The sequence below is a fragment of the Sphingobacterium sp. genome (assembly GCF_039596235.1).
GTDB lineage: Bacteria > Bacteroidota > Bacteroidia > Sphingobacteriales > Sphingobacteriaceae > Sphingobacterium.
Genome location: NZ_JBCNKE010000002.1, coordinates 633,419 through 691,089 on the forward strand (window position 1 = coordinate 633,419; position 57,671 = coordinate 691,089).

The window sequence follows — 57,671 nt, forward strand, 5'->3', positions numbered from 1 at the left end:
CAATTTGTGTAAACCTTCTCCCGGCTTAACCGGGAGAAAATCCATCGAAAGCTGGATTATAAACTTAAACAAAGATGAAAGATAAACTGATGATAAGCCTGCTGGCCTGCGCTTTATTGACCTACGGCTGCCAGTCCAATGCAACAAAAAACAGTCCGCAGCCGGCTGGGCAGGATACGGCCTCAAGTGCAGCTTTTGATAACCGGATTGATGGAAAGGACGTCCGTTTATTCCACCTGAAGAACAATAAACTTGCCCTGACGCTAACCAATTATGGTGCCCGGCTGGTGAGCCTGAGCGTTCCCGAAAAGAATGGAAAAATGACCGATGTAATTTTGGGTTACGATTCGGCTAAAGAATATAAGGACAATGCGGATAATTTTTACGGCGCAATAGTCGGACGTTATGGTAACCGGATCGGCAACGCTTCCTTTACACTGAACGGTAAATCCTATGCGCTGGAAAAAAACGATGGCGAGAATTCACTTCATGGCGGTACCAATGGGGTATACAACAAGGTTTGGGATCTGGTCAGCAATAGCGATACTTCAATTACCCTGGCCTATACCTCTCCGGATCAGGAGGCTGGATATCCGGGAACGGTCAAGATGCAGGTCACATATACACTGGAAGAAAATGGTGGTCTGGACATTGCCTATCAGGCCACGACGGACAAAGAGACTGTTTTAAACCTGACCAATCACGCTTATTTTAACCTCAATGGTGCGGGTGACCCTTCGATATTGGATCATGAGCTTCAGATCGATGCCAAAGCGATCACCGAAGTGGACAATACACTGATCCCGACAGGAAAAAGCCTGCCGGTGTCGGGTACGGCATTTGATTTTACAGCACCACGGCTCGTGGGTGCGCATATTGAAGATGAAGACCCACAGTTGAAGATCGGAAAGGGCTATGACCATAATTTTGAACTCGACAAGAAACCTGGTTTTCAGAAAGTCGCCCGTGTATATGCGCCTAAAACGGGGATCCAGATGGAGGTCTTTACGACCGAACCTGGTCTCCAGTTCTACAGCGGCAATTTTATGACTGCGAATGATCCGAAGGGGAAAGGCGGAAAAAGCTATCCTTTCCGCTCGGCGTTCTGCCTCGAAACGCAGCATTTTCCGGATGCGCCCAACAAGCCCAATTTCGCATCTACGGTATTGAAACCGGGTGAAAAATATAGTTCGAAAACAACATATCGCTTTACGGTAAAATAATACGCTTTATCATGAAACTTAATTTAAAACTTGGAATTGCTTGTATGCTGATCTCAACCGTAAGTCTGGGACAGAGCAGCATAAAGCTGGAACCTTCGGCACAGGATATCACGATCAGCAAACATATTTACGGCCATTTTGCCGAACACCTGGGCCGCTGTATTTACGATGGATTTTATGTGGGGGAAAAGAACGATTCGATTCCGCATGCCAATGGCGTACGCACGGATGTGATCGAAGCGCTCAGGAACCTGAATATCCCCAACCTGCGCTGGCCGGGTGGCTGCTTTGCGGATACGTACCATTGGAAGGATGGCATCGGTCCCAAGGCGCAACGTCCCAGCATGGTGAACAATTGGTGGGGTGGCGTGACTGAAGATAATTCATTTGGCACACATGATTTTCTGAATATGTGCGAACTGCTGGGCGCTGAGCCCTATCTGGCCGGAAATGTGGGCAGCGGTGAGGTGCAGGAGCTGGCCGACTGGGTGCAATATGTAAATTTTGCCGGCAAAAGTCCGATGTCGGACCTGAGGCGCAAGAATGGGCGCCAGGAGCCCTGGAAGGTAAAATTCTGGGGCGTCGGAAACGAATCCTGGGGCTGCGGCGGCAATATGACCGTAGATTACTATACGGATATCTACCGCAAGTATGCCACCTTTATGTCGGACTGGACCAATGGCGCTGGTTTGTACCGGATTGCTTCGGGGGCCAACAGTGCGGATTATAACTGGACGGAGACGCTGCTCAAAAATATTCCCGGCAGCCTGATGAAGGGAATGGGCCTGCATCATTATGCGGTAATCAATTGGGACAAAAAAGGCTCGGCAACGGATTTTTCGGAATCGGAGTATTTTAAAACGATGAAGTCGGCCTGGTTTATGAATGAACTGGTGGAAAAGAATATCGCGATCATGGACAAATATGACCCCAAAGGAAATATTGATCTGATCGTGGATGAATGGGGCGGCTGGTATGATGTGGAGCCGGGCACAAACCCGGGCTTTCTCTACCAACAAAATACCATGCGTGATGCCATGATTGCGGGAATGACGCTGAATATCTTCAACAATAATGCCCGCCGTGTCAAAATGGCGAATCTGGCACAGGCGATCAACGTGCTGCAGGCCGTGATCCTGACATCGGGTAAAAGCATGATCCTGACGCCGACCTATCATGTCATGGAGATGTATAAGGTGCATCAGGATGCGAAACTGATCCCGATTACGCTGCAGTCGGCAGATTTTGAATTCAACGGCGAAAAACTTCCGGCGGTATCGGCTTCGGCTTCGCAGGACGCAAAGGGACGCACCCATATTTCCCTCGTGAATATTGACCCTAAAAAAACAAACCGTATTCGTGTGGACCTGGGCGGACTGAAAGCGTCGAATGTCGCCGGAAGAATTCTGCGGGCGGACAAGTTGCAGGATTACAACTCGTTTAAAATGCCGAAGAAAATCGTGCCTGTAGCCTACAACAAGGCGAAGGTTCAAAATGGTTTTTTGGATATCGAGGTCCCGGCATTTTCAGTCATTGTATTGGAACTTAATTAAATGGCGATGGAGCAATCTGGATGGATGAAAAAAAAGATGGCGATGTTTCTGCTGGCAACGGGACTGGCAGCGTCGGCAGCAGCACAGCTGCCGGTTGAATTGACTGTACAGCTGGATAAACCCAAAGGGAAGATATCACCGCATATGTGGGGCGTGTTTTTTGAAGATATCAACCTGGGAGCGGATGGTGGGATCTATGCCGAACTGGTCAAAAATAGATCCTTTGAATTTGACAACCCCTGGATGGGCTGGAAAAAACTGGAACATACCTCGGGCGAAGGAGCTTACCTCTTGCTCAATGATGCGCAGCGCAAAGGCAATAAACGCTATGTGCGGTTAACGAATAGCGTGGACAGTAAGCTGGGTTTACAGAATGAGGGCTTTCGGGGCATGGGCATCAAAGCGGATGGGACCTATGAATTTAGCCTGCAGCACCGGAGTAATGCGCCGGGCATGCAGGTCCATGTGGCCTTGCTGGATGAAGGGGAGCGCGTGATCGCTGAAGCAGAAAAAGCCTTGCCGGCCACAGCTACCTGGACAGAGACTTCACTGCGCTTACAGGCGAGGGCCACAACGGGCAAGGCAAAGCTAAAGGTATGGTTTACAGGCGCAGGGATACTGGATGTGGACATGTTATCGCTATTTCCGCTGGATACCTGGAAAGGAAGGCCGAAAGGACTGCGTAAAGATATGGTGCAGATGCTGGCAGATATGAAGCCTGGTTTTATCCGCTTCCCGGGTGGCTGTATTGTCGAAGGCCGGGATCTGGCCAACAGGTTTCAATGGAAAAAAACCGTGGGCCCGATCGACGAACGCGAACTGATCATCAACCGCTGGAACACGGAATTTAGCCACCGCCTGACGCCGGATTATTTCCAAACTTTTGGACTTGGATTTTATGAGTATTTCTTGTTGGCGGAAGATATTGGTGCGGCCCCAGTTCCAATTCTCAATTGTGGCATGGCCTGCCAGTTCAACAGCGGGGAACTGGTGCCGATGGATCAGCTGGATGACTATGTGCAGGATGCCTTGGACCTGATTGAATTTGCGAATGGACCGGTAAGCACCAAATGGGGTAAACTGCGTGCGGATATGGGGCATCCAGCGCCCTTCAACCTCAAGATGATCGGTGTGGGCAACGAAAACTGGGGACCGCAATATATTGAGCGTTTGGCGGTATTCAAAAAAGCTCTGGCTGAAAAACACCCTGAAATCGCCATTATCGCCAGTTCGGGAACGGATCCCGAAGGGGAGCGTTTTGAATTTCTGGACGAGAGGCTGCGGCCAATGCATATAGACATCATCGATGAGCATTATTACCGGCCACCTTCCTGGTTCCTGTCCAGCGCCAGCCGCTACGACAATTATGATCGCAAAGGGCCAAAGATTTTCGCGGGTGAATACGCTTCGCATACCACCAGGCCTAATGGCCCTGGAAAAAGCACCTGGGAGGCGGCGCTTTCCGAAGCGGCTTTTATGACCGGGCTCGAGCGCAACGCTGATGTGGTCGAGATGGCCTCTTATGCGCCCTTATTTGGGCATGTGGATGGCTGGCAATGGTCGCCGGATCTGATCTGGGTGGATAATCTCCGCGTGTATGGAACGCCTAGCTATCAGGTGCAGAAATTATACTCCACACACAAAGGCTCGGATATTATTCCGGTCGATAGGGCGGGGCAGCCGGTTGCCGGAAGGGATAGTCTGTATGCTTCGGCGGTATACGATCAGCAGACAAAGGAATTGCTGATCAAAATCGTCAATTACAACAGCAAGCCGATGCCGATGCGTTTCGCCATCGCGACCGACAGGAAATTTGCGCCTATCGCCCAGAAAATCACGCTGGCGGGCAAAGACCTGAATGCCAGCAACAGCATTGAAGAACCGCTGAATATACAGCCAAAGCAGACGGATATCCGGTTGAAAGGCAAGACACTGACAGACAGCCTGGCGCCCTATTCCTTTACGCTGATTAAACTGCAAACGAAATAGTGCTTAGCGAAGGCCCTTTTAATGAAATGGATGAATGATGTGTATGAAACATAAGATGTATTTATTGACCCTAAAAAAACGGATCGCCCTGGGCGCGTTCTTCATGCTGCTGTTTTCAGGCTTGCATGCACAGGAACTCCGTGTAGCCGGACCGGACGGGAAACTGGTGGTAAACTTATCGTTGGACAAGGGCAGGCTTTATTATCGCGTGAACCTGGCTGGACAGGAAATGTTGGAACTGTCGCCTTTGGGCTTGCGGGGCGACAAGGTGGATCTTGCCCGTAATCTGCATTTGGTTGCCTCGGACAGCCGGACAATCGACCAAAAATATGAGGAACCTAAAATCAAACGCCGGCTGGTACATTATCAGGCAAATGAACTGCAGTGTACCTTGGAGAATGACTTAAAACAGCAGCTTGTCGTGATCTTTAGGGTCAGCAATAATGACATTGCTTTTCGCTATGCTATTCCGCAGGTCGGCGAACCGGCAAATTTTCGGGTCGAGGAGGAAATGAGTGGCTTTAAATTTCCGGCCTCAACCAGCACTTTTCTAACTCCGCAGGCTACAGCTATGATCGGATGGAAGAAAACAAAACCCAGTTATGAAGAAGGCTATGTACCGGATCAGGCGATGGGCGTAGCTACGCAATACGGTGTGGGTTACACTTTTCCGGCGCTGTTTCATGTCGGCACCCGGGGCTGGGTGCTGCTTTCGGAAACGGGAGTGAATGGAAGCTACTGCGGGGCTAAGCTCAGCGAGGGCACAAAGTCGGGTTTCTACCAAATTGCATTTCCTGAAAAAGGCGAAAACAACGGCATGGGCGATGCAGCTCCAACGCTGGCGCTACCGGGCTTTACGCCATGGCGCACGATCACGGTGGGCAGTACGTTAAAGCCTATTGTGGAAACCACCGTTCCCTTCGATCTGGTCGAACCGCAGTACGCCGCAAGTAAGCCCTATACCTTTGGTCGCGCTACCTGGAGCTGGCTGGAGTGGCAGGACGCCAGTATCAATTTCGAAGATCAACAGAAATTTATTGACCTATCTGCTGCCTTGGGTTACGAATTTGTCCTGGTGGACAACTGGTGGGACAAGCAGATCGGGCACCGTAAAATCGAGGAGCTCGTGGCCTATGGCCGCGAGAAAGGGGTGGGGCTCTGCCTTTGGTACAACTCCAACGGCTACTGGAATGACGCACCACAGACGCCTAAAAACCGGATGAATACGGCCATCGCCCGTAAAAAGGAAATGGCCTGGATGCAGTCCATTGGAATCAAAGGCATCAAAGTGGATTTTTTTGGCGGTGACAAACAGCAAACATTGCAGCTGTACGAAGATATTCTTGCGGATGCAAATGATTTTGGACTGACCGTGATCTTCCATGGATGTACCTTGCCCCGTGGCTGGGAACGCATGTATCCCAACTTCGTGGGAAGTGAAGCGGTATTGGCCTCCGAGAACCTGATTTTTACACAGGAGGCCAACAATAACGAAGCCTTCAATGCCACATTGCATCCCTTTATACGGAATGCTGTCGGCGCCATGGATTTTGGTCCTGTGCTGCTCAACAAACGGCATAACCGTGAAAATAATGGGGGCACGGTCCGTAAGACAACGGAAACATTTCAGCTGGCAACGGCGGTATTGTTCCAGACTCCCGTACAGAATTTTGGGATCACACCCAACAATCTACTGGAGATGCCCGCGCATGTCATCGACTTCATGAAGCAGGTGCCGACCGTTTGGGACGAGACCTTGTTTGTGGATGGTTATCCCGGCAAGTATGTGGTGCTGGCGCGACGCAAAAATGAGCAATGGTATATCGCTGCAATAAATGCCGAAGGAAAGGAAAAAACAATTGAGGTGGCGCTGCCAATGCTTTCTCAGAACCTTGTGCAATGCATCAGCGACAACAAGTCACGCGGGTCGGAGCAGAAAACGATCCGCCTCAGCCGCGAGAAAACTCTCAGATTGACCTTACAGTCGGGTGCTGGGCTTGTATTGTACGGAAAATAGTTTTTTATTTCTCTTTTTTTGCTTTTTTTTGTCGTCCCATGAAGAAATTGTTGCTAGTTCTCATCTTAATAGGGCAATGCCTCACCGTAGCTGGACAGGTGGATCGGGCTCGTTTTTTTTCGTTGCGCGAAGGCCTCACAAATCAGCAGGTGCTGGATATTGTACATGACGACGAGGGCTTCATGTGGGTTGCGACAGAACTAGGATTAAACCGCTTTGCAGGTAAGTCATTTAAGCCTTATTATGCGTCTAAAAAGAAAGATGGGCACACCGTCAATAGCAACGAGATCAATACGCTGCTGCATGATGATAAAAAGCTGTATATCGGCACACGCGCGGATGGCCTGAATGTCCTTGATTTAAAGACAAATAAATTCAGCTATTATGTGCATGATCCGGCTGATCCAAAATCCATTGCAACAAATGATATTACGGATATGATCCGTGCCCGGGATGGTGGCTTATGGCTGGCGACTTATCATCAGGGGATCCAGCATTTTGATCCGGTCACAAAAGAATTTCAGCACTTCAATAAAAGCAATTTACCGGGTTTCCCGGAAAACAGTATATGGTCTTTGGCCGAAGACGGGAAAGGAATGCTCTATGTGGGCCATGTCAAAGAAGGGTTGACGATCCTGGATCCGGTACGCCGATCTTTAAAACAGTTGACTTACCAAAATTCCGGAGCTGAATTGCCTGACAACGAGGTCAAAGTTTTGTTTTGTGATCCCTATGGGAATATCTGGATCGGCACCCGGAAAGGGCTTGCCGTCTACCATAGCCCAACTGGTCAGCTAAAGCATATCTCTTTGGCTAGCTCGTCTAAAAATGGAAATGAACCCTTTATTTATGCCATTAAAGAAATTGGGGGTAAACTTTGGATAGGCGCAGAATCATCCCAGTTTTTTGTCTTACAGCCGGATTATGGATATGACAAAAGGGTCGAAGGAGTCCGGCAAATACAGCTTCTTGACCTGGGGAAGGGAAATAATGCCATGATTCAGCATATCACACCCGACAAATTTGGGAATGTCTGGCTCGCAGTATATGGCGGTGGTGTGGGGGTGATCAGCCATATCAAGCCTTTTTTTAACGTTTTTCCGACAGGAGCTGTATTGCCGGATCAGCTGGCAACCGTGAGTAATATTATCGTTCGGAATACCGACGCCGTCTGGCTGACGACCGAAGGCTCTGGAATCGTAGAAATGGGTACAAATGGCAGGTTACGCAAATGGATAACACAAAAGAACGGTAGTCCCGATGATTTTATATTGGCTTCATTCAAGGATCATAACCAGCATGTCTGGTTAGGTTTACGCAAAGGTGGTGTTGCAGTCTGCTATGCCGGATCCACCACATGGCATACGATAGATCTGGGTGAACCCGTATCGGAGGTTCGCGCGATCTATGAAGATCGCCGTGGTGCCATCTGGATTGCTGCATACCAAGGCCTGTTTATCTATGACCCGCTCAATCGTAGCGTACAGAAATTACTGATCAACGATCCGATGCTGGGCGACTATGCACCTCGAGCGCTTGTCGAGGACGGGCAGGATAATATCTGGGTGGGAACCTATGGGCAGGGGCTCTATGTGTATAATGTTAATCGACAGCTGATCCGGAAAATGGATAGCGGCAATGGATTGCGCAATAATACCATCAATCATTTGCTACGCGATAAAAATAAGAATATCTGGATTGCGACTAATCAGGGAATAGCTTTGCAGGAAGCGCAACGCAGAATTGGTGAATTAACAGTGTTAATGCCTCCGGGAGATGACGCCTGGCTGTTTGTCAATGGCCTTTCGGAAGATCAAAATGGGCATATCTGGTGTTCGACCAAGTCGGGAATGCTACGCTTTTTACCGAAAGAAAAACGTTTTTTGCAATACGATCAGTCGTTCGGCCTGCCACTGGGCGGTTTTATAAACGGAAGTGTGGGGCGGGATCTGGCAGGACAGCTCTATTTTGGAATGCAGGACGGCATATGTTATTTTGACCCGAATGAAATCCCCTCAAAACTGCCCAAATCTCCGATCCGGTTAAGCCGCTTTATTGTATTCCGTTCCGGTGAATCGAATGCTCAGGAAGACAAATACCTTACATCATCCGATGAGATCAGGCTTGATCACAACGAGAATAGCTTTCGTATCGAGCTTGCGGTCATGGATTATGCGCTGGATGGATTGGTCGAGTTTGGATACCGGCTTCAGGGACTGAATAACGACTGGATTTTTCTGGGCAACGAAACGAATCTTGATTTTCGCAATGTTCCCTATGGCGATCATGAACTGTTGATTCGCACACGCATGAAAAATGGGGAATGGTCCCAGTCTTATCAACGTTTACTGATTAAGATCAAACCGCCTTTTTATCTGAGCCTACCCGCGAAAATCACTTATTTTCTGATCTTTTTGCTGGTCATTTATGCCCTAATTTTCTTTTACATCAAAAGAATAAAGGCCGAGTCCGAACTGCGGCTCAAAGAACGCCAGCACCTGCAGGATGAACAGTTGCATAGCGAGCGCATGAATTTCTATACGCACATCACACATGAACTGCGCACGCCTTTAACACTCATATTGGGGCCGCTCGACGATTTGTCCCACGATGAGCAATTGTCTCCCAGAAACAAAGGATTGGTTCATACGGTTCAGAAAAGTGCCAATCGGCTTTTTACATTGGTCAACCAGCTTCTGGAGTTCAGGAAGGTCGAATCGCAGTTTAAACCGCTTGTACTTGAAGCGGGGACCTTGAGTGACATGCTTAGCGATATCGTGGATAAGTATCGGACCCTAAATAACAAACCAGATGTTGAGATATGCGCGGATTTGCCCCAAACGGATTATCGTACCTTATTTGATGCTGAGATTATACAGTTAATTGTAGATAATTTGTTTTCCAACGCCTATAAATATACGGATTCGGGGCATATCAGGCTGATCCTTACGTACGAACAGTCAAATTTAAGCCATTGGGCAGTATTATCCATCGAAGACACGGGACGCGGGATCCCTGCAGATCAAATGGATCGGATTTTCGATAAGTTCTATCAGATTCCGGGCCGGGGAATCCAGGGAACGGGCATAGGCCTGGCCCTGGTCAAGGAATTGACGGCCATCCATCAGGGCAAGATCGAGATGAAAAGCGTGGAAGGAGCGGGAACGACGGTATCCGTGCGCTTTTTAGCAAACAAAGTCGGTGTCGATAGCCCGAACATAGTGGAATCGATCGCGGAATCTGATGATATCGCGATGGACGTCAGCCGTCCATTGATCCTTTTGGTGGAAGATGATCCGGATTTACGCGCCTATCTGGGCGATACCTTATCCACAAATTACGAAGTTTTGCTGGCCGAAAATGGCGTGGTTGGATTGGAAATTGCACAAAATAGGATCCCCGACCTGCTGATAAGCGACATTATGATGCCCGATATGGATGGTTTTCTGCTGGCCGAAAAATTAAAGGCTGAGCGTTCGACAAGCCATATCCCATTAATCCTGTTGACGGCCAGGGATACGGAGCTGGACAGGCAGCGGGGCTATGAGCTCGGAGTCGATTCGTATCTCACAAAACCGATCGGCGCAGCCTTATTGCTCAAACGTATTGATAACCTGTTGCGCAAACAGAAAGCCATGAATAAGGCGATTTTGCAGAAAATCAACTTGGATCAGCCAACGGATTTTGTAGAAAACAGGCAAGCCGAAAAAGATGAGTTGTGGCGTGAAAATGCATTTGTTCAGGATTTTGTGGCAATCGTCGAACAGCATATGCAGGACGAGGTATTGGATGCTGCTACCCTGGCAGAAAAGATGAATATGAGCCAATCCACCTTATATCGCAAACTGAAAGGGATCACCGGAAAGAACATCAATCAGCTTGTGCGTAAAATACGGATACACAAAGCCGCTGAGCTGTTGCGTTCGGGAACATACAACGTGACCGAAGTTTCTTTTATGGTCGGAATCAATAGCGCGATTTACTTTCGGCAATGCTTTAAGGAAGAGTTTGGACAGCTGCCTTCGGAATATCAAAAGTCCGGAGCGAAGGGATGTTAATCACGGGCTAATATCTTGTGGGACCTTCACAGTATAAGCGATCCCGTCCGGGCTACCGGATGGGGGCATGCCCCGAAAAACAGGGTGATTTTTGCTGAAAACCCACTTTTTGACCGAAAACTATATGCTATTTGACGGATTTGTATACGGTCTGGAGCTTTAAAATCCCCTAAGTTTGACCATATAATCAATTATAGATCTCGCGGGAAGTAGCAATGCATCTGATGTAACCTATGTAAACCATCGCTTATCATCTTCACTGTCTATTCTGGCCAGATTGTATTATTTACTGTTTAATTCGTATAGAAATTTATGAACAACCTAAAAATTGTTTCTTTGTATACGGTGTTGAGCGTTGCGCCAACATTGTTATACGCCCAGGGGAAAATTTCGGGACAGGTCCTGAATATGGCCAACGAGCCTATCGCAGGTGCAACTGTGATTATGGAAGGCGGGGCGAAGGGGACTTCAACAGACAAATCGGGGAAATTTGAACTGAATGCCGCAAAAGGCGTGCTCCTGGTCTCCTTCGTTGGCTACAAGACCTACAGAGTCCCCTTGAACGAAACCACAAACCTGACAATCCGGCTTGAAAAAGACGACCGTGTGCTGGAAGATGTCGTGGTGGTGGGGTATGGCACGCAAAAAAAAGCGACCTTAACAGGCTCTATTTCTGAAGTGAAGGGCAAAGATATCGTGAAAAGCCCGCAGCCTAATTTATCCAATTCCCTCGCCGGACGTTTTTCTGGCGTGATAATCAACAACCGGAGCGGTGAGCCCGGTTATGACGGTTCGTCCATTACGGTGCGTGGACAGGCAACGACAGGTAGTAATGATGTATTGGTTGTCGTCGATGGAGTACCCGGACAAATAGGCGGGCTGGAGCGTCTGGATCCAAACGATATTGAAAGTATTTCGGTGCTGAAAGATGCTTCGGCGGCAATTTATGGGAATAGGGCCGCAAATGGGGTTATTTTAGTCACGACCAAACGTGGAAAAAGCGGTAAACCTTCGATTACCTATAGCGGAAATCTCGGCGTCAGTTCACCGACACGCTTGCCAAAAATGGCTGATGCCGCAACTTATGCCATTTTAAGAAATGAGATCGCCTATGGAAACAGTTCTTCGGGCGGAATGAACCAGATTTATTCAGCAGAACAGATTCAAAAATTCAGGGACGGATCTGATCCACTTTTATACCCGAATACCGACTGGGCAGATGCCACGCTCAAAAAAGCAGCCATACAAAGCCAGCACAATCTATCTGTCGCTGGCGGAACCGAGGATGTGCGGTATTTTATGTCTTTGGGTTCGGTCTACCAGGATGGTTTATACAAAAAGGGCGTCACCAAATACAAACAGTATAATTTCAGAACAAATCTTGAAGCCAATGTAACCGATGGCTTTAAGGTAGGACTGGCTCTTTCGGGAAGACAGGAAGACCGTAAATTCCCGATCGCATCTGCCGGCGATATTTTTCGTTCCATCTATAGAGCCTATCCTACGGTAAGCGCATATTATCCCAATGGCTTGCCGACGCGGGGCATTGAGGGATCCAATCCCGTGTTAATGGCCACTGATATCGGCGGAACTGTGGATAATCCCAAACAGGTATTCAATGGCATACTCAAAGCAAGCTATCAACTTCCTTGGGTACAGGGCCTATCCGTAGATGGTTTTCTTTCGGTGGACAAATCCGCAAATTTTAGCAAAAACTTCAGTGTGCCCTACGTGCTGAATGCATATGACCCGGCAAAAAACACTTACGAAGAATCTATTGTGGGCGGAAATAACAATAAGGCCACATTGACCGAATCACATACCAATGAATCCTTGATTACAAGCAATATAAAGCTGAATTTTGAGCGTAGCTTTGGTGCCCACGCGATCAATGCTTTTGTGGGCTATGAGCAAAGTAAAAGGCATTTGGAATATTTTGACGCGCAGCGGTTTAATTATCTCTCCAACCAGCTGCCTGAATTATCCCAAGGCGGATCCGCTGCAACAGATTATCTCAATTCAGGTTATAGTTCCAATTATACGAGACAGAGTATCATTAGCCGGATAGCGTACAATTATAATGAAAAATACCTGTTTGAAGGGCAGCTCCGGGCTGATGGTTCTTCGATTTTTCCCCCAGGCAAACGATGGGGCTATTTCCCTTCCATATCGGCCGGCTGGCGTATCAGCAAAGAAGACTGGTTTGCGGACAAGATCGGATTTTTAGATGACCTAAAGCTTCGCGCCTCATACGGTACCCTTGGAAACGATAACGTCGACGGATTCCAATTCTACGATAATTATACCTTGGTGGGAAATGGTATGGTCGCGCTGCTAAATGACAAAAGCCAGATACAACCCAATGTTAAATTGGCAAAACTGGCAAATCCGGCGATTACCTGGGAGGTGTCCAAGAAGCTCGATGTAGGATTAAATGCACAATTTCTCAAGAATTTTACGATAGAGGCCATTTATTTCCAACAAAAGAGATCGGATATCCTGACCGAAAGAAATGCGTCTATTCCGGCCACTTCCGGTATTGTCAATCCATACAAAGAGAATAGCTCCAAACCGCTGGTTCCTTCAGAGAATATTGGCAAGGTGAATAGCGAAGGATTTGAAGGAACGTTGTCGTATCAAAAACCGGGCGATTTCAGCTGGGGAGTATCCGGTAATTTTACCTTTGCCAAAAGTAAAATTATCTTCATTGATGAGGCCAGCGGTACCTTGGATTATCAACGCCAGACATCAAGACCGCTGGGAACCTATCTGCTCTATAACGCCATTGGGTTAAACCGGACTCAAGCAGATCTCGCTGCGGCCCCACAGGCACCAGGAGCACAGGTCGGCGATTTGATTTATCAGGACTACAACCAAGATGGTAAGATAACGGCAGATGATATGATACGGACAAAATATGGGAATATTCCCCAGATTACCTACGGCTTTAACCTGAATGCCGCTTATAAAAATGTAGATGTTTCCGTTCTTTTCGCCGGACAGGCTAAAGTAAGTCAGTACGTGCTTCCGGAATCCGGAACAGTAGGAAACTTCTACAGTACCTGGGCCGACAATCGGTTTAATGAGGTCAATAATCCGAACGGAAACTATCCGAAAGTACCTGAACGTGCCTCTTCGGCGGTGAGCGGTGGCTTGTACAATAACACCTTTTGGCTGAATAATGCTTCCTTTTTGCGTTTAAAAAATGTGGAGATAGGGTATACATTGCCCAATGAGGTCTTATCGCGATTGAAACTGGGCGGGCTTCGCTTTTATGTCAACGGATTCAATCTATTGACCCTCACAAAAGTGAAGGATTATGATCCGGAAGGGAATAGCGGTAGCGGTCAATTCTATCCGCAACAACGTATTATTAATGTAGGTGCAAATTTAAAATTCTAAAGAGGAACTTAAGCAATGAAATCTATCACTAAATATATTGTGCCTTTGGGCTTGGGACTGACAATCTTCTCCGCCTGCAACAAAAATCTCTTGGATGTTACGGCGACAGACAGAATATCGACAGAAGCTATTGAGAAAGATACAGCTGTATTGGAAGCGTTTATTATCAATAGATACATCGGTGAAAAAATCATATCAAATGAAGCGGACGGAACTAATCCGGGCTTTGGACGTGGATTTGAATACGCCCTTTGGTCATCACTGTCGGATGAATCCATGTATACCAATGATGATAATACCTGGCTCATTATCCGGGGGCAGTTATCGCCTGAAAATTTAGGCGCCGCCGGATCGCTTTGGGCGCGCAGCTACCGCAGTATCCGTGAATGTAATTACGCGAAAAAAGTACTGGCTACTATTCAGATGAGCGCTTCACATAAACGGCATCTGGAAGGTGAACTACAGTTTATCAGGGCATTTCGCTATCACGACCTCATTCGCAACTTTGGCCGGGTTGTCCTGATGGGCGATACCGTGTATGGTTTGAAAGATGACTTAAGTACGGCAAGGCTTTTTGAGCGCAAGTCTATTCAGGAAGGAATGGATTATGTGATAAAAGAATTGGATGAAGCGATTGAAAAACTGCCGCTGGATAACAATGACAACAGCTGGGTTACCGGCCGGGCGACGAAGGCTGCCGCAATGGCCCTAAAATCAAGGCTGCTGCTGTATGCAGCGAGCCCACTTTATAACGCGGGTACCTGGGCTGCTGCCGCTCAGGCAGCCCAAGACTTGATTTCGCTAAATAAATTCAGCCTGTACACAGGCGGGTATCAGTCCCTATTTTTGACTGACCGGAATCCGGAAACAATTTTCGCCCGTTATTATACCAAAAATGCCAACCATGTACATTTAGAAATTGCCAATGGACCAAACGGCTATGGGGGCTGGGGTGGAAATACGCCTTACCAGAATCTGGTGGATGCGTATCAGATGAAAAATGGTCTGGCTCCTCTTAATGAGGACGGAACTGTAAATGCAGCTTCAGGATACGATCCCAATAACCCCTATGTAAACCGTGATCCACGTTTTGATGCAACAATTCTACACAATGGTTCGATATACAGGGGACGTGCGGTTGAAACATTTATACCTGGCGGCCAGGATAGCAGGGAAGGAAGGGACAACTGGAACACGTCGAAAACCGGTTATTACCTGCGCAAGTTTATGAATGATGCCTATCCGCTGGAAAATCCTTGGGGAAATGCGGGATTTCAGCCGTGGAATTATTTTCGGTATGCGGAGATCCTGTTAAATTTTGCAGAGGCGGCTAATGAAGCCTATGGTCCGGATGTGCTACCCAAAGGTAGTAGCCTGACAGCTAGACAGGCCTTAAATTTAGTTCGGACAAGACCTTCTGTAGAGATGCCTGAAATCCCTGTTGGAAAATCAAAAGATGAGTTTAGAAAACTGTTGCGCTACGAACGCCGGATAGAGCTGGCCTTCGAGGAACACCGTTTTTATGATGTAAGGAGATGGAAAATCGCCAACATAACAGAGAATGCGCCAGCCGGCGGAATCACGGTGACAAAAGGAAGCAATGGGCTTACCTATACGCGAAAAGAGGCATTATCGGGCCGCAAGTTTGAAGAAAAACATTATTGGCTCCCGATACCGCGGGCAGATATTTTGTCTTCGAACGGCCAACTGGAACAAAATCCAGGTTATTAATGTTAAACAATTAAAAAAAGACTTACGCGATGCGCTGGGACCTTTCTCGGAACCAGCGCATCTTTGTCAGATCAAGCAACCTTTTACTAAATTATTTTATACATGCGATTTACGGTTATAGTATTTTTATTGATGAATATTGCGGCATCGGCATACGCGCAGGAATATAGGAAGGGGCCTAGCGAAAAGGATTTTGCCGGTTATTTATTTGCTTATTTTAAGGGTAATGCTGTGGCGGATGAAGCGGTCTGTTTTGCCATTAGCACCGATGGCTACACCTACCGTGCGCTGAACGGTAACCGTCCGGTACTGGATTCAAAGAGCATCAGTAAAACCGGCGGTGTCCGGGATCCGCATATCCTGCGGGCCGAAGATGGAAAGACGTTCTATATGGTACTGACCGATATGACCTCCAGCAAAGGCTGGGATTCCAATCGCGGTATGGTCCTGCTAAAATCGCAGGATCTGCTACACTGGTCGCATCAGGCCATCGATTTCCAGCAGCGGTTCACTGGACAGGAAGATTTGAAGCGGGTATGGGCGCCACAGACTATTTTTGATGCGGCAGCAGGGAAATATATGGTCTATTGGTCCATGCAGCATGGAAATGGTCCGGATATCATCTATTATGCCTATGCCAATAAAGATTTTACCGATTTTGAAACGGAACCAAAAGTGCTCTTCATGCCTAAAAATGGCAAATCCTGTATTGATGGCGATATTATCGAGAAGAACGGAATCTTTTACCTTTTCTACAAAACCGAAGGGCATGGCAATGGGATCAAACTTGCGATGACGGACTCCCTGACTTCGGGAAAATGGATCGAACAGCCTGGGTATAAGCAGCAAACAAAGGATGCCGTTGAGGGATCAAGTGTTTTCAGGCGCAACCAGTCGGACCAATATATCCTGATGTATGATGTGTATGGTAAAGGAAAATACCAATTCTGTACTTCCGATGATCTCGATCGTTTTAAAGTGATCGACCAGGAGATTGATATGGATTTTCATCCCCGTCACGGAACCATCATACCGCTTTCCCGGGCGGAGCTGATCGGGTTGACGGCAAAGTGGGGAAAACCCAAGGATACATCGTTTGCGTTCAAAAAGAACCCTATTCTGGACGGTTATTATGCAGACCCCGACATCCTGTATGCCAACAAGACCAAACGATATTATATCTATCCCACAAGCGATGGCTTTGATGGCTGGGGTGGTTTTTATTTTAAGACTTTTTCTTCCGCCGATCTGACCCATTGGAAGGATGAGGGGGTTATCCTGGACCTTAAAAAAGAGGTTCCCTGGGGACCGCGTCACGCATGGGCGCCAACGATCACCGAGAAAAAAGTCAAGGGCGACTATAAATATTATTACTATTTTACGGCGGCGCAGAAAATCGGTGTTGCCGTAGCAGACCAGCCAACGGGTCCCTTCAAGGATTCGGGTAAACCTTTGATCGACTTCAAACCTCCTGGCCTAAGCGGCGGACAGGAGATCGACCCCGCGGTGTTCAATGATCCCCGCTCGGGGAAAAGCTATTTATATTGGGGGAACGGTTACCTCGCCGTTGCTGAATTAAATACCGATATGGTCTCCATCAAGAAGAATACAATAAAGGTCCTGACGCCCGACAAAACATTTCGCGAAGGAGTCTATGTGATCTTTCGCAATGGAATATACTATTTTCTGTGGTCAGAAGATGATACCCGCAGCGAGAATTACCGGGTTCGCTATGGGACATCGACCTCTCCCTATGGACCAATCCAGGTGCCCGAAAACAATCTGATCTTGCAAAAAGATCCTGCAAAAGGAATCTATGGTACCGGCCATAACTCGGTCTTGCAGGTGCCCGGAACCGACGAATGGTATATTGTCTATCACCGGTTCAGTTATCCCAATGGGATAAGGATGGGGGATGCCGCAGGTTTCCATCGCGAAGTATGCATGGATCGGCTTTATTTCGACGCGAATGGCTGCATCTTACCTGTCATTCCAACGCATTAATAACAATCAGATCAACCTAAACGACTACATCACATGAATATAATAATTAAAAATATAGCGGTCCTTGCCGTATCAATTTTAACCGGGCTGAGCGCCGTTTACGCCCAGCCGGGTTTTGGTGTTGCCCAGCGTATCAATACAGACTGGCAGTTCCAGTTAGAAACTGAGGGCGCAGCACAAAACGCTACTGCACTAAACGAGCAGGCCTGGAAATCCGTCAGGCTGCCGCATGACTGGGGCGTAAAATATCCTTTGAGTCCAAACCTCGCCAGCGCAACGGGATATTTACCCGGCGGTATAGGCTGGTATCGGAAACAGCTGTCCATACCTGCTGAAGATCAGGGAAAGAAGATCTTTCTTTATTTTGAAGGTGTTTACAACCGCAGTGAGGTCTTTGTCAATGGGAAATCAGTCGGTAAGCGGCCCAACGGCTATGTATCATTTTCCTACGATATCAGCCCGTATATTGAATTCGGAAAGGAAAATACCATTGCAGTTCGGGTAGACCATAGCAAAAGCGCGGATTCGCGCTGGTACACGGGATCCGGAATCTACCGGGATGTTTGGCTCGTCAAGGCCGATCAGGTGCATCTGGATCAATGGGGAGTATATGCCTATCCGGAAATCAAGGGCGGAAAAGGCCTGCTCAATACCGAAATTACGGTGGTCAACAGTTCATCCCAGCCTAGCGCCGTTACCGTGCAACAGGAGCTCATCGATGCCGAAGGTAGGCTTGTTGAAAAAAAATCCGGGCAGCTTACGATCGCTGCAGCCGATAAAGCACGCCTAAACCTGAAATTGACAGCATCAAATCCAAAATTATGGAACTTAACGCAGCCGATACAGTACAGCTTGCGGACGACAATATGGCAAAAAGGTAAGCAGATCGACCAGTCCGAAGTAAAGACCGGCTTTAGGACCTTTACCTTTGATCCGGATAAAGGCTTTGCCTTAAACAACCAATGGATGAAAGTGAAAGGCGTCTGCTTGCATCACGATGCCGGTGTACTCGGTGCCGAGGTGTATCCTGAGCTGTGGCGGCGGCGCCTGCTCACGTTGAAATCGCTTGGTGTTAATGCCGTGCGTACCAGCCACAATCCACAGGCGACCTCACTTTATAATTTATGTGATGAACTGGGGCTATTGGTCATGAATGAAGCATTTGACGAATGGGAATTTCCGAAGCGCAAGTGGTTACAGGGCTGGAACGTCGGCACACCGGGTTTTGAAGGCGCTTACGATTTTTTTGAGGAATGGGGGGAACGGGATTTGGCCGACATGGTCCAAAGGGACCGGAACCACCTGTCGATATTTGCCTGGAGCATAGGCAATGAAGTGGATTACCCCAATGATCCCTATTCCCATCCGATCTTGGATGGCGAAAAAAAGGAAGGTGGCTTTACGCAGGCCTCTTATGGCGGTTATAAGAAAGATGCACCGGATGCCATGCGTCTGGGGGATATTGCCAAACGCCTCGTTGCTGTGGTAAAAAAATACGATCGCAGCCGGGCGGTAACGGCCGGCCTGGCGGGTGTAGCGATGTCTAATGAAACGGCTTACCCCGGAGCACTTGATATTGCGGGATACAATTATACCGAAAGCCGGTATCAGGAAGATCACCAGCGTTACCCGAAGCGTGTCATTTATGGCAGTGAAAATCGGCATGATCTTCCGGCCTGGCTGGCTGTACGCGACAACGCGCATATATTTGGACAGTTCCTGTGGACAGGGATCGACTATCTGGGCGAATCGGGCCGTTGGCCTTCGCGTGGTTTTTATTCGGGCTTACTTGATTTTGCTGGCTTTATCAAACCCAGGGGATATTTTCGCCAGTCTTTGTGGGCAGAAAAACCCATGGCTTATTTGGGCACTTATCCACTGGCCGGGGCAACCGGTACGACGGACCTGTGGTCCGCTTCAGAAGCTCAGCAGCAGCAACGAAAGAATGAAAGCCCCTCGATGGATGCCTGGCCGATCTGGAATTATCAGGATGGCCAGCAAATCCGCGTGGTTTGCTATACCAATAGTGCTGCAGCCCGGTTAACACTGAATGGGCAGACCGTAGGTGAAGAGAAAAAATACGATGCGAAAACAGGCATCATCTTTTGGGATATCCCTTACGCCACAGGTAGGCTGGAAGTGATCGGGCTGGACAGCAATGGAAAAGAACTTGTCCGCCATGCGATCCAATCCAGCCAACGGCCGGCATCCATTCAGGCGACGCTTGTGGGGGATCCATCGATTCAAGCAGGTGGACTCTTGCAGCTCATGCTGCAGCTTGTCGATGAAAAGGGCATTCCCGTGGTTCTATCGGAAGATGAAATTACCTGCGAAATTGCTGGGAATGCGCGTTTATTGGGTATGGAGGCCGGAAATAATGCGGATATGGGCGACTATACGGACAATAAACAGCGGGTCCATCAAGGCAAAATGATCGTGTATGTACAATCAACGGGCAAAGCGGGTGACCAGATTAGCATTCGGCTGACATCACCCTGGTTAAAAACGGCCACGGTATCCTATAGCGTTAAATAACGCGCTTATTCATCCGGACGCAGTGTCCGGATTTCCAAAATTTTATGACTGGGGGACTTTGATGTCCCCTTGATTTTAACTTCTATTGCCGGCAATGCGCTAATCCCCTCAGGAAGCTTGATGCGCAAGGTTTTAACAGCAGCAGTGCTATCGCTGCTCTTTAGGGTCTCAAGCAGGCTTCCATTGATCCAGATCTCGCTGGTCCGCAGGGCTGTATCGGTCATATATTTTAGATAGAGTGTGCTGGCAGCGGTATTTTTTAGCTGGTAACTGAACCAGCCACCGCATTCACGCCAGCGTGTATCGGCAAAGCTTCCCGCATGGCTATTTTCTTCGCGAAAGAAATGGTCGGATTCGGGCTGCTGTTCCCCGGCAATCACTTTATCCACCGTGATGGCATGGAGGGCAAGGCTTTCGCGTTCATCCCTTTCGATCTTATCCTGCAGCTCTCGAAGTTGGACGGCCGTGGTCTGTGGCCAATAGAGGATATACCTGCTATCGTGAATTCCGTAGAAGGGTTCAAGTTCCATGCTGAGGCTGTCTTTCCCCTGACGAAGTCCACTTAGTGTAAAATGCAGGGGTTTACCGGGGATAGGGTCGATCAGGGTCGGAATGGCTTCAGGATCGGCTGTTAGCAGCGGGATATCGCGCAAGGGGATCTGCTTTCCGGACGCGATATGGCCCATCCGGCTATCGTCGGCCTTTAATCCGGTCAGATCATTTGTTCCCGAGCGTGCGGCGAGCACAACCGGGCCATAGGATATGCTGTAATAGTTGCTTTGGTCAGGCAGCTGTTCAACCTGGATTTCCATCGGCAACTCCATGCGCAGGCGATCGCCGGGCTTCCATACCCGTTTGATAATAACATGTCTCTCCGAGGAATCCACGATGGGATAGGCTTTCCCGTTGATTGAAATTTCAGGCCTACCTTTCAGCCATTTAGGCTTACGTAGGTAAAGTGTAAATTCACGTTTTGTTTTGGAACGAACAGTAAGCGAAGTAAAGGCTTCTTTTGGAAAGTTATTCTCCTGGATAATCTCGACACCCTTTTGTTTCCAGTGCACGCTGGAGGGAATAAAGAGATTGACGTACAGCTCATCATCTGTATGGGCATATATCATTTCGCCATACTTGGCGTGGTTCTCCATGCCCGATCCAACACAGCACCACATGCTCGTCTGTGCTTGCGAATAGACGCGATAATGTCCCGGACGGATCTGCGTAAAGTAAACAAGGCCCCCATGTTCGGGATGCTGGCTGGACAAAATATGATTGTATAATGCCCTTTCGTAAAAATCGATGTATTTGGCCTGTGGATCCGTGCGGTACAGCATCTTGGTGAGCCGCAGCATATTGTAGGTATTACAGGTCTCCGGGCCTTCGATGCTCTGAACCATCTTTGAGAAGTCGTCTGTTGGGTTAAAATGTTCACTGACGCTATTTCCGCCAATGGCAATGGACCGATGTATTACAACATTATCCCAAAAGTAGCGTGCTGCCCCAGTCCAATCCGCATCCTTGGACAGCTCCCCAATCCGGGCGAAACCAAGAACTTTTGGGATCTGTGTATTGGCATGTAAACCCGTTAATTTATCCTGATGTTGGGTTAGGGGAGCCAGGATAGCCCGATGGGAGAACCTGCGCGCAAGCTCCAGGTATTTGGGATTTTGGGTAATTGCAGCAACGTCCGCAAAACTTTCATTGAGTCCGCCGTGTTCACTGCGCAGCATATCCTGTATCTGCTTATCAGAGAGCTGGGCAACCAGCCTGCAGGCCCAATCACACATCGCAATAAGCATATTTTTGGCGCTTTGGTTGCCGGTAAGCAAGTAGACATCACGTAGGCCAGCATAGGTCTTATGAATATTATAAAGCGGTACCCACTTGCCATTTAAATTAAACGTGCTAGACTGGATATTTCCGGCTTGAATCTCTTCCCAGATCGCTTTGCCGCCCGGGACGCCACCGATATAACCATTTCCATTTGCATCCTGACAGCGCTTCAGGTTTACAATCATATAATCCAGCCGTTCCTTGATACGCGGATCAGCGGTGGAGGCGTACATATACGCAAGGGCAGAAAGGTAATGACCACCGATATGGCCATCCAAGCCTGTGTTTTCCCAGTTGGTATAGGAAGGTTTGACAACTGCTAATCCAGCTTCCCTTAAAAATGGAGCCAGCAGACGGTCCGGTTCCATCTCCAATACATACTGCAGATCAAGCTGTTGGGCATGATAAAAGGGGCTTGGTAATAATCGGACATCCCGTAGATCGAAATAATTTAGCGTTTTGGCTGCCTGCGCAAATAAAGAGGAACAAAAGAGCAAAGCAAGGAGCGTGTGGAAAAGACGGCTGTTTAATTTCATTTTAAATGTATGCTATATAATCCGCTGAATAATAAAAATATACAACGATTTGGTTATTGGTTCTGATGAGCTAATCTACTGGTATTCCAAAGATATACATTAAGGAATTATTTTTAAGTGTTTTTTTTACATTTATTATTTTCTTATTTTTCAGCCCAGATACAGCGCTTGAATTTGGGGCAAATTTATCGCTGAATATGACCCGGCCTATTGATGGGATATTAACGGGTCTCCTGCGGATTAAATCTGGCGAAGGATCTGACTTGCATTGAAAAAAAACGGAATTAATCTGTTGTTGATGGGTTTTAGACATTTTTACCCTTCTTTTAATTATTTGTTGCAAGGTCATTTTTGTGAAACCTCTAGCTTTGCTTTATAACCAATTGGCGAATAGCTAGCGCATTCTTAGGAATGATCCGAGAAAGGGGATAATGAATCTTTAGCGATGCATCTTGTATTTTTTTTCCGCAGTCAGCAGGCTAGTAATAACCAATTCGTTTAAATAAATAACCAAGTACGCGCCTCCAGGGGCAAAAGACATTTATCTCAGATAAGATTATGAACAGAAATTATGTGTCTTCTTTCTTTTGTTTTCCTAAAGAAAGGAACAGGAAAGTGAAGTGGTTGTTAATGGCTTCCATGTTAATGTCCATTGGACGACTGTCTGCCCAAGAAAAAGTCGTTCATGGAAAGATCGTAAGTGATCAGGGAAAACCGATTATCGGGGCATCGATCAAAGTAAAGGACAAAACCCTCAGTACCTCCACCAACGAGAAAGGCGAATTTGTACTCAAGCTCAATCCGGGCGAGATCCTTATTGTATCCAATGTAGGGTATAATCATGTCGAATACGTAGTCGGTAATTCTTCGGAAATCAGGATCCCGCTTGTAGCCTCCGAAATTGCGGTTGAGGAGGTTGTGGTGGTGGGCTATGGTAAGCAGAAGAAGGTGGATCTGACCTCTTCTATTGCCGTAGTGGATACCAAGGATCTCGTCAAAGTTCCCGGCGGAACAATTGCCACGCTTCAGAGTACTGTACCCGGGGTGCAGGTAACCAATGGCGCTGTCCGCATCCGTGGTGTTGGATCCATCAACGGCACAGATCCGCTCTATGTGGTGGATGGGATGATCGGCGGCGCTATGCCGGATGAAAATAATATTGCCAGCATTCAGGTGTTAAAAGATGCTGCATCCAGCGCCATCTATGGTGCCCGCGGAGCCAATGGCGTTATTTTGGTCACCACAAAACGGGGTAAAGCGGGGGATGTGAAGCTCGATTACAATGCTTTCGCCGGCATCAAAAATATTTCCCATAATGTCCCCCTGCTGAACGGACAGCAACTGGCCGAATTGATCAATGAGGAAATGTACAATAAAGATCCTTCGCGCAAAGACTATCTGCCTGCGCTGTCCAAACCCTCGGCGATTGGGCAGGGCTATAATATGATGGATGAACTGCTGCAGACGGGCAATTATCAACGGCATAATCTCTCGGTCTCCGGTGGATCTCAAAATGCCAATTTTAGGCTGAGCGGCATTTATGCTACAGATAAATCCATTATTATTCAGGACAAAAACAAGTATTATGGCGCGCAGTTTATCTCTGATTTTACCAAAGGAAAACTCAAGATCGGCGAAACACTTTCCCTGGGTTATACGCGACGCAACTGGAGCGACAAAAATATCATCGATGCGCAAAAGTGGTCTTCGACATTGCCCTTATATGATGCCAACAGCAGCACTGGTTTTGCGGGAGCGGGCAATGGAACGGATGTGCAGAGTGCCTTGGCGAATGCTTACCTCAACAAAAACGTCAATGACAACTTTTCGGTCAACGGCAATGCCTGGGCTACCTATGAGATCGTCAAAGGGCTGGTCTATAAATTTAATATGGGCGTAGACCTTAGCCGCATACGCAATGAAGGCTATATCGGTAACTACTCCGTGGGTCAGTATCAGAATCATAGTCCGGATGAACTCAATATCTCCAGCAGCCAGAATAACCGCTGGTTATTTGAAAATACGCTGACTTATGAAAATAATTTCGGCAAGCATGCGATTTCGGCTTTGGCGGGGATCACCTCGGAAGAGTCCCGGTACAATGCCGTCAATGCAGGCGCCCGCGGTTTGCCCAGTCCGGATGTCTTGATCCTCAATTCGGCTGCCTTGGCAAGTTCCCGCCTGGTGGGCTCGGGTGTAGGTCAGTCGGCCATGTACTCCATGCTAGGGCGTGTCAACTATAATTATGACAACCGTTACCTGCTGACCTTTAACATGCGGCGGGATGGATCGGCCAACTTCAGTAATCAATACCGCTATGGAAATTTTCCTTCGGTATCGGCAGGCTGGCGGATCAGTCAGGAATCCTTTATGAAAGCATTCCCGACAATCAGCGAATTGAAGCTCCGTGGTAGCTATGGGCTTCTGGGTAATTCGGATATTGCGCAATATCAGTACCAACGGACGGTGAGTTTCGACCATGTGTGGTATTACCTGAACAATGTGATGGTGACGGGCGCCCTGCCACAGACGCCTTCCAATCCGAACGTAAAATGGGAAAGTCAGTATTCAACTGACCTGGGTCTCGATCTGGAACTCTTGGATCACAAATTGGCGTTGACGGTCGATTACTATAACAAAAAGACCGAGGACATGCTGATCAATGTCCCCATTTCGTTCACTGCGGGCTACGTCAACAACTTCCCGGTACTGAATGCCGGCAGCATACGAAACCGGGGCTGGGATATCCTGGCATCCTACAAAGATCAGGTCGGTAATTTTGGCTATCATATCGGCGCCAATATTTCCTTTGTAAAAAACCGGGTGCTGAGCCTGGGCAACAACAATGAGATTCTGTGGGGAACGATCTCGCCTGGCGGGGAAAATGTCACAAGGACCGCCGTCGGTCGTTCGATAGGGGAATTTTGGGGCTATACCACCGACGGTTTATATACCAGCCAGGCACAATTGGATGCCGATAAGGCTTTTGCACCAAATGCAGCACTGGGCGATGTGCGCTTCAATGACCGAAATGGCGACAAGGTCTTAAACGATCAGGATAAGGACTTTTTGGGAAGCCCAATACCTGATTTTAGCTACGGTTTCAATGCGGATGTCAACTACAAAAGTGCTATTGGTACCTTTGACCTGTCGATGATCTGGCAGGGAAGCCAAGGAAACGATATCTACAACAATAGCCGCTATTGGGGCGAGGGGATGTACCATTACTACAATAATTTTGCATCAACGCTGGACCGCTACCGCGCAGAAGAACTTGTCTTCAAAAATCCGGTATCCGGTGAAACGACCGTCTACCCGAAAAATACAGACACCAATATCCCACGTGCTGTACTCGGCGATCCGAATCAAAATTTAAGGGCATCCAATAGGTTTGTGGAAGATGGTTCTTATCTACGGCTCAAAGTCCTCAACATCGGTTACAGTTTTTCCAGCCCGAGGCTTGAACGCTGGAAGATCGACCGACTGCGGTTTTATGTCGGCGCTAAAAACCTACTGACCTTTACCAAGTACTCGGGTTATGATCCCGAAGTGGGGTCGGGTGATACGCGCTCCAACCTAAGCCGTGGCATCGACGGACAAACGCCTTGGGGACTGAGCTTCCCAAATTCAAGGGAGTATTTTATGGGTATTCAACTGACATTCTAATCCTTTTATCGACATCATGAACAGACATTATATAAAACTCGCAGCGGCTGCTTTGCTGATCCAGTTTTCGGGCTGCAAACCGAATCTTGATCTCTCCAATCCGCAGGAATTGTCGACAGACACGTATTATAAAACAGCAGATCAATTGGAAAGCGCGGTCATACCGGCCTATCAGGCCCTGATCGGCCGTACGCAGGGGGGATATGCCCGTAGTCTGTATTTTGAACTTTTGGCTCCCGGGGACGACTACAATCATACCTTCAAATGGGAACCCATGTATCAGGACACCTACAATACGCCGGCGAGCGATGGGATGGCCGCCCAGACCTGGAAAGATTTTTGGAACGGGGTGTTCGCGGCAAATTTAGCCATCGACCGGATTCAGAAATTTGAGGGTGAAATAGACCAGAATAGAAAGAATAGACTATTGGGGGAAGCGTATTTTCTGCGGGCGCTGAACTATCTGCACCTGGGCATGCTGTTTGGCGAAACCATTCCACTGATCAGCAAACCTGTTGAAACCAATGAAGATTATTATCCGGGCAACGCAGCAGCGGGAGCCGTCTATGCGCTGATCGTGGATGATTTTAAGAAAGCATCGGAATTGTTGCCCACACGCGCTGCACTCTATGCCGACAGTAAAATGATCGGTAGGGCGACCAAAGGTGCTGCCCAGGCTTACCTGGCCAAAACTTACTTGTATAAACCCATCCTCGCAAAAGGGCAGGCGGCGGATTTTGCAAATGCCGAAACCCAGTTAAAAAGCGTGATTGACAGCAAGGAATATCAGTTGATGTCCTCTTACAGGGATAATTTTCTCGAAACAAAAGAGAATAATCAGGAGTCTATTTTTGAGGTGCAACTCTACAATGGGCCGGGTTGGCTGGGGGACGATATTTCAAGTTCATGGCGCTGGCAGGAAATTGGCATGTTTGACGGAACGGGTGGTGCCTGGTGGAATCTGGCGCCAAATAAGATTGCCCACGACGAATTTGAAGATGGAGACCCCCGGAAATATATGACCTTATGGTGCGAGAATGGTGCAAAGTTTACGCAATTGGATGGTAAGGTCACGGACTATGCGGACTGGATGAAAAACCTGGCGACCAATAAAGATTACTTTGGCACCCGGAAATATTGTCCTGATGTGCAGATCGCGGATTTTGATAATGGCAACAACGATCGTATTTTTCGCTATAGCGATGTGTTGCTGCTCTATGCCGAATGTCTCAACGAACGTGGCGATATCGCCGGAGCAAAGCAATACATCAACCTGGTGCGCAAGCGAGCCAATAATATCGTTCCCGATGAGCAGCCACACCTCTGGTATCAAAAATCCAATGGGACAATCCCCGACGTAGACGGATTGATCGCGCAGGGTTTGGTAAAAAATGGTGTCCCTTTAAATACGGTCAAAAATATTATTGCACATGAGCGATTTGTTGAATTTTTGGGTGAATATCAACGGTATTTTGACCTCTTAAGATGGGGGATGGCCAATCCAAGCTGGCTGGAACCCTTGAAAAAAGGCGGCTGGTCTGCCAAAGCGATGTATTATCCTTTTCCACAGTCCGAATTGGACAATAATAAAAATCTGAAAGGCAATGACATGAACAATTGATCCAGGAAATGATATGTTTTTAGTTATTCGTAGGTAGTGTTAGGTGGGAGGTGCCCTTTTTAAGGGCACCTTTTTGAAGAACAATCGAATGAACATACAGGGCGAATCAATATTGGATCAGTTTTTATCGATTATGAACTTTCTTTCTTGTTTGAATACTTTACTTTTGGTATTCAAGAAAATAACAAATTATAAACCGAATCTCTTTGTCGGGCAGGTTTGGAGCCTGGCATCTTGATCGAAAAATCATCATACAATGAACAGAAGAACAGCTATTAAGTTTCTCGGGGCAACTATTCCGACCCTTTTCCTTGGTAAATTTAGCGCTGCCTATGCGTATCTTGGGAAAGCTCCATTTCATCCCGACTGGCGCTCACTTGAAAACTATCAGGTACCTGATTGGTTCAGGGATGCCAAATTTGGCATATGGGCACATTGGGGGCCACAGTGCCAGCCTGAAAGGGGCGACTGGTATGCACGCGGCATGTATCAAGAAGGATCAGATCAATACCGCTATCATCTCGAAAAATATGGCCATCCTTCCGTTTTTGGTTTCAAGGATGTAATCCATCAATGGAAAGCCGAAAATTGGAACCCGGAAGAGCTGATGGAGCTCTATAAAAATGCCGGTGCCCAATATTTTATGGCCCTAGCCAATCATCACGATAATCTGGATCTTTATCGCAGCAGCCACCATCCATGGAATAGTGTCAACCTTGGCCCTAGAAAAGATATTGTTGGCGGCTGGGAGCGTGCTGCTAAAAAACGGGGGCTCAAATTTGGCGTGAGCGTTCATGCAGCGCATGCCTGGACCTGGTACGAAACGGCGCAACGAAGTGATAAAGCTGGAAAGTTTGCCGGAGTACCTTACGACGGGAAGTTGACGAAGAAAGATGGCGCCGGAAAATGGTGGGCAGATTACGATCCGCAGCAGCTCTACGCTCAGGATCATGAACCTAGTTTAGATAGCAAAGACGACAACACGGTTCATCGGCAATGGCATTGGGATGTCGCCTCCGGCGTGAGTATCCCGACCAAAGCGTACTGTGAAAATTTTAAAGCGCGTACCCTGGAACTGATGGACAACTACAAGCCTGACATGGTTTACTTTGACGATACGGTACTACCGCTTTATCCAATCAGCAATGTTGGACTGGAGATTGCGGCCGATTTTTATAATAAGAGCATGCAGGCGAATAAGGGTAAAGTCGATGTGGTCATCAACGGTAAAATCCTGAATGAACAGCAACGGAAATGCCTGGTATGGGATATCGAACGGGGACAGAGCAATACGATTGAACCTCAGCCCTGGCAGACCTGCACTTGCATAGGTTCCTGGCATTATGATCGCCGGATTTACGATAATAATCAGTATAAATCGGCCAAAACCGTTATTCACATGTTGATTGATGTGGTTAGTAAAAATGGTAATTTACTCTTGAGCGTGCCCTTACGCGGCGATGGTTCTATCGACGATAAAGCGAAGGAAGTGGTACAGGGCATTGGAAATTGGATGGCGGTACATAAAGAAGCCCTTATCGGGACAAGGCCATGGCATATTTTTGGCGAGGGACCGGCACAAGAGGACGCTCCTTCATTGAGTGTGCAGGGCTTCAATGAAGGAAAAGGTAAAGCTTTTACCAGCGAGGATGTCCGTTTTACGACAAGAGGAAATATCCTGTATGCCTTTATTATGGGAACAACGACCGAAAAGCAGATTACAATTAAGTCCCTGGGCCGTTCGGCTGCCCAAACGCGAAGGGTCAATCAGATTCAGTTAGTCGGAACTGATGATCGGATTTCCTTTCGACAACTCGACAATGGCCTGCAGGTAACCCTACCCGAAGGTTTCGTTCAAAACAATATCGCGACGGTATTAAAAATTACCTGATAACTTTATCTTTTTGAGTTGTTAATTAGATATTGCGCTTCGGATAAAACGTCCAGGATGATATCTCGAGGGATAGCAAGGCAGGTTGTATGGCTAAAGCGAGCAATATTGAGTCCTATAAAATTGCCTTCGCTATCGATGATCGGACTTCCGCATTCGTCGGCATGAATGCGGGAATCATGGAGAAATACATGCGGAAAATTATCCCTTCGCGTCGATTTTCCTTTGGGAATGTGGTTTGCAGGATGTGGATTTGGCGGGGCTGCCCATTTGGAAAGAATGACCTGGGTCTGTAGCACCGTCACCCCGCGCCGGAATTGTACCGCTAGTGTATCGCCAGCAGAAAATTGCTGCATGGCAGCATTGATTTTGACGGCACTTGCGACATCCTGACCGTTTAATGCCACTATTTGGTCACCAACACGAAGTCCTGCCCGGCTTGCAGCACCCATGCTGTCCACTTTTGTTAAGGTTGGAAGAGCTACAATCTCCTGCATGTGCGCATCGAAAGTTCCCGGAATCGGTATACGCGGAAAGGTTTGGGGCGACATGCCCAGGACACCGCTTTTAAGCTTATTGGTAGCGAGCAGCGACCACAACTTTATACCGAGTAAAGAATCAGGAATGCCTAGTCTGCTGGTCTCCGATGCAGTAATTGCTGGAAACTTATGATCACTGACAAGTGCAATCAGGTCATTTTTTTTATCTCTGAACAGGATCTCCAAGGCATAGCTGCTGTTGTGAAATTTGGCCTTTGGCGCCGCACCAACCTGGCTGCTTTTGGATAAAATCACCTGCTTATTGTTTGCCAGGTTAAATGCGGTGCCTAATATATACACGCTATCTCCATGTAATGTACTACGGATGGGGATGGACTGAACGTTTGTTTTGGGAAACGGTGCCGGTTTTTTGAGTACCAATTCCATGAGTTTCTTCGCTAAGGGATCGCTACCGACTGAATCGGTTGGCGTGGGGTAACTATTGATCGCTGCCGGTTGAGTCAGCGAACGCCAATAGATGCGATAGCTGTTTACTGGCACCTCAAAATTGATGCCTTCAGCAGCATCGATACGGCTATGTAGACCAATTACGCGGCCTAGGGCATCAAATAAAGGGCCGCCGGAATCTCCGGGCTCCATGATACTGCTGCTTTGAATAAAACCATAGTCGTCCATTTTTTTCAAAATGCGTCCAGCGCGGAGAAAGGGAATGTTGAAGGGCAGGGTTTCGGGATAGGATATTCCAAAGCAGGGCTGCTTTTCAGCGATGGATGATGACCAGCCCATTTCAGCAAAAGGCCAGGGGCCTTCGCCCTGCATCTTCATCATCGCAATATCGGGCAAGTTGCTCTGTTGGTCGACGACCAGTCGTCCGAGCGCTTTGGCAACAGCCTGCTTGCCATCGGGAAAAATTACGCGATAGAAATTGCCCGGCTTGGTGGAATGTGCTACTGTGAGGATCGTTCCATCCGAACGTACGATGACTCCACTGAAAGGAGCACTGTTTTGCTGACCGCTCACACTGTCTATACCGAACATTTTTATGGAAGCCGTTAGCGCCCGGTCAATAATTGACTTCGGTATTTCGCGGTCAGCGGTCTGCATGCGCTGCGCTAAACAGTAAATGCGGTTTGTGACCAAGCACAAAATTGTCCAGATAAAGAAGTATCGGAGGAAGGTGCTTTCAGAATTTTTTTTGGAGCAAGGTGTCATACTTCAAATAGGTTGATTTATCGGATTAGGTTTTGCTTTAAAAAGCAATTGCTCAAAGGTAGGGGATTTGTCATCGAAAAAACAAGGGCAGGAAACAGTTCTGAATAAATTACTGACATGAGCTTGTTTTTAATGCGGTTTGCTGAAAAAATTATGGCTTAAGGAAGTAGATGCTGAAAAATTAATAGGAAAAACGAGGAATAAATTGGTCTTAGGAAGTATCCATTCTTTTTATTTATCTTTATCCACGAAAAGCTAAACCGATCTACCAATGAACTATACGAGCGAAAAAGAGCTGCTTGAAGACTTCCTCAACGGGGAGGAGCAGGCTTGTGCGCATGTATACAACTGTTATTTTAGTCGTATATGTTTATATGCATCGAGCTTTGTGGACGAAAGCAAAGAAGCTGAAGATATTGCAGAGGAGGGATTTATACGCTTGTGGCAGGGCAGGCGGCACTTTGAAAGTTTATCCCATCTGAGGGCGGCACTTTATCAGGCTACGCGTCATGTAGGAATCAATTACCAGACCGCCAGGAAGCGAAGATTAAATCGGGTCGATAGTTATGTGGCGCAGCAGGAGCAGGATCAAAAATCCTATCTGCATGAAATTGTCTATACCGAAGCCATGGCCGAACTCTACGAAGCCATTCAGAAGCTGCCGCCCAAAGCACGTGAAATTATACAGCTGAGCTACCTCGAAGGCAACAGCAATCAAGAAATTGCGGATTTATTGCAGCTAAATATCCAAACGGTAAAAAATCAAAAATTACGTGCTCTAGGTCTGTTACGCCAACATTTGAAACGAGATTCCTTCAATTATCTACTGTCGTTGATTGTTCTTTTTGGAAAAATTTAATTTTTTTTAATTGTCTTTGGTACTTTTTTTAATCGGTGTGGTATCTATAGATGAAATAGCTCAAAATGGGTCCTAAAGAAGAAGAAAAATTTATCTATATCAGTTCGCTTGTCCTCCAAGAAATGCGGGGTACGCTCAGCGACGAAAACCGCCTTTTTTTGGCGCGCTGGCTACAAGAATCCGTAATGAACAAACAGATTTATAGACGCTGCCTGGATGAGGCGCAACAGCGTGAGGCCTATGCCAGCCTGCAGCATTTTGAAAATCAACGTAATTTTGAGTCGATAAAAGCCAAGGTTTCCTTTCATCCTTCAACGAAGAGATCTGGGCTGCTGCAGCGTCTCTGGCCATACTTTGCTGCCGCCAGTGTGTTGTTGATGCTTTCGGTTGTGTGGTATTGGAATTCGGATAACAACCGGCCGGTTCAAACCCAGCTGAGAGCTGTAAACGACCGGCTTCCGGCTTCCCATCAGGCGATTATAACGCTTTCAGACGGCAGGCAGTATACTTTGAATAATGGCGAAAAACAAGTCGTGATCGATGGCTCTGGCATACGCTATAACGACGGCCATGAAGTGGCGACGATCAATACAGCGGTGTCTGCACGGATAGAAACTCCGCGTGGAGGTACTTACGAAATCACTTTGCCGGATGGTACCTTGGTCAAACTAAATGCAGGGACTATACTTTCTTATCCAACGGAATTCGCAAAAGACAGACGCGAGGTCAGTCTTCAGGGCGAGGCCTATTTTGAAGTTTCAAAACGGGAAGATCAACCTTTTATTGTACATACCAAAAATCAGCAGGTACAGGTGCTCGGAACGCATTTTAATATCAATGCCTATCCAACAGCACTACAGACAAAAACAACCTTGCTGGAGGGTAAAGTACAGGTACAAGAACTCATAAAAGGCCAAAAAGTAACCTTGCTGCCCGGCGACCAGTCGGTCCACACCAGAACAGAGCTGACCAAACATCCGGTAAACGTACAGCAGGAAATGGCTTGGGTATACGGCAAATTCAACTTTGATGGAAAATCACTTCGGCAGGTCATGGATGAACTGTCTCAATGGTATGCGGTTGATGTGGTTTATAAGGGTGATATACCCGATGTTTCCTTCTTTGGCGGAACATTCCGAACGAGCAAATTATCCACTATCCTGAACATATTAAAAGACCAGGACCTGTCGTATCATTTAACAAACGACGGAAAACTCATCATTGAAAAAAATGATCCTAAAGCACAGAAAGGAGGGCAATAAAGAACGTAAAATTATACTTGACCAAACAATATGAATTAACAAATTGGGCAGTGGATCCTGTCATCTAAGCAATGGATCCTGCAATCTAACCTAACTAAACTAACTAGAATTAATGAAATTAAGTTGTTTTTCACAAGCGACCAAACCCCTTTTATGGCTTGTTTTTGCTGTCCTATTCCAGCTAGGCCATAAGGTAAATGCGCAAACCGTAACCTATGCCGGGCGCAATGTCACACTAATGGAAGTGCTTAAAGCGGTCAAAATTCAGACGAGCTATGAGGTGCTCGGAGCCAAAAAGATGTTGGAATCGGCAAAGCCAATTTCAATTAAAGTGGACAAAATGCCCCTTAAATTATTTCTGGATAAAATTCTAAGTCCGCAGCAAATCGGCTACACGATTGAATCGAAGACGATTTTCCTGGAAAGGAAATCAAGTCCACGGAAATCCGAGCCCACAAGCCACCCCAAAATAGAACAATCATCCCAGAAGCAGATCCGCGGACAAGTCCTTGGGAAAGACCGTACGCCGCTTTCCGATGTGAATATTTCACAGCTGGGCAATACCATCGCTGTGGCCGATAAAGAAGGACGTTTTTCTTTTACCGGCACTATGCAACCGCTTACATTAAGTCGGGTTGGCTATAAAAACTATACCCTCGCTTTGGTGGAAAACAAAGAAGAGTACAGTGTAGTGATGGAAGAAGAAGCGAATGCATTGGAGCAGGTCGTTGTCACCGGTTATCAGGTGCTAAAAAAAGATTCCTACACGGGAACAGCAATTACTAAAAGCGGCGACGAGCTACGGCAGGTAAATCCGCAGAATGTGCTGCAGGCCATGCAAGTGTTCGATCCATCATTTAAATTGCTCGACAACAATCTTGCTGGATCCAATCCCAATGCTTTGCCAAATATCAATGTGCGTGGATCTTCTTCATTGCCCACCGGAGGGAATGAAGTGCTGCGAAGGGATAATATCACGACCACAATCAATATGCCGGCCTTTATATTAAATGGTTTTGAAGTAAGTGTACAGAAAGTGCTCGATCTGGATATGACCCGTATTGAAAGTGTCACGATCTTGAAAGATGCTGCTGCAACCGCCATATACGGTTCGAGAGCGGCCAATGGTGTGATGGTCATTACAACAAAAATGCCCAAGGACGGCAAATTACAATTGACTTATACACATGAGAGCAATGTAAATATGCCCGACCTGACCGGATACGATGTTTTGCATGCTGCTGATAAATTGGCCTATGAGAAGCTGGCCGGACTGTATGATGCCACGATCCAGCGGCAGCCACAGGACGCCTTGGATGAACTGTATTATCAAAAGTTGGCCAATGTGCTTGGCGGTGTGGATACCTATTGGCTGTCACAGCCTGTACGGACTGCGGTGGGGCAAAAGCACGGCCTTTATTTGGAAGGTGGTTCGGAGACGTTCCGCTATGGCGTAGACATGCGTTATCAGACCAGACCTGGTGTGATGAAAGGCTCGGGAAGAAATCAATATTCGGGCGGACTAAACTTTAGCTATAACCTCAGAGGTAAATTTAGATTTCAGAACGAGCTTGCCGTAACAGTGGTCGACGGGCGTGAATCTCCCTATGGAAATTTTGCGGATTATGTCCGGATGAATCCTTACTACCGCATGACAGATGATCAGGGTAATATTATACAGGAGGCTGATGTATGGACAAGGGTGGCAAATTCGGGAAGTGCACAACGGGAATATGTCTTGAATCCACTTTACAATGCGACGTTGAATAGTTTCAATAAACTGGGCTATACCGAATTGCTGAACAATTTCTCCGGTGATTTTGACCTCAGCAATGGACTTCGCCTGCGGGGACAGGTAAGTTTGTTGAAACGCTTGAATACGAATGATAATTTCCGCTCGCCCTTAGCCAATGATTTTTATTTCTATCCTACAGCACAAACAGACGAAAAGGGTAGTTATACCAGCTATACAAACAATGAATTGTATTGGGATGCAAACCTACGGATCAATTGGATGCGTACGATTGATCTACATAGCTTCAATATGGTAGGGGGAACCAATATCCGGACAGAAAGCTATGATGAGCGTTCTTTCAAAGCGATTGGCTTTCCGAATGACCGATTTACCAGTGTGGGATTTGCCAAGGGATATGCGGAGAATGCGAGTCCTTCGAGCAGCTTGGGTGCCTCCAGGCTATTTGGTGCCTTTCTCAGTGCCAATTATTCATATGATAACCGTTATCTGATGGATGCAACTGTCCGAATTGATGGCTCTTCCAAATTTGGATCCAACAAGCGTACTGCCCCCTTTTGGTCGACAGGAATCGGCTGGAATATGCATAAGGAAAAATGGTTTGCCAACAATGTAGTCAGCCAATTGCGGCTCCGCGCTACGATAGGACTGACGGGCTCTGTACAGTTCGATCCTTACATGTCGCGGACAACTTATAGTTACGATAAGAGCAATTGGTATTCCTCGGGTCTGGGAAGTACGGTCCGTAACTATGGCAATGAAAACCTGACCTGGCAGAAGACCCAGAGTACCGATGTCGGTCTTGATCTTGGACTTTGGCTTGATCGTTTGACGCTTTCGCCACGCTATTATCATAAGATTACCCGTGATATCCTGGCCGATATCAACCTGGCACCTTCTACAGGATTCAGCTCTTATAAAGAGAATCTTGGCGATCTTGAAAACAAAGGATTTGAGCTCAACGCCAATTGGATTGCCCTTAAAAGTGAAAAATGGACCCTGAGTCTGTTGGCGAATTTGGTACGGAACAGAAATAAAATAGTGCGTATTTCAAATGCATTGAAGAGCTACAATGAACGTGTCGATGAAGCACAGCAGGGGAGTGATTTAATGGCCGTGCCCTTGCTTCGCTATAAAGAGGGCCAGTCGTTGGATGCCATATATGCCGTACCTTCCTTGGGGATAGATCCTGAAAACGGGAAGGAAGTTTATATCAAAAAAGATGGAACACTGTCGTATGAATGGGATGCACGGGATATCGATGTCGTCGGGGTGGCCACACCAAAAATGGAAGGATTTTTCGGAGGGACACTGCGCTACAAGCAGTTTATGTTGGTGGCCTATTTCCAAACAAGGATAGGAGGTAAAACCTATAACCAAACCTTAGTAGACCGTGTCGAAAATGCCGATCCACGTTATAATGTGGACATTAGGGTCCTGGAGGAAAAATGGAAAAATCCTGGCGATGTGACCTTTTACAAAAGTATACAGGATCTGGGGCAGACGCGGGTATCCTCGCGTTTTATTATGCCCGACAATTTATTTGCCCTGCAGTCACTGAATCTTTCTTACGATGCTGGGAAAGCACTTTCGAAAAAACTGGCGCTGTCAAGCCTGCGTGTCGGACTTGTCGCAAATGATATTTTTCGTTGGTCTTCGGTGAAAGTAGAACGCGGAATTACGTACCCATTTGCCCGCAGTGTGACTTTTACCCTACAGGCAGGATTATAAAAGATGGTAAGTCCCATCCAACGGATGGAAAAAATATGTACAGATGAAGAAGTTAACTATAGTTTTAATACTGTTCACAGCCCTGAGTACGCTTTCTTGCTCCAAGTGGCTGGATATACAACCTGAAAGCGAAATCGACAAGTCGGTCCTCTTTTCTACCGAGGATGGTTTCAAGGAAGCCCTGATCGGCGTATATACGCGATGTGCTAAAGATGACCTCTATGGCAAGGAGCTGACCATCGGAACACCGGAAGTGATGGCGCAGAACTATGCGCTGTCAAGTAATGATCCCTTGCGGTATCAGCAGACCAAGTTGTTTAAATACAATGACGGTAACTTTATTGGCCGAAAGGACAATATCTGGAAGGGTTTATACAATGGTATTGTCAATGCCAATCTGATACTTGGTGAAATTGAACGTAAAAAGCAGTTATTTACGGGAAGCAATTATCAACTGATTAAAAGGGGAGTCGCTGGCCTTGAGAGCCTACCTCCATTTTGATGCTTTGCGCCTATTTGGTCCAGCTCCGGCTGTAAATGACAAGATTGAAGCCATTCCCTATGTAACGACCTATTCCAATAAATCCACTAAACTGTCCACGGTGTCACAACTTCTGGATTCGGTGATCCGGGATCTGGAAGAAGCCAAAGAATTGCTCAAGGTTGATCCCATCCGCCTGAAATCCTACGTGGTTGGCTATCCTACTGTCGGAGACACCTTGAAAAATTCAGAGCTGCAGGACAAGAGCCTCTTTTTACAGAACAGAAGGCACCGGCTCAACTATTATGCCGTTTGTGGATTACTGGCACGTACCTATCTCTATAAGGGAGATAAAATAAAAGCACTGCTGAGCGCACGTGAAGTGATCGATGCCAAAAAATTCCCGTGGACCAACGCCACGGATTTCCTTGCCGTCGATGCGGACAAAAAAGATCGGGTTTTCTATAAAGAGCTGTTGTTTGCCTGGTACATCCCGGCCATGAACAGCAGCTATAACAATGACTGGTTTCAGGACAACAACAGCGCCATTTACCTGGATCAGGATGAAGCAAAAACCATTTACGAGGTTGCAGGAGCCGGTGGCGGAGACATGCGCTATACGCAATGGTTTGGAACGGTAAGCGTTGGAAATTCTTTTATATCATCTATTCATAAATATAGAAGGAATACACTGGGCGACAGTTTTGCGGCCAATCTGCATTATCTGGTAGCGCCGGGGATCCGATTGTCCGAAATCTACTATATCGCCGCTGAATGTAGTTACGAGACTTCTCCCGCTCAGGCTGCAGCATGGCTTGATGAGGTACGTGAACATCGGGGCATCGGTCAGAAAGTGGATATATCGACAAATGCCAAACTCCGAAGCGAACTCCTGAAGGAATACCGTAAAGAAATGTTTGCCGAAGGACAATTGTTTTTTGCCTATAAACGGCTGAATGTACCGATTGTCGGACAGCAAGGCACCACAATTCCGGCCAGTCAACAAATTTATGTATGGCCGCTGCCTGATGATGAAATAATTTATGGACAACGGTAAATAGTAACCAAAATGAAAAAAGCTATTTTATTACTTCTGCTACTGCCGCTGCTGTGTTCTTGCAAAAAGGCGGTTTTAACGACCTACGATAGGGCGGCAAATGTTTATTTTGATTTGAGCGACGCCGATCGGGATAGCATTGTATACACTTTTGCTTACGATATGACCAAGGCAGAGGATACCATTTTCGTTCCCGTCAAAGTGATGGGATACCGTGATCAGCAAGCGCGGCAATACGAGGTTTTCGTGGAAAAGGATTCATCAACGGCACGTGCCGATCTGCATTATGATCAGCTTAAACCGACCTATACCATAGAAAGTAATGCTGGCCGGGCGTTGTTGCCCATTATAGTGCACAATATCAGCGAACTTGAAAATCAATCTGTATCACTGCTCGTAAAACTTAAGGCAAGTAATGACTTTGGGATTGAAAACCCAGCACTGATACGGGCGCGTATTATTATTTCGGCCCAATTGGAGCAGCCTGCCTGGTGGACAATGTGGCTTGATAATTATTCGCGGGTAAAACATCAGCTCTTCTTAATTGTGACCGAACAGCGTTCGCTTTCTACGGTTGGACTTGATGCACCCAAGAATCTCTACTTTGTCAATCTCCTTTTGATGATGCTCAATGATCCCTTTAAGTGGGTCAAAGATCACCCGGAAAAGAATTATGTGCTGAGTAGTAAAGATAATGGCCAGACCTATCAGTTCCATCACGTGGACAATCCAAACCGAAGCATTCTATTGAGAAAGAATAGCGCTTCGGGTAAGTATTATTTTATAGATGAATCAGGAAAGGAAGTCAGATAAGATGAAAAGAAATGTAAACAGGTCAAGAGCAATATTATTTTTTGCCATTATGTCTTTAACCTTATTGGTTTTCGGTGGCTGTTATAAGGATAAGGGGAATTATGCGATCGATATGCCTGAGGGACCGCAGATTACAGGATTGGACACTTTGTATGAAGCTTCGGTTGGCGATAGTCTTATTATAGCACCCAAAATTACGGGTATCGATGCGGCTTCATTGAAATGTAACTGGCGCATCGATGTACCAGAGGCAATTATCCCCGAAGCCAACCACTATGAAGGTCCTGCACTGCGCATCGTTTTTGGACTTCAGGCCAAGAGGTACACAGCGCGTCTTACGGTGACCAATACGGCCAATGGAATGAAATATTTCTATAATTTCAAAATCCAGGGAGCAACGGCTTTTTCGCGGGGATCACTCGTGTTATCCGTTCAGAATGGGATCAGTAAGCTGTCCTTTATAAAACCTGACAATAGCGTACAAGCCAATATTTATGAGGCGATCAATCGCGAGCCATTACCACCGGATCCGATGTATATCCACTACCTAAAAAACCAGTTCACGGGAAATACCCCATTAGGATACTGGATTATTTCCAAACAGGCAGGTGTGCGTCTCGATGTCAACAACTTAGTTAAAGAAGCGGTAAAACCCGGCACACTGCACGATAACTTTTTTCTGGCTCCAGCGACGATTGCTGTCGGAAATCTGCTCGCCCATCCGCAAGGAGTAATGATGGGCGTCATCAATGGTAAATTTTATGGCGGAACAACGAATACCTGGGATCAATCGAATACCTATGGCATGTTTGGAACTTATGCGGATGGGGACTACGAATTAGCACCAGAAATTATATTGACTACGGTAGACAACAACTATAGTGTAATTGCTTTCGAAAAAAATAAAAAGCAGTTTATCCGAATCAATATATATGGTAGTCCGATGTATTTTGGTACACAGTACAGTCCCGTCAATACTGAAATTTTTGATCCAACAAAGGTGGGCATGGATCTGATTAAAATGGTACAGATCAATAACACGGATACCTACGCTTATGTGAAGGATAGTAGTGGTCAACTCTATGAACTGAAGTTCAATGCAAATTTTAATGGTCCGTTTATGGTCACGGCAATACATAAGAGACTCTTTATAAAACAAGAATGGATAAATACCGAAACAAAGATGGTGGCCACCCGCAATGGGTACATCTATATGGCCTACAAAAATCAGGTGTTTCGTTATAATCCGCTCAATCAGCAGGTGGAACTATTGAAGGCAGCCATCAAATCGGATGTAGGCATGCTCAAATTGGATGATGATGAGAATACTCTGATTGCAGGGGCAGAAGGTGCCCTGTATTATATGGACATCCGGGTAGGGAAAAACGGCGATCTGCTCAAAACAATTGACGGTCTTCCCGGAAATCCCGTTGATATGACCTGGCGTAAGTAAAAAAAGAACAATATAACATCTAATCATATAAACATGAAAAATTTAAAAATAGCTGCCTTAGCGCTGGCATTTTTGCCCTTGACATCATTTGCGCAGCAAGCGGGCTTTCTGATCAAGGGAACTGCACCAAAAGCTTTCAATGGCAAAAAAGTATATCTCGATTATACAAAAGATGGATTTCCAGCCTCGGATTCATCGGCTATCGTGGATGGCAAGTTTAGTTTCAAAGGAACGGTGGAGGAGCCCGCTTACTCCCGAATGGTGTTTGATCAGGATGGTAAGGGGAAATTGATCGCACAAAATATTGGCGATCGGTTATATTTTTATTTGGGCAATGAAACTTACAACATGACTATCAAAGATTCGCTGCGTACCGCTGCGATAAAAGGATCGCCATTGCATAATGCCTACGTCGCTTATTTAAATGAAATTGGCGGTGGTTTTATGGATATCATTGATGCGGGGAATAAGGCCTTTTCGGCCGTAAAGCAGGATGCTCCTGATGCCAACGACCAGTATAAAGCTATCCATGAAAAGTTTGAGGCGCGGTTTGAAGCCCGGCGGGTAAAAGAGCTGGCATTCGCTGCCAAAAATCCCAATTCCATCTTTGCGGTGGACGCGCTTATTGATGCAGCCAATAAACGCAAGCTCAGTGAGATCGAACCTTTGTTTTTGAAGTTGTCCAAAGAGGTGCGTCAAATGACAAATGCGCGACAGTTGGAAGCACGTTTTCTGGCGGAGAGAAGTGTGAAAATCGGTAATAAGGCACCTGATTTTTCCCAGCCAGATACGGAAGGGAAATTGGTCAACGTATCCGATTTTAAAGGTCAGTATGTGCTGATCGACTTTTGGGCAAGCTGGTGTAGTCCCTGCCGTGCTGAAAACCCCAACTTATTGAAGGCGTACAACAAATATAAAAATAAGGGCCTGGAAGTGCTCGCGGTTTCGCTGGATGATACAAAAGGAAAAAATGCCTGGTTAAAGGCCATTAAGGATGATGGATTGCCTTGGATCCATGTCGCCGATCTAAAGGGCTGGAGCAATGAGGCAGCAGTGCTGTATGGCGTGCGCGCCGTACCGCAAAATTATCTGGTGGATCCTCAAGGAAATATTGTTGCTATCAATATCAAAGGTGAACTGTTACACCAGGAATTAGCCAAAATTTTTGGAAACTAATGGACAAATGCATGCACTGTTATTGCCTTTAAACCATAAAAGGATATTATTCGAACGAATGGCATTATCGACGGTCATCTATCAATATTGCCGATAATCTGGTAAGGCTAGGGATTGATTCCCTAGCTTTCTTTATTTTTTTGTTTTCTGCAGCAATCTAAGCATGCTTGCTGCATAATTCTTGCCCAGCTGTCGGTACCCCGCAGGGCTGAAGTGCAGTCCGTCGCCAATACCTTCACAACCTGCGGAGGAGATGATATGGGCGGTGGGTATCGTAGCTGGCAGGGTCTGGATAATGCTGTTCATGCTAGCGCATTTCCCTCCAGCTTCGGCCGATAGGAGTTCGCCGGCAAGCAGCGGGACATCTTGGGCTTTCAGCTGTAAATCATGTAAGAGGTTTTCATAGACTTTTTTTACTTTATCGGGCCATTGCCGATCGCCGGTGTTGGACTCACCCTGGTGAAGCAAAATCCCTTTGATAACACCCTTCTGCTGAGCTATCTGGGCTAGGGCCAAAAGTCTTCCATAGGGATTGTTGTCATAGGCAGCAAGCATGGATTTCATCCACTCCGGTGCCCTTGCGACGTAGCTCGCGCTGCTGTCCTGATCAAACAATTGAATGTGGCAGCCGCCTACCGAAACATTGATGATACCGACCTCAATATTTTTGGGAAGATTTTTCACAAGTGTTCGGCCAAAATAATCTGCAGGTGTAAGTCCGGTGTGGCAGCGTGTAAGCGGTGCCCGGGCGGGAGACCATTGGCCATACTGCCGCCCTAGGTCGGGACAGTCTACTGCCGACAGTACCTGGAACCGTTCGATGGAGGTCGTGTCCTGGGCTTCAAATTGGCCATGTCCCTCCATATTGGATTGCCCAAAACAAAGGTAAATATGGAAGTTCTTGTCTTGGGCAAAGCTGGCTGTACCCGAAAAATTGCATGCCATGATGAGCAATAGCAGGACTTTAAAATGTATTTGTCGCATGGTGAAGGTTTTCATATTTTTAAAATTAAGCTATTTCGCGGTAAGCAAGCTTACCGCGAAAAGATAACCTTTAATTCATCGCTATAAATTTGAATTTAAACAATTGACAGGATGTACCGTAGTAATCCCAAAGATGCAGATTGGAGTTGCCATCCATGGTACAGTTGGGTACATCCCAACCGCGTGTGGCATCGACCTTTGAGGTAATTTTATAATAGCCATTGGCTACAGCGGTGACCTTCCAGGCCTGCGCATCATTGCCATAGTTTTGCCAGAGCCGGATGGCAGTTCCGAGCGCATTGCTGTTACTCGCCAGGTCAATACAGCGATTGCTGGCGCTTGCTTTGGAAACAAAGCGCCAGTACCCATTGCCTGCATCGATGGCTACCCAGCGCTGTGCATTTGCGCTATTTCGGGTCCAGGGTCGGAGTACTGCGCCGTTGACATCTTCCCCTGATTTTAAATCAAGAACTTTGTTGGCATCGGTCTGAAATTCGATTTCGTAAACCCCATTATTCACTAGGCTAGTGACGGTGCAGTTAGACATGGGGTAATTGGAGGCGGCATATTGCTGAAACCATTGTTTTGCAGGAGCCGCGCAAGCCTCCCAATCGTTGTTATAGGCCGTGCCAGCATTGGGATCTCCTTTGTGAAGCAGATTGTCCGGAGCGAGCAGGTTCCAGCTCACATTGCCGGACTGATCGACGATATATTTTAGATTGGCACCAAAACCGTTTCCGCCCGCTGTACCTGTGGTTCCGGTACCGAAAGTGCCGTATCCCTGTGGCGCCCAGTCGGTCTCGGTAATGGCGATCGGAGCAATGTCAGCAATAGGTTTGACATTGGTATTCCAGGCATTCTGAAAAGCTTGATAGGTATTGACACCACCCCAGTATCCCGGGTAGATATGCACGGCGTAGCCGATGTTGCCGCCGGTAATCTGGTTATTGACATAACCCTGGTAATGGGATTGCCAGCCGGTACCGGGTATCCAGCAGACATTATTGGCTCCGTTGTTACGGATGATATTGACCAGGGGCTGAAAGAAATTTTTCAGCGCAGCAAAATGTTCGTTGCCGGTCATTCCCCAGGTGCCGTTTGTCCCCAGGATTTCAACCGGTTCGTTGGCCAGCTCAAACATCACATTGTCTGCATTTTTCAATGCGGGGTGCTGTGAAAGGAAAGTCCAGACGGTCTTGAGATAAGTATGATAGGCATCATTGACCGCGATACGGTGCGGACATACACCGGGAGGGCGCAAGATGACATACATCCCCCGGCTGCGGGCATGGTTGATCAAGGGGATAATGACTTGGTCGGTGTAGGTAACCAGGCGATTGTAGTTGAACCTGGAGATGTCGTTTTCGGGAATAGGCGCCCCTGGATCATTGGTCCAATATGGATCAATATGTAGACGAATATAATTCAGGTACCAGCCGTCGGCGGCGCTGCTGAGCTTGTCCATGACCGCCTTGTTGTAATTGAGCGCGCCCTGCACATTGTAGTTGTCCCAGGTGCAGTAGCCTGAGTTGGCACCATACTGACAACCATTGAACCAGGGGCTGGGCGTAATGGCTACCCCATGCAGGACAATGTTATTGTCACAGGGGTCTTTGAGGTACTTTCCGCCTACATGTAGGGTCGGCGTCGGCCGTGGCCAGTTTGTCACCGCTTGGGCGGAAACATTGGCCTTAAGACTTCTTTCGGATTCACTGATCAGTGTTTTTTCTTCCAGCCGCGAACAGCTGGAAAGAAGGGCCAATAAAAAGATCAGCAGTAACCACTTGTTGTTTGTTCTCATAATTTAACTATTTAAAAGGTGATTAATGATCTTATTTTTTAGCGGACAAGGCCTCAGCAACAGCCTGATACGCGGGCTTTCGAACAAATCCTTCGGTCCATAATCCGATCGGTTCCCCACGCCGCCAGAATGAACTTTCTTGGTCTGGGCTATCCAATGGGCTCCATAGGGTGATACCGTACTGTTTAGCCTTGGGAATAATTTCCAGGTATTTCTCGACGACAAATTTGTACAGGTCAGCCTGTTTCTGATACATTTCAGCGGTGGCATTGCTGGTCTTGATGCCATTTCCCAGGCCAATATCAAGCTCAGATACTTTGATCAGCTTGCCCGTGGCGGCCAATAAATTGAACATATTCACGATGTTATCTTTGCTGGTATGGATATCGATGTGCATCTGGGTACCGATCCCATCCACTTTGGCGCCTTTGCTTTCGATGTAGCTGACATATGCGATAAGCCCTTTGCATTTGTTGCCACTGCCTTCTAAGCCATAGTCATTGATGAATAGGAGATCATTGGCGTTGCCATATTTGCGGGCAAACTGGAAGGCTTTCACGGCATAATCTTTACCCAAATAATCCTGCCAGTAGAATTCATCATCCGCCAGATCGCTTTTGCCGACGCCCGTTTTTAGAGCATATTGGTCCGGCCAGTCGGACATGGGTTCGTTGACCACATCCCAGGCTTTGATATAACCTTTCGTTTTCTCAAGCATACCGGCAATAAATGTTTCCAGCGCTTTACTGAGTATGGCTTCTTTCTCGGCAGCTGTTTTCTCAATCGTGCTGCCCCCAGGGCTGCCATAACCTTCGCCATCGGCGGACTGCGCCCTGGTGGAATTGTTTCCCCAGCCAAACCAGCCGTCAATATTGTTTTCAAAATCACTGTTGGCAATGAGGCTTGCCGAACTGCCTGTTTTTGTCAGCACAACCTTGTCAATGAAAATGCTGCCATCGTATTGGCCAAAATTGATGATAAAACGGTTACGTGCTGCGGTTGCGGTCACTTTAAGTTCGTACGCTTTGTAGCTTGTCGTTAAAGCCAATGACCCCATGTTATCGCCGGTATAATTGGAGGTGCTCTGCAGATCAATGCCAATATTACCTGCTTTACTGCCCCGGGCCACGATCTTCAATACATATTCTTTCCCTATTTCCGTCGGGCTAATGTCTGTGGCTGTCTGTGCTTCCCAGGCATTGACAACAGAGGGATTGCTCATTTTTAAGGCATGACCGGCGAGGGCTGGCCCGCCGGAACCTGGTATAACCACAGGGGCGATTAACTTATTCAAGTAGGCGGCATGCTGTCCCGAATGCCAGCACAGCGTGTGGCCATACAGGGCCATGTTGTTTTCCTGTGCGGCCCTGATCAGCTGTTCGACACGTGATAGATTCAGGCTTCCATCGGCTTGTACAATGGAACCATGCTTCATCTCATAGCCCATCACCATTTCTTCGAAATTGCGGTTGGCGAGTCGGTAAAGTACCCCTTTGTTAAAATAGTCGTTCATATTGAGCGCCACCCCAAGCTTAAATCCGGGGTTTGCCTGTTTGTCTAAATAACTTTTCAGAGGCTGGTAGGCGTCGATATCTTCCTGCGCCAGCACTTTCTCCGGTTTTTCGACAGCATATTCCAGGGCTTGATATTTGGAACAGGAACTCCAGGCGGTGCCGAGCGCAAGTAGGATGACGATAGTTTTATTGATTTTTTTCATCGTTGTTCATGATTGAATTGATACTACTTTTTGACGGGCGTAAAAGTTTCCATTTTTACGGACCGGTCCCGCATCACGAGGGTGTCCTTGCTGCTGATGCTCATTTGTGCCATATCGATCGTGTAAGATAGATAAAGTGCATCCCGGTCTGCATTGCCCCAGCTGTTTTTTTCGCCCCGTTTGACAAACTTTCCGCTTCCACTAGCGGATATGCCGGCACTGGCCGAGCTGATGCTACAGGTATTGTCCTCATTAAAAGTTAAGTTCAGGTTGACATGGATATCGACATCTCCAGCTCCCTTAAAAGAAAGCGGCAAGATCGATTTCTTAAGTGCTGCTGTGCTGACATTTTTGACTTCGTCCTTTTCGACATAGGCCTGATGTCTGACAATATTTTTTGTCAGGCTGCTGTTGGCCCCTTTGCCAACAATCTGGTCGGTACCCCGGCGCAGATAATTGCCATGCCAGGGATTGATATATTTGAGGGCATAAAAGATAAAATCTTTTGGCGCAACATCCCATTCGGAAGCAATAGCCCTATGGGCAGTCTGTAGGGAAGTTTTACCGGAGAGGATGGAATCCGCATTGGCAACCTTTGTCATCCTTAGCGGTAAAACGTAATAGGTTTCCAAGGACTTGGGATCGGCAAAAAAAGCGTCGGTCAGCTGCACCTCCACGCCACCCGTGAGACTACCGCTCGGGATGCTGATCTGGTTGCTGGCAAGCCGATAATAATTGTCAGGCAATGCGGTCACGGCCTGCCCATTGGGGTAGCTGAGCCCATTTGTGAGACCGTTGTCGACAACGAAGTCGATACGGATATCTTTCTTGTTGTTGTACACGCCAGCCGTGGTTGCCATGACTTTGACCTTATGTTGGTTGTCGAGGCTATTGTCAAAGATGTCTTCGCCCAGGGTTACCGTTCTGATGGGGGTCTGGTAAGCGAAGTATACGGATTGAAATTCAAAGTCCGGGAACTCCCAGTCATTATTTTTGCATGACGCCAGGCTTACTAAAGCCATCGCGTAGAGGATATTGATCTTTTTCATCGTGTGCATGTTAAGTTTAATTCCAGCCTGTATTTTGTACAAGATTGCTGTATTTAAGTACCTCACTGTAGGGAATTGGGCCATAATTCATATAGGCTTCATAGAGTCTATTTTCCACAGGTATTTCGGTATAGTTGTTATTGCTGATACTCATGCCCTTTGCAGCGACATTGATATCCATTTTCCAACGGCGGAGATCCCAAAAGCGGAATCCTTCAAAGCAAAGCTCCAGCCGGCGTTCGTTCCGGATCAGCTGCCGCATCTGTTCTTTATTGTTTTTGACCTGCTCCAGGTAGGGATCGCCATTGTTGCTGCCTACACCTGCACGCCGGCGGATCGCTTTGATGATATCGTAGGCGGAGAACGTAAAGGTCCCCATGCCCGTAGGTCCCCAGGCTTCATTGGCCGCTTCGGCATAGGCCAGATACATCTCCGTCATGCGTATACGGGCATTGAAATGCATTTGCTGGGTAGAAGATGAAGGATTGAGGTTGACATCCTGACGCAGGAGCTTTTTCAGGTAATACCCCGTCCGTGTGGATGTTTCTACTTTGTTCAGCCCGTCATTTGTCGGACTATTGGCTGTCGTATTGATCGCCGTATTGCTGACACCTGCTGTGGCACCATTGACAATAATATAGGCCTTCAATCGGGGATCCCGCTTATCGTAAGGATTGGCTTTATTGTAGGCCGAATTGGCATCGGCAATGGGATAGCCATTCTCCATGGGGAAGGCATCGACCAGGTTCTGCGTGGGGTTGAGACGGCCTCTGCCAAATAAGGTGGGCGGAAAATGATCTTGCTCCATGCTGTTGCTATTTCCCTTGTCTGTGCGCCAAAGAATCTCGGCCGGATTAGATCCGGAGGTTAAGCCATCCACCACCTCTTTATTGTACCAGGTAAATCCTTTGGGGTCGATACCACTGGCACCACCTTTGGCCTGGATGACCTGTCCCGCATAGGTCGCGGCTTGCTCCCAGGTCGTTTTGCTGCCTTCACTATAGGCGGGACTTGCTGCCAATAGCGCTGCCCTGGCTCGTATCGCCTGTGCAATGCGTTTGGTCATCCGTAATTTGAACGTAGAACCAAATACACGATTGTAGTCATTGGCATTTACGGATCCTGCATATTTGACCGGAACCTGGCTATCGTTGCTGATATTTTCATAATCCATCGGCAATAGTTCCTCTGCTTTTTTGATATCGTCGTACAACTGCTGCATGCAGGCTTCAAATGAAGCCCGAGGTTGATTAAAATCCGAATTGACGGTCTCGGGAGTCAAATGGATCGGTACGCCCAGGATTTCTCCTGTGCTTGACTTACCGGCATGCGCCTGTAGGAGATGGAACATAAACAGCGCACGAAGGCCATAGGCTTCACCTTTCATCCGGTCGTTGAACAGGACGCTGACTTTTGGTTCCATGGCCCATTCAACCTGATCCGTCAAGGACAAAAAGTTGTTCAGGTATTGAATGGCTGCATAGCTGTTGCGCCACTGGTCAAAGGGGTTGTTGATACTTGTCCACTGACCGGTTGCCGTTTTTAGGAAAGTATTGTTCTTATCGTTGCTCACCGCATTGTCAGTTGCGACCTCATCAAAGCTGTAGCTATTGCTGGGAATCCGGTTGTATCCGTTTAAAAGCAATCCCTGGGCATATAGCGGGCGGCTATTGGCGGTTTCAATTTCAAGATTATTCTCTAGAGCCGGCTCAAACATATCTTCGCAGGAAGAAAATAACAGGCTGCACAGGATAGCTAGGGTTAGTATTTTTTTCATCATTCTCATTTTAACTATTCATGATTAAAATAAAGCCTTTAGGCCGACGTTGAAGAATCGGGTTTGAGGCGCTTGTCCAACATTCAGTTGCATGGTTTCTTTTTCCTTTGCAATCATCAACAGATTGGATCCATTGGCGTAAATACCTAATTCATGGATAAATTTGGAGTGGAGTATGCGTTTGGGAAAATCGTAGGAAAGCTGCACTTTGGACAGGTTGATGCGATCGGTCTTATAGAGCCAAAAGTCTGAACTTCGAAAGTTGTTATCACTGTTGAAGGTGGTCAGGCGCGGATAAGTTGCAGTCTCCTTGGTCGACTCTGTCCAGCGGTCGCGGACGACCACCGAGTATTTATCCTCCGCATCTACCCAAAAGTAAGAACTGTTTTTCATGGCCTTGGCACCAAATTGGCCTGTAGCGGCAGCAAATAGGCTGAAGTTGTTCCATTTGACTGTCAGGTTGAGTCCCAATGTAAGCGGAGCTCCGCTCCATCCGCCTTTGCCCAGGTAAACTTCGTCCCGCGTATCGATCGTGCCGTCCCCGTTTTGGTCTTTATATTTAATATCACCGGGTTTTACCTCCCCAAATGAAGAGAAGGCCGAATTGTCAATGTCGGACTGGCTCCTATAAAAACCATCATGCTGTAAACCCCATAATGCATCCAGCGGTTTCCCGGCTTTATTTTGATAGCTAAATTGATAAAGTTCGTCCCTTTTTACGGCCTTTGTCGTATAGTACATGCCATTGAATCCCAGGGATACAAAAGTTTGGTTTAACTGTTTGTTCAGATTGATACCAAAGTCTACACCCTGGCGTTCGTCACTGTTGTAATTGATAAAGGGAAGATCCGAGTAAACGGGCCAACCTGTCGTAAAATACATCGGGTATTGCGTTGCCGCTTGTACCAAACCACCGCTCATGCGGTTAAAAAAGTAGGATGTATTGAAGGTAATCAGGTTATGGTAAAGTCCGCCTTCAAGGCTGAGGTTAAATTCCTTGCGTTTTGGGAATTTCATATTTGGATTGTCCCCTCGACGTCGGTCAAAAGAGTGTACCAATGCGCCATCCGCCCAGCTATACCAGGCTCCATTGTTATAGGTATAATAGCCCTGATACAGGAAATAATCGCTGATGTCCAGGTCGGTGTTTAAAATACCGGCCGAAGCGGACAATCTTAGCTCATTGACAACTTTGCTATTGGCGAGAAAGTTCTCCTTTGACAGGCGCCAGGCAAGAGCCAGTGTCGGGGAGAGGGCCTGTCTGTTTCCCGCAGGCAATTTCGCCGAATGGCTATAGGCGCTACTAAAGTCAACATAATATTTACCGGAATAGTTGTAGCCTAACTGTAGCCCCAGGTTGGCATTGCTGAGTTTATGGTAACTGCCGGAGGCAGCGATCTGAAAGGCATTGGCCAATAAGATCGCCGAAACATGGTGCTTGCTATCATACGTGCGGTTAAAATTCAGGGAACCATTGAGCCCGATGGTCTGCCGATAACTGCTGTTGCTGATATTTTGGATACCCGATATGCGGTCATCACCATATTTTGTGAGGCCACTGATCCGATCTTTTCCATCATAGTTGTTCCATGAAGCTTGATATACTGCATAATTGTTGTTGTAGGCCTGATTATAATTGGACTGATAGTCCACGGCGAGGTTGGTTTTGAAAACCAGGCCTTCCAGGATATTTTTCAAGTCGAAATTCAAACCTGTATTAAATTGAAACTGCCGGTTAAGATAGCGGTTTGTGCCGCCGGCATAAATGTTAGCAAAGGCATTGGTCTGGTCGAGCTGACTTCCCCCCAGCAGGTACTTGCCATCGATCAGAAAATTACTGTTGTTGACATATACCATCGAATTGAGGTCGCCTTCTTCGATCATATCGATCGGGATGAGCGGCGAGAAGCGATGCGGCCGTATATTGGCCGCAGCCTCCCAATAGTTTGCATTCACACCCTTGGAAATATAGAAGCTGGCTGCTGCATCGACATTTAATGAGATGATATCGCTGACTTTAACGTCGATATTACCACGCATATTAAATCGATTGGCACCACCATTTTTTTTCGCCTGCCCAAAGTTGAGCATGGCTCCTTCAGACCAAAAACCAAAGTTGGTATAGTACTGCGCGCGCTGATTGCCGCCTGAGATTTCGGCAGTCGCATCATAGCGGTAATAATGATCTTTGATATAGTCCGGGGAATAGTAATCGACATTGGGGTAACGAAAGGGATTTGTCCCGGCTGCATGCTGATAGATCGTTTCGGCACTGTAAAGTGGGCTTAGCCCATCATTTTGGCGGGCTTCATTATACAATGTCATATATTCTGCTGAGCCCAGGTATTCTGGATAACTGATCGCCGTATTGATTCCGCTATTGGCCCTGATTTTCACCTGCTGACCGCCGGCTTTTCCACGTTTGGTGCTAATGCTGATTACGCCTTTGGCAGCCCGGCTCCCATAAAGGGCAATGGCATTGACTCCTTTTAGCACACTGATCTGTTCGATCTCCGTCGGCATAACGTTATTGGCATCGCGCGGAAATCCATCCACTAAGACCAGGTAACCGCTCATCCCCCAAATATTTCCGTTATATCCGGGAATAAAGGCATCAAGATTTTCCAAACTGTAGGTATTGTAGCTCTTGTCCAGCAATTGTGGGATATTGATCGCCTGCACATTGCCCATAAGGTCATTTTTTTGGACTTTGCGGAATGCGACCTGTACGAGTGCCGTACTGTCTATGGCACTACTGTCCGGAGCTGCGGCTGTCAAAAATGTCCGGAAGATATTTTTAGGTTGTCCAACGGTCGGATCAAGCGATGCTTTGGCCATTCCTTCCGTGGTGGCAATGCAGCTTAATCCAAGACATAGTGCTATCGTTAATTTTTTGTACTTCATTTTTTGAATGATTAAATGAAAAACTTGTTACCAACCTGGGTTCTGATAGAACTCGGGATACATATTGACATCTCTGACCTTTAGGGGTAACCAGTAATGTTTGCTCGTAAATTTGCGTTCCACAAGAATATGCTCCTTGATGTTGACCACGCGATTCTGAGACGGATCTTGATTATTAAATGTTCCTGCTCGATCAAAGGAAACTGCCTTCTTTAAGGTGTAAGGCGCTTCGGTCAATAACAACCAGCGGCGCAGATCATTAAAGCGGTGGCCTTCGAAGGCAAGTTCCACCGCGCGTTCGCGGCGTAGCTCGGGGAGCAGGGCGGCTGCGGAGCTGAGAAATTTGCTGTCGACATGGCCCACGCCGGCCCGGTCGCGTACGATATTGATGGCATCGACGGCTGTTTTGCCGTAATTGTCTGCTTTGCCCATGGCCGAATTGGAAGCCATCAGGGCAGATTCAGCGTACATCAGATAGACATCGGCAAGACGCATGTAAGGGACGTAAATATGAAGATTGGTACCGTAGCTATAGGCTTGATCATATTTGTTCGATGTTAAAGGGATAAATTTGCGTAAGACGTAGCCCGTCTGACTTCCGGTACGGGTATCCCGATAGCTTCCGCCTGTGAATAGATTCGCGTAACGGTTTTTTTCTTCGGATGCCGACATATTTCCCTGAACGACCTTTGCACCGTCAAAAATAATGTCCTTATAAAAGCGTGGGTCGCGATCTTTCCAGGGATATTCGGCATTGTATCCCGACTCAGCATCAGACTGGGTAATGTCCTTGATCGGTAAGCCGCTTTTCATGCCATAGTAATCGACATAATTTGCGGTTGGGATAAATTTAAGGTCGCCATCTCCAACCTCCAGTGGGATGTATTGCTTGCTCGTACCCCAGTTCGATACCCATGCATCAATATAAGGGCCTCTAAAAATAGCTTCTGTACTACCTGGCATAGCCCAGTTTTGTCCCGTGGTGTAAAAGTTTAAATGAATATTGGCCAGGGGTACCAGCGCATAATTTGTCTGCCCGCTCTCCACAAGGGACAGCAATTCGCCAAAGGCCTGGGCCGCTTTTTTGCAATAATCCGTCTGATAGGTTTTACTCCCGGTAGACTGAAAATTCATCAGCGGACTCCCTGCCCAAAGGTAGTTTTTGCCCAGATAGGCCAGTGCCATGATTTTATTGATGCGCAACTGGTTTTTACCGAGTGTACGCTGTCCAGCAATTGTATTGTCCCAATCAATCGGCAGGAGGTCGGCCGCTTCTCTAAAATCGGCAGCGGCAAGGTCTGCACAGGCCTGGTAGCTAAGTCTTGGCAACCGGAGCTTTTCGTCACTTGGAAGTACATAATTGATGTAGGGCATACCGCCAAAATATTCCATCAGGCGGTGGTGAAACCAACCCCGGAAAAATAACAATTGCCCTTTGATCAGGTTCTTTTCCTCCTGTGTCGCTTCGGTCAGTTTATCGATATTTTCTAAGCCAAGGCTTATTTTCCGAAGGCCAAACCAGGCGGCGCTCCATAGATCGCGAAAGGCACGGTTGGCGAATACATCGTTGTTGTTGGTGGTAAAGTCGCCCTGATCCATCCAACCGGCACCCCAGCCGTCAAATTCCCTCTGCCAACCCCAAAAATTGCCTTGGTCTATTTTGTTTACAAAATGGAAATTGTTCGCAGTGGAGGTTATTTCATCCTCACCCCAGTTCCAGGAGTTGGTCCAGTAGTTGTTGCTGAAATTGACTACGCAGTTGTACAGTTCTTCCGTATAGCCCTGGAAGTTGATAAAGTTTTTAAATGCTTCTTTGGATGATACATTGGACTGTTCCTCTTTATCTAGATATTTATTGCAGGAGAGTAATGAGGTAGTGGACCACAGCGCACCCGTTATAAAGATTACCTTGAAATATTTTTTCATCTGTCTAATTGCTTTAAAAAGTAATGTTTGCACCTAGATTAAATCGCTTTACCGTAGGATAAGCTCCTTGGGAAGCCCAACCAGTGCCGGCGTAATTGGATTCTCGGTCATCCGGCATTTTCGACCAGAAGACCAGGTTGTTGCCATTCAGGAATAGGCGGAGATTTTGAAGGCCTAGGCGTTTGATTACACTGGATTCGCGATTGAAATTGTAGGCAATTTCCGCTGTCTTCAATCGAATGTATGAGCCGTCAAACATATACCGGTTGCCAGGAGCGTAACTGCTCGGTTGTGATAACCATCGTGGGAGTGGCACATCGGCATTGATATTGTCCTTTGACCAATAGGAGCCTTCATCGTAGGCCAAATTCAGTTGCCCTGAGAAACTATTGAAGACAACCTGACGCGTGACGTTGTTGACGGCATACCATTGTGTCATGACACTGAAATTCTTCCAGTCAAATCCAATCGTACAGTTGTAGGTATTTTGCGGAACGGAGGGAAAGGCATAGGGGATATTGTCTTTGGCATCGATAATACCGTCAGCATTGTAATCGAGTATATGATAACTACCGGGGAGCTTAGCCAGGTCATTGCTTTCGTGTATCGTGCTTCCGTAAAGTTCATCCCAGGTATTGTAATATCCGGAGCTAACATAGGAATAGGTCTGACTCACCTGTTTGTTGTCCGGTTTTTGATATTCGGGCAGCAACTCAGGTGCATCGGCATTGATGACTTTATCCTTGGCATGGGTAAAATTGATATCGGCCCATATCCGCCAATCGGGGTTGAGCTGTTTATTGAATTTCAGTTCGACCTCATAACCTTTATTTTCCACCTCTCCGAGGTTGGCCGTTGGGGCCTCAACACCAAAGTAGGAGGGAATGGAGCGTCCGCTCCCCGTGATAAGCACATTCGTCCGATGATCCTTGAAAAAGTCTACCTTTCCAGAAATCTGTCCGTTGAATAATCCGAAATCCACACCGAAATTTAGTTTTTTTACTTTTTCCCAGCGGATATTGGGGTTGCCGAGCACATTTTCTTTATACCAGATGTATGGACTGGTATTGCCATCGGAGTAGGAAAACCGACCATCGACACCCATTCCTGAAGTACCGCCATAAGCCCATTGTGTCAAATAAAGAAACTGTCCACCACCGCTATCGTCGCCAATATCCCCATAAGAGCCACGCAGCTTTAAGCTGTTCAAAAAGGATAAAGGTTTCATAAATTCTTCTTCCGAAACTAACCAGCCGACACCGCCAGAGTTAAAAAAGGCAAATCTGTTTTCGGGGGCGAATTTCTCCGATCCTGTATATGCGCCATTATATTCGACCATATATTTGTTTTTATAATTGTACGTGGCACGGAATACCCAGTCTTCCCGATAGGAGGGAACGGTACTTCCTCTTCCGTATTGATTGCGGTTGACTAGTCCCATTGCCGAAATATTGTGCTGCTGAGCAATGGTTGTTGCATAATTTAATTGCAATTGATAAAACAATCTTCTGTAAGTGGCTCTATCGTCGACAAATCCTGCGCCTGTAGTCCAGTCAATACCTTCCACAAAATCAAATCTATTGGTGCCATCGAAAGGGATCTGGTAGGTTGGAAGTCCGGTTTTGGGATCTATCCACTTGCTCTGGGTGTTATTATTCGCGTCATTGATGCCACGATTGGCTTCAACGAAAGTATTGTCCAGCGACAGCGTTCCACGCACATTCAGTCCTTTTGCCAAAAATTTAAGGTCTTGTTCGAGCGTAAAATCTGTCGTAATGCGGCTTGTAGTTGTATACTCCGTTCCACTGATGGCCAGTACTCGGGCCGAGTTTATTCCGGCATTCGGGTTTGGCGCATTAAATCCCCAGGTGCCATCGGAATAACGTGGGTAAATAACATCCGGGGCAACGGTGTAGGCTGCAATCCAATAGGAATAATTATTGCCACCGCCAAAGGGACTTTTCCGGACAGCACGTGAACCCGCGAGATTCGTTGAAAATTTTGTTGTTGGCGTCAGCTGGAAATCCAGATTCGACCGTACATTGAGCCGGTTAAATCCATAGCCGGCTTTATAGCCCCTGGCGTTTTCAAACTGGCGGAACATATCGCCTTCGTAGAGATAATCCGCATTGGCAAAGTATTTGACAAATGGGGTGCCGCCCGCAATATTCACACTGCTATTTTGCGAAAATGCTTGGCTTCTAAAGAGTTCTTTTGCCCAATCGGTATTTACATAACGTTCTCTTTCGGTTTGGTCAGCCGGGAAACGGTATTTATTGATGATATCCTGCGGCGAATAATCGGCCCAACTGGCCGGGTTGATGCCCAGTTCATATTCAATCACTTTATTGCGCAGCATTAGCGCATCGTAGGAATCCATTTTACCCGGAAGCTGGGAAACGGTCTTGACAATGTTGTTGATGGTACCACGAATCAGCATCTGGCCTTCTTTACCCCGCTTGGTCGTAATTAAAATTACACCGTTGGCCCCTCGAACGCCATAAACAGCAGTTGCCGAGGCGTCTTTGAGTACAGAGATCGTTTCGATAGAACTGATGTCAACCGCAGATAAGGGTCGTTCCACACCATCTACCATGACTAAGGGATCGGTATTATTCCAGGTGCTGCGCCCGCGGATCACAATACGGGGATCTTCCTCTCCGGGCATACCTGTACTTGCTGTGGTAATTACCCCCGGCACGTTACCGGTCAATGCAGCTCCTACACTGGAAACACCGCCAGCGCGTTCTAAAATTTTGCCTGAAGTCTGCGCAATGGCACCAACAACAGTTTCCTTTTTCTGACGACCATAACCGACTACCACCGTTTCTTCGATTTCGATAGACTTATCGCTTAGTTCTATTTCTACGCTGTTCTTATTGTGGATATCGACTTCCAATTGACCGTATCCTAGCTTGGAGACCGTTAACAAATTATTGGCTGCCGGGATCTCGATCGTGAAAGCTCCGTTGTCATCGGTAGCCGTGGCCAGCGATGTGCCCTTTACGCGAATGGAAGCGCCGCTTACTTTTTTGTGGTTGCTATCGAAAACAACGCCCCTGATCTGCCTTTTGGCCTGGGCATAGAGTGTTGCTTGTCCCACATAAAGCAGGAACAGCAGTAAAGTGAACGGTTTAGCTATACCCCATAGCTTTTT

The 57,671-nt window shown here is 47.1% G+C and carries 30 protein-coding genes (1 of these 30 cut by a window edge); 20 read left to right on the forward strand and 10 right to left on the reverse strand.

What is annotated here, in order from left to right; translation table 11 throughout:
- Window positions 1-74 precede the first annotated feature (74 nt).
- From ABDW32_RS06820 to ABDW32_RS06860, 9 genes are all read left to right on the forward strand, one after another.
- Window positions 75-1,223 carry an aldose epimerase family protein gene (locus ABDW32_RS06820; protein ID WP_343560711.1) on the forward strand — a complete coding sequence of 383 codons (1,149 nt, stop codon included), beginning with the start codon at window positions 75-77 and terminating at the stop codon, window positions 1,221-1,223.
- An 11-nt stretch (window positions 1,224-1,234) separates the two neighbouring features.
- Window positions 1,235-2,776, forward strand: coding sequence for an alpha-L-arabinofuranosidase C-terminal domain-containing protein (locus ABDW32_RS06825; protein ID WP_343560713.1), 1,542 nt, complete (start codon window positions 1,235-1,237; stop codon window positions 2,774-2,776).
- 6 nt (window positions 2,777-2,782) lie between these two features.
- On the forward strand, window positions 2,783-4,765 hold the full coding sequence (locus tag ABDW32_RS06830; protein WP_343560715.1) for an alpha-L-arabinofuranosidase C-terminal domain-containing protein: 1,983 nt from the start codon (window positions 2,783-2,785) through the stop codon (window positions 4,763-4,765).
- A 43-nt stretch (window positions 4,766-4,808) separates the two neighbouring features.
- Window positions 4,809-6,782 carry a glycoside hydrolase family 97 catalytic domain-containing protein gene (locus tag ABDW32_RS06835; RefSeq protein ID WP_343560717.1) on the forward strand — a complete coding sequence of 658 codons (1,974 nt, stop codon included), beginning with the start codon at window positions 4,809-4,811 and terminating at the stop codon, window positions 6,780-6,782.
- Between the two features lie 38 nt (window positions 6,783-6,820).
- The gene (locus ABDW32_RS06840; RefSeq protein ID WP_343560720.1) at window positions 6,821-10,840 is read left to right on the forward strand and encodes a two-component regulator propeller domain-containing protein; all 4,020 of its coding nucleotides are present in this window, start codon (window positions 6,821-6,823) and stop codon (window positions 10,838-10,840) included.
- A 312-nt stretch (window positions 10,841-11,152) separates the two neighbouring features.
- On the forward strand, window positions 11,153-14,242 hold the full coding sequence (locus ABDW32_RS06845; RefSeq protein WP_343560722.1) for a TonB-dependent receptor: 3,090 nt from the start codon (window positions 11,153-11,155) through the stop codon (window positions 14,240-14,242).
- A gap of 15 nt (window positions 14,243-14,257) precedes the next feature.
- Window positions 14,258-15,973 (forward strand): RagB/SusD family nutrient uptake outer membrane protein, encoded by a 1,716-nt coding sequence (locus tag ABDW32_RS06850; RefSeq protein WP_343560724.1) that lies wholly within the window; start codon window positions 14,258-14,260, stop codon window positions 15,971-15,973.
- A 102-nt stretch (window positions 15,974-16,075) separates the two neighbouring features.
- Complete coding sequence (locus ABDW32_RS06855; RefSeq protein ID WP_343560726.1) at window positions 16,076-17,977, forward strand: family 43 glycosylhydrolase; 1,902 nt, start codon at window positions 16,076-16,078, stop codon at window positions 17,975-17,977.
- A gap of 33 nt (window positions 17,978-18,010) precedes the next feature.
- A complete protein-coding gene (locus tag ABDW32_RS06860; RefSeq protein WP_343560728.1) occupies window positions 18,011-20,512 on the forward strand; it encodes a sugar-binding domain-containing protein in 2,502 nt (833 codons plus the stop codon).
- 5 nt (window positions 20,513-20,517) lie between these two features.
- Here the strand turns inward: ABDW32_RS06860 and ABDW32_RS06865 are convergent, their stop codons facing one another.
- Entirely contained in the window at window positions 20,518-22,881 is a 2,364-nt protein-coding gene (locus ABDW32_RS06865) for a glycoside hydrolase family 127 protein (RefSeq protein WP_343560730.1), read from the reverse strand.
- A gap of 558 nt (window positions 22,882-23,439) precedes the next feature.
- Between ABDW32_RS06865 and ABDW32_RS06870 the strand changes: the two genes are divergently transcribed.
- From ABDW32_RS06870 to ABDW32_RS06880, 3 genes are all read left to right on the forward strand, one after another.
- On the forward strand, window positions 23,440-26,547 hold the full coding sequence (locus tag ABDW32_RS06870; protein ID WP_343560732.1) for a SusC/RagA family TonB-linked outer membrane protein: 3,108 nt from the start codon (window positions 23,440-23,442) through the stop codon (window positions 26,545-26,547).
- A gap of 16 nt (window positions 26,548-26,563) precedes the next feature.
- The gene (locus ABDW32_RS06875; protein ID WP_343560734.1) at window positions 26,564-28,168 is read left to right on the forward strand and encodes a RagB/SusD family nutrient uptake outer membrane protein; all 1,605 of its coding nucleotides are present in this window, start codon (window positions 26,564-26,566) and stop codon (window positions 28,166-28,168) included.
- Window positions 28,169-28,424: 256 nt separating this feature from the next.
- Window positions 28,425-30,059: an alpha-L-fucosidase gene (locus tag ABDW32_RS06880; protein WP_343560736.1), complete on the forward strand. Its 1,635-nt coding sequence runs from the start codon at window positions 28,425-28,427 to the stop codon at window positions 30,057-30,059.
- 5 nt (window positions 30,060-30,064) lie between these two features.
- Here ABDW32_RS06880 and ABDW32_RS06885 read toward each other — a convergent pair whose 3' ends face one another.
- Window positions 30,065-31,663: a trypsin-like peptidase domain-containing protein gene (locus ABDW32_RS06885; protein ID WP_343560738.1), complete on the reverse strand. Its 1,599-nt coding sequence runs from the start codon at window positions 31,661-31,663 to the stop codon at window positions 30,065-30,067.
- A gap of 379 nt (window positions 31,664-32,042) precedes the next feature.
- Here ABDW32_RS06885 and ABDW32_RS06890 point away from each other — a divergent pair, with 379 nt between their 5' ends.
- From ABDW32_RS06890 to ABDW32_RS06925, 8 genes are all read left to right on the forward strand, one after another.
- Window positions 32,043-32,630, forward strand: coding sequence for a sigma-70 family RNA polymerase sigma factor (locus tag ABDW32_RS06890; RefSeq protein ID WP_343560740.1), 588 nt, complete (start codon window positions 32,043-32,045; stop codon window positions 32,628-32,630).
- 65 nt (window positions 32,631-32,695) lie between these two features.
- The gene (locus tag ABDW32_RS06895; RefSeq protein ID WP_343560741.1) at window positions 32,696-33,892 is read left to right on the forward strand and encodes a FecR domain-containing protein; all 1,197 of its coding nucleotides are present in this window, start codon (window positions 32,696-32,698) and stop codon (window positions 33,890-33,892) included.
- A gap of 112 nt (window positions 33,893-34,004) precedes the next feature.
- Window positions 34,005-37,376, forward strand: a complete 3,372-nt coding sequence (locus ABDW32_RS06900; RefSeq protein WP_343560743.1) for a SusC/RagA family TonB-linked outer membrane protein — start codon at window positions 34,005-34,007, stop codon at window positions 37,374-37,376.
- 43 nt (window positions 37,377-37,419) lie between these two features.
- The gene (locus ABDW32_RS06905; RefSeq protein ID WP_343560745.1) at window positions 37,420-37,878 is read left to right on the forward strand and encodes a RagB/SusD family nutrient uptake outer membrane protein; all 459 of its coding nucleotides are present in this window, start codon (window positions 37,420-37,422) and stop codon (window positions 37,876-37,878) included.
- Window positions 37,856-38,914: a RagB/SusD family nutrient uptake outer membrane protein gene (locus ABDW32_RS06910; RefSeq protein ID WP_343560747.1), complete on the forward strand. Its 1,059-nt coding sequence runs from the start codon at window positions 37,856-37,858 to the stop codon at window positions 38,912-38,914. The genes ABDW32_RS06905 and ABDW32_RS06910 overlap by 23 nt, the downstream gene beginning before the upstream one ends.
- A gap of 12 nt (window positions 38,915-38,926) precedes the next feature.
- Window positions 38,927-39,727, forward strand: coding sequence for a DUF4843 domain-containing protein (locus ABDW32_RS06915; RefSeq protein WP_343560748.1), 801 nt, complete (start codon window positions 38,927-38,929; stop codon window positions 39,725-39,727).
- Between the two features lies 1 nt (window position 39,728).
- A complete protein-coding gene (locus ABDW32_RS06920; RefSeq protein ID WP_343560750.1) occupies window positions 39,729-41,180 on the forward strand; it encodes a PKD-like family lipoprotein in 1,452 nt (483 codons plus the stop codon).
- A gap of 33 nt (window positions 41,181-41,213) precedes the next feature.
- Complete coding sequence (locus ABDW32_RS06925) at window positions 41,214-42,356, forward strand: TlpA disulfide reductase family protein (RefSeq protein ID WP_343560752.1); 1,143 nt, start codon at window positions 41,214-41,216, stop codon at window positions 42,354-42,356.
- A gap of 132 nt (window positions 42,357-42,488) precedes the next feature.
- On the opposite strand, the gene ABDW32_RS06930 is transcribed toward ABDW32_RS06925, so the two are convergent.
- The 8 genes in view from ABDW32_RS06930 to ABDW32_RS06965 are tightly spaced (at most 55 nt apart) and all read right to left on the reverse strand, a layout consistent with a single transcriptional unit that may run on beyond the window.
- Window positions 42,489-43,355 carry a sialate O-acetylesterase gene (locus ABDW32_RS06930; protein ID WP_343560754.1) on the reverse strand — a complete coding sequence of 289 codons (867 nt, stop codon included), beginning with the start codon at window positions 43,353-43,355 and terminating at the stop codon, window positions 42,489-42,491.
- Between the two features lie 55 nt (window positions 43,356-43,410).
- Window positions 43,411-45,141, reverse strand: a complete 1,731-nt coding sequence (locus ABDW32_RS06935) for an RICIN domain-containing protein (RefSeq protein WP_343560756.1) — start codon at window positions 45,139-45,141, stop codon at window positions 43,411-43,413.
- A gap of 31 nt (window positions 45,142-45,172) precedes the next feature.
- Entirely contained in the window at window positions 45,173-46,858 is a 1,686-nt protein-coding gene (locus ABDW32_RS06940; RefSeq protein ID WP_343560758.1) for an endo-1,4-beta-xylanase, read from the reverse strand.
- A 23-nt stretch (window positions 46,859-46,881) separates the two neighbouring features.
- A complete protein-coding gene (locus ABDW32_RS06945; protein ID WP_343560760.1) occupies window positions 46,882-47,907 on the reverse strand; it encodes a DUF5627 domain-containing protein in 1,026 nt (341 codons plus the stop codon).
- Between the two features lie 16 nt (window positions 47,908-47,923).
- The gene (locus ABDW32_RS06950) at window positions 47,924-49,684 is read right to left on the reverse strand and encodes a RagB/SusD family nutrient uptake outer membrane protein (RefSeq protein WP_343560762.1); all 1,761 of its coding nucleotides are present in this window, start codon (window positions 49,682-49,684) and stop codon (window positions 47,924-47,926) included.
- Window positions 49,685-49,708: 24 nt separating this feature from the next.
- On the reverse strand, window positions 49,709-52,588 hold the full coding sequence (locus ABDW32_RS06955) for a SusC/RagA family TonB-linked outer membrane protein (protein ID WP_343560764.1): 2,880 nt from the start codon (window positions 52,586-52,588) through the stop codon (window positions 49,709-49,711).
- 27 nt (window positions 52,589-52,615) lie between these two features.
- A complete protein-coding gene (locus ABDW32_RS06960) occupies window positions 52,616-54,514 on the reverse strand; it encodes a RagB/SusD family nutrient uptake outer membrane protein (RefSeq protein ID WP_343560766.1) in 1,899 nt (632 codons plus the stop codon).
- A 13-nt stretch (window positions 54,515-54,527) separates the two neighbouring features.
- Window positions 54,528-57,671, reverse strand: partial view of a SusC/RagA family TonB-linked outer membrane protein gene (locus tag ABDW32_RS06965; protein WP_343560768.1) — the 3' portion only. It continues 39 nt past the right edge of the window; the window shows 3,144 of its 3,183 coding nt (coding positions 40-3,183); its start codon lies off the right edge, out of view — the gene reads right to left on this strand; the stop codon is at window positions 54,528-54,530.

Coding starts and splice junctions, on each gene's coding strand:
- ABDW32_RS06820 (WP_343560711.1), top strand. CDS start 75: ATGAAAGATAAACTGATGATAAGCCTGCTGGCCTGCGCTTTATTGACC.
- ABDW32_RS06825 (WP_343560713.1), top strand. CDS start 1,235: ATGAAACTTAATTTAAAACTTGGAATTGCTTGTATGCTGATCTCAACC.
- ABDW32_RS06830 (WP_343560715.1), top strand. CDS start 2,783: ATGGAGCAATCTGGATGGATGAAAAAAAAGATGGCGATGTTTCTGCTG.
- ABDW32_RS06835 (WP_343560717.1), top strand. CDS start 4,809: ATGAAACATAAGATGTATTTATTGACCCTAAAAAAACGGATCGCCCTG.
- ABDW32_RS06840 (WP_343560720.1), top strand. CDS start 6,821: ATGAAGAAATTGTTGCTAGTTCTCATCTTAATAGGGCAATGCCTCACC.
- ABDW32_RS06845 (WP_343560722.1), top strand. CDS start 11,153: ATGAACAACCTAAAAATTGTTTCTTTGTATACGGTGTTGAGCGTTGCG.
- ABDW32_RS06850 (WP_343560724.1), top strand. CDS start 14,258: ATGAAATCTATCACTAAATATATTGTGCCTTTGGGCTTGGGACTGACA.
- ABDW32_RS06855 (WP_343560726.1), top strand. CDS start 16,076: ATGCGATTTACGGTTATAGTATTTTTATTGATGAATATTGCGGCATCG.
- ABDW32_RS06860 (WP_343560728.1), top strand. CDS start 18,011: ATGAATATAATAATTAAAAATATAGCGGTCCTTGCCGTATCAATTTTA.
- ABDW32_RS06865 (WP_343560730.1), bottom strand. CDS start 22,881: ATGAAATTAAACAGCCGTCTTTTCCACACGCTCCTTGCTTTGCTCTTT.
- ABDW32_RS06870 (WP_343560732.1), top strand. CDS start 23,440: ATGAACAGAAATTATGTGTCTTCTTTCTTTTGTTTTCCTAAAGAAAGG.
- ABDW32_RS06875 (WP_343560734.1), top strand. CDS start 26,564: ATGAACAGACATTATATAAAACTCGCAGCGGCTGCTTTGCTGATCCAG.
- ABDW32_RS06880 (WP_343560736.1), top strand. CDS start 28,425: ATGAACAGAAGAACAGCTATTAAGTTTCTCGGGGCAACTATTCCGACC.
- ABDW32_RS06885 (WP_343560738.1), bottom strand. CDS start 31,663: ATGCAGACCGCTGACCGCGAAATACCGAAGTCAATTATTGACCGGGCG.
- ABDW32_RS06890 (WP_343560740.1), top strand. CDS start 32,043: ATGAACTATACGAGCGAAAAAGAGCTGCTTGAAGACTTCCTCAACGGG.
- ABDW32_RS06895 (WP_343560741.1), top strand. CDS start 32,696: ATGGGTCCTAAAGAAGAAGAAAAATTTATCTATATCAGTTCGCTTGTC.
- ABDW32_RS06900 (WP_343560743.1), top strand. CDS start 34,005: ATGAAATTAAGTTGTTTTTCACAAGCGACCAAACCCCTTTTATGGCTT.
- ABDW32_RS06905 (WP_343560745.1), top strand. CDS start 37,420: ATGAAGAAGTTAACTATAGTTTTAATACTGTTCACAGCCCTGAGTACG.
- ABDW32_RS06915 (WP_343560748.1), top strand. CDS start 38,927: ATGAAAAAAGCTATTTTATTACTTCTGCTACTGCCGCTGCTGTGTTCT.
- ABDW32_RS06920 (WP_343560750.1), top strand. CDS start 39,729: ATGAAAAGAAATGTAAACAGGTCAAGAGCAATATTATTTTTTGCCATT.
- ABDW32_RS06925 (WP_343560752.1), top strand. CDS start 41,214: ATGAAAAATTTAAAAATAGCTGCCTTAGCGCTGGCATTTTTGCCCTTG.
- ABDW32_RS06930 (WP_343560754.1), bottom strand. CDS start 43,355: ATGAAAACCTTCACCATGCGACAAATACATTTTAAAGTCCTGCTATTG.
- ABDW32_RS06935 (WP_343560756.1), bottom strand. CDS start 45,141: ATGAGAACAAACAACAAGTGGTTACTGCTGATCTTTTTATTGGCCCTT.
- ABDW32_RS06940 (WP_343560758.1), bottom strand. CDS start 46,858: ATGAAAAAAATCAATAAAACTATCGTCATCCTACTTGCGCTCGGCACC.
- ABDW32_RS06945 (WP_343560760.1), bottom strand. CDS start 47,907: ATGAAAAAGATCAATATCCTCTACGCGATGGCTTTAGTAAGCCTGGCG.
- ABDW32_RS06950 (WP_343560762.1), bottom strand. CDS start 49,684: ATGAAAAAAATACTAACCCTAGCTATCCTGTGCAGCCTGTTATTTTCT.
- ABDW32_RS06955 (WP_343560764.1), bottom strand. CDS start 52,588: ATGAAGTACAAAAAATTAACGATAGCACTATGTCTTGGATTAAGCTGC.
- ABDW32_RS06960 (WP_343560766.1), bottom strand. CDS start 54,514: ATGAAAAAATATTTCAAGGTAATCTTTATAACGGGTGCGCTGTGGTCC.